Below are 43401 nucleotides of genomic sequence, written 5' to 3' on the forward strand. Positions count from 1 at the left end.
CAGGCGGTGGTTGAGCGCTCGGTGCCGGGGTTGTTCGCCGCGCAGGTGGCCCGCGCCCCGCAGGGGGTGGCGCTGGGTTGCGGGGGCCGGTCGTGGACCTACGAGCAGCTCGACGAGGCGTCAAACCGGTTGGCGCACTTTTTGATCGATCACGGCGCCGGGCCGGGCCAGTGTGTGGCGCTGCTGGTGCCGCGTTCGGGCGAGGCGATCATCGCGATCCTGGCGGTGCTCAAGACCGGGGCGGCCTACCTGCCCATCGACCCCGCCCTGCCCGACGAACGGATCGGGTTCGTGCTGGGCGACGCCGCACCGATCGTGGTGCTGACCACCGCCGGGCTGGCCCAGCGGGCCCAGCGCCACGGCAGGCCGGTGCTAGATGTCGCCGACCCCGCCATCGACACCCGCCCGGCCACCGCGCTGCCCGATCCCGGGCCCGAGCAGGTGGCCCACATTATTTACACCTCGGGCACCACCGGGGTGCCCAAGGGGGTGGCGGTCACCCACCACAACATCACCCGCCTGTTCGACACCCTGGATGTGGGCATCGACCTGGGCCGCGAACAGGTGTGGACCCAATGCCACTCCTATGCGTTCGACTTCTCGGTGTGGGAGATCTGGGGTGCCCTGCTGCACGGGGGCCGGCTGGTGGTGGTGCCCGACGACATCACCCGCTCCCCCGAGGAGCTGCACACCCTGCTGCGCACCGAACACATCAGCGTGTTCAGCCACACCCCCTCGGCGCTGGCCGCCCTGTCCCCACACGACCTGCCACCGATGACCTTGATGGCCGCGGGGGAGGCGTGCCCGCCGGAGGTGATCGAGCGGTGGGCGCCCGGGCGGGTGATGCTCAACGGGTACGGGCCCACCGAAACCACCGTGTATGCCACCATCAGCGCCCCCCTGACCCCCGGGGTCACCAGCGTCCCGATCGGGGCGCCGGTGCCGGGGGCGGCGTTGTTCGTGCTCGATGCCTGGTTGCGTCCGGTCCCGCCCGGGACCATCGGTGAGCTCTATGTCGCCGGGCGCGGCGTCGGGGTGGGGTATTGGCACCGCCCCGGGTTGACCGCGGCCCGGTTTGTGGCCTGCCCGTTCGGGGGACCGGGGGCGCGGATGTATCGCAGTGGGGATCTGGTGCGCTGGCGCCCCGACGGCCAACTGGACTACCTCGGACGGGCGGATCAGCAGGTCAAGATCCGCGGCTATCGCATCGAACTCGGCGAAATCCAGGCCGCCCTTGCCAGCCTGGACGGGGTGGAGCAGGCCGCGGTCATCGTGCGCGAAGACCGCCCCGGCGACAAACGCCTCACCGGCTACCTGGTCGGCAGCGCCACCCCCACCACCGCGCGGGCCGCCCTGGCCGACCGGCTCCCGCCCTACATGGTGCCCGCGGCCATCGTTGTGCTGGAAGCGTTGCCGAGGACGGTGAACGGCAAACTCGACACCCGCGCCCTGCCCGCACCCGACTATGTCGACGTTGATCACTACCGCGCCCCCACCACCGCCATCGAAGAAATCCTCGCCGGCATTTATGCCGAGGTGCTCGGGGTGGAGCGGGTCGGGGTCGATGACTCGTTCTTCGACTTGGGCGGGGACAGCATCTTGTCGATGCAGGTGGTGTCCCGGGCCCGGGAGGCGGGGCTGACCTGCCGGCCCCGGGATATCTTCGTCGAGCAGACCGTGGCCCGACTGGCCGGCATTCCCGGCATCACCGAGGGCCACACCCGGGTTGTCGATGAGGGCATCGGGGCGATCACCCCCACCCCGATCATGGGGTGGCTGTTCGACATGGACGGCCCCATCGACCAGTTCAACCAAACCCTGGTCCTGCAAGCCCCGGCCGGGGCCACCCCCACCGACGTCGTGACCATCTTGCAGGCCCTGCTCGACCACCACCCCATGCTGAGGCTGCGCGCCGACACGGAGCGGTCGCTGTCCGTACCCGAACCCGGCGCCGTCACCGCCGATGAGTGCCTGCACGCCGCCGAGGCGTTGACCGATGCGGCGCTCGCCCAGGCGCGCTCCTTCTTAGACCCCGCGGCCGGAAAGATGCTCAGCGCGTTATGGATCACCGGCACGGGGCAGTTGGTGTTGATCGTGCATCACCTGGCCGTCGACGCGGTGTCGTGGCGGATCCTGGTGGAGGACTTCAACATCGCCTGGGCCCAGCACCACAGCGGCCAATCGATCACCCTGCCCACCGGTGGCACCTCATTCCAGCGCTGGGCCGCGCTTCTCGAAGAACACGCCCGGACGCCCGAGGTCATACAGCAGGCCGACACGTGGCGGCAACTGGCGGCTCCGGCCGCCCTGCCACCTCCGCAAGCCGGGGATACCTATACCGCCGCTGGACATTTGACGACCGCGCTGGACGCCGACATGACGCGGCGTCTGCTTACCGAGGTGCCCGCGGCGTTTCACACCGGGGTGCAGGAGGTCTTGCTGATCGCCTACGCGCTGGCCTGGGCCGAATTGCTCGGCACCGGCGAAGCGATCGGCATCGACGTCGAGGGGCATGGCCGCCACGACGAACTGTCCCGCGACGTGGACCTGTCCCGCACGGTGGGCTGGTTCACCACCAAATACCCGGTCGCGCTGTCGGTGGCCGGGCCGGGCTGGTCGCGCGTCGCCGCCGGCGATCCCGCGCTGGGCCCAATCATCAAGGCCGCCAAGGAACAACTACGCGCCCTGCCCCACCCGCTGACCTACGGACTGCTGCGCTACCTCACCAACGAGCTGACCACACCCGACCCGACCATCGGCTTCAACTACCTCGGACGCCTCAACGCCACGGTGCCCGAGGCTTCACATGATCTCTGGCTGATCAGTGAGGACGGTTTGTCGGCCACGGCTGCGGCCGCGACCGCGCCGATGCCGTTGTCGCACAGCGTCGAGCTGAACGCCGCCACCATCGACGCCGACACGGGTTCGCGCCTCAACGCCACCTGGACCTGGGCGCCCTCAGCGCTGGACCGCGCGCAGATCGGCCGGCTCAGCCAACTCTTCTTCGACGCGCTGGGCGGGATCTGCGCCCACGTCCAACACGGCGGCGGCGGCCTGACCCCCTCCGACATCGCCCCCGCCCGGCTCACTCAGGACCAAATCGACCAACTACAACAGCAATACGACGTCGCCGCGGCCGGGGCGGGCGGCGGCGCGTACGGCGGCTCACTCGGGGGCCCACCCGGGCGCTCGCTGGGCGGCGCGAAGTCGCGGACGCCGTAGTCGCCGTACTCCGCGGAGTGGCGCGACCGCGCCCGACGGCCGGCCTCGGCGGCCGGGCCGGCCCACGTCTCGTCGGGTTCGGAGTGCCGGGCGCGCCGCCGCCGGCCCGGCGTCTCGTCGGCGGGGGCGCCGGTCTGGTCGGAGCCGGCCCAATGGCTGCCCGGCGTTCCGGGCGGCAACCACAATCCGGACGCACCCACCGGCTGCCAACCCTGACCTTGCGGCTGGGGCTCGGGCTCGGGTTGCGGCGGGGGCGGCGGGGGTTCGAATCGCGGTTCCGGTTGCGGCGGGACGGTGACGTAGGACGGCTCCGGCTGGGCCGGCGCGGCCGGCTCCGGCGGCGGTTCGTACTGGTAGGGGGCCCGTTCGCGGTGCGGCTGGGGCTGGCGCGGCGGCAGCAGCGGTTCCTCGGGCACGTCGATGATCGCCGTCTCGTCGGCGCGACTCTCCTGGGGGACGGAGGCCACCCGGTCGCTGGCCACCCAGTCGTAGGGCGCGTCGCGGGGGGTCTCGCCGTTGCGGTCCCACTCGCTGTACGCGCGCTCGCGCGGCGCCTCGGCCTCGGGCGTCTCCAGCGCCGGGCGCTGGGCGAGGTCGGTGTCGAACAGGATCTCCAGGCTGGTGCGCAACGCGCTCAACTCCGCGCGCAGCTCGGCGAGGTCGTCTGCGGCCTGCGCGCGCAGCTCGGAGGCCAGCTCGCGGCGCAGCTGGGACTCCACGGTCAGCTCGTACTCGCGGCGGGCCGAGATTTCCCGATCCAGCTGCAGGTCGTACACCAGCTTCAGGTCGCGGACGCGGGACTGATCCGCGTCGCTCTGGCGGCGGTACAGCACCGAGACGAAGGCACCGGCGACTGCGGCCCACAGCGCCAGGATTACAGCGAGCTTGAGAAGTTCCACCCGATTGGTGAAAACCAATGCGGAACTGGCCCCCATCGCGAGGACCAGCAACGCGGTCAAGAGCACCCACCCCGGCCTGCGGCCGCCGCGCCGAACCCGGGCGCCGCGGGACAGAACGGTCATGGCCTGACTGTACCTGCGCGAGGTCAATCCGCGTGTCGCCCTCCTCCGGCGATTCTCGGGCGGCTTGGGGGCGGGCGTGAGCGGACTAGTTTTCCGCCCCTTCGCCGTGCTCGGTCTGATCCGGCGGCGACTTGCAGCAATGCTGCAGCCATAGCGCGGCGGCGACTAGTGCCAGCGCGCTGACGGCCGCGACCACGGTCCCGGTGGTGTCCTCGGCGGCCGCCCGCAGCCAGGACCGCCGCGGCAGGAAGTACACCAGCACGCCCACCCACCAGCCCAGCATCAACGCGCCCACCCAGGCCGACGCCTTGGCGACCACGAGGCTGCGGGCCACGGCGAGCGGGTGCAGCCAGCCGGGGCCGACGCCGATCTCGCCGTCGCCGATCTTGGCCCGCACGTAGCGGGCCCACAGCGCTTCGCCGACGGCCACCGCCAGCAGCGACAGGCCGGTCCACACCGTGATGGGCGGGAACCAGCGGTACAGGGCCGTCACGAGCAGGTACCCCACCACCGCGGCGCCGACCACCGCGACCGTCAGGTCACGTTTCCTGGTTGGGCCCATCAGGTTTCCGGTTTCCGATCGGCCGCCCGCTGGAGCGTCAGGCTGGTCAACCGGACACTGTCCCGGTCGGCCGGCTCCAGCTCGGCCAGCAGGCTCGCCACGGGCCGCGGGCCGTCGGCGAGCGTCAGTTGGGCATCCGGGTCGACGGCAAGCCACGGGATCATGACGAAGGCCCGCAAATGGGCCAGCGGGTGCGGCAGTGTGAGGTTGTTCTCGCGGGAGATCACTTCCGTCTCGCCGTAGCAGGCGATCAGGTCGACGTCGAGGGTGCGCGGACCCCAGCGCTCGCCGCGCACCCGCCCGGCCGCGCGCTCGAACTCCTGGGCCCGGCGCAGCCAGCACTGGCCGTCGCAGTCCGGGTCGTTGGCGATCAGCACCGCGTTGAGAAACGGCGCCTGGTCGACCCGGCCCCACGGGTCGGTCTCGTACACGGGGGACACCGCGAGCACCGTCTCGCCCAGCCCGTCGACGACCGACTGCAGCCGCGCCAGGCGGTCGCCCAGGTTGGAGCCGACGGACAGCACCACCCAGGTCATAGGCGCCGCTCCGCCGGGATCACCGAACCGCGGCCGCCACGCCGAGACCGGCGCACCACGACCGCGACGTCGTCGAACTGCTGGGGGATGGGGGCCCGCGGCTTGTGCACCACCACCTCGACGGCATGCACCCGCCCGTCTGCCATCACCCGGTCGGCGATCTCGCCCCCGACGGCTTCGATCAGGTTGCGCGGCGGACCGGCCACCACCTCGGCCGCGAGCTGGGCCAGGGCCGCGTAGTCGTACGTGTCGGCCAGCTCGTCGCTGGCGGCCGCCGCGGCGAGCTCGATCCACACGGTGATGTCGACGACGAAGTCCTGCCCGTCGGCGCGCTCGTGATCGAAGACTCCGTGCCGCCCACGAATCGTCAACCCCCGCAATTCGATTCGATCAGCCATCGTCTCCGGCCCGCCATGTTTCGGTGTGCGCCCAGGCCCCCACCACCTTGAGGGCGTCGGCGGTGGCCCGCACGTCGTGCACGCGAACGCCCCACGCCCCGTACAGCGCCGCCAGCGCGGAGATCACCGCGGTGGCGGTCTCGCGGCCGGCGGGCGGTCGCGGCGAGCCGTCCGGCCCGGCCAACAACGTACCGAGGAACCGCTTCCGCGATGCGCCCAGGAGCACCGGGATTCCGGTGGCGACCAACTGGGGCAGCGCGCGGAGCAGCGCCCAATTGTGTTGAGCCGTCTTGGCGAACCCGAGGCCCGGGTCGATCACCAGCTTCGCGGGGTCGACGCCCGCGGCCACCGCCGCGTCGACGCTGGCGAGCAGCTCGGCCCGCACTTCGCCCACCACGTCGTCGTAATGGGTGTCCGCATGCGGGCGGTCGGCGGCCACCGACCGCCAGTGCATCAGCACCCAGGACACGCCGGCGTCGGCGACCAGCGGCGCCATCGCGGGATCGGCGCGTCCCCCCGACACGTCGTTGACGATGCGCGCGCCGTGCTGCAGCGCGGCCCGCGCGACGTCGGCGTGCATGGTGTCGATGCTTACCGTAATCCCCTCTGCCACAAGCTCTTTGACGACGGGGATCACCCGGGACGTCTCGACCTGGGAGTCGATCCGGGTGGCGCCGGGCCTGGTCGACTCCCCACCGACATCGACGATGTCCGCGCCGTCGGCCGCCAGCGCCAGACCGTGCGCCACCGCGTTAGAAGTATCGAGATAGCGGCCACCATCGGAGAACGAGTCGTCAGTGACGTTCAGGACTCCCATAACCTGCACAGGCGCCGGCTCACTTACGCAGGATGAGGTCGAGCGCTTCCGCTCGAGACGCCGCGTTGCTCTTGAACTGTCCGCGCACCGCCGACGTGGTGGTGACCGCGCCGGGCTTGCGTACGCCGCGCATGGCCATGCACAGGTGCTCGGCCTCGATCACGACGATCACGCCCCGCGGATTGAGTTTCTTCATCAGCGCGTCGGCGATCTGGCTGGTGAGCCGTTCCTGCACCTGCGGCCGCTTGGCGTAGAGGTCGACCAGTCGCGCGATTTTCGACAGCCCGGTGACCCGGCCGTCGGAGCCGGGGATGTAGCCGACGTGGGCCACCCCGTGGAACGACACCAGGTGGTGTTCACACGTGGAATACAGCGGGATCTCCTTGACCAGCACCAGTTCGTCGTGTTCTTCGTCGAACATGGTGTTGAGCACGCTGTCGGGATCGGTGTAGAGCCCGGCGAACATCTCGCGGTAGGCGCGGGCGACGCGGGCCGGCGTCTCCCGCAGGCCGTGCCGGTCGGGGTCCTCCCCGATGGCGTACAGCAACTCCCGGACCGCGGCCTCGGCGCGCTCCTGGTCGAACACCCGGATAGGGGGATCGGCGGTGTCCGGCCCCAAATCCGTCAAGGCCATCGAATCCTCCGTTCGTCAGCCGTGGGCCGGTGGGTTGGACCGGCTCACGTCGTCGTCCTGCTGGTCGGGAGACTTCCCGCCGGCCGGGTTGGGCAGGCTCGGCGGCGGGTAGGGCGGATACGGCGGGTAGGGGGGCTGCGCCTGACCCTGCGGGTGGCCGGGCTGGCCTTGATAACCCGGGTGGTGCCCCGCCGGCTGCGGAAAGTAAGGCTGCTGTGGGGCCTGCGGCGGCGGATACCAGTAATTCGGCTGCTGGTCCGGCGGCGGCCACCCCGGTGCGTGCCAGCCCGCCGGCGCGCCGTAGTCCGGCTGGGTGGGAGCATGCGGCGCGCCCGGGCGGTGGCCGGCCCCTTGCGAGCCCTGAGAACCGTTGCCGCCGTTGTTGTTTCGCTCGGCCTCCGCTCGCGCGGCCGCGGCCTCGCTGGCGCGCGCGATGGCGGCCTTGAACGCCGGCTCGGGGACCGGCGGCGGCCACGGCTCGCCACGCTCCATCGCCAGCTCGCCGGGTGTCTTGATCGGCGGCTTGTCGGACGGGATGCGGCCACCGAAGTCGTCGAACATGGTGAGCCGGGGCCGCTTTTCGACGTCGGCGAAGATGCCCTCCAGTTCGGCCCGGTGCAGGGTTTCCTTTTCCAGCAGCTGTCCGGCCAACGTGTCGAGCACGTCCCGGTATTCGGTGAGGATCTCCCACGCCTCGGTGTGGGCCGCCTCGATCAGCTTGCGGATTTCGTCGTCGATGTCGCGGGCGACCTCGTGGGAGTAGTCGGCCTGGGTCCCCATGGTGCGGCCCAGGAACGGGTCGCCGTGTTCGGTGCCGTACTTGACCGCGCCCAGCTTGGAACTCATCCCGAATTCGGTGACCATCGCGCGGGCCACCTTGGTCGCCTGCTCGATGTCGGACACCGCGCCGGTCGTCGGCTCCCGGAAGACCAGTTCCTCGGCGGCGCGGCCGCCCATGGCGAACACCAGCTGCGCGACCATCTCCGAGCGGGTACGCAGGCCCTTGTCTTCCTCGGGCACCGCCACCGCGTGGCCCCCGGTGCGTCCCCGCGCCAGGATCGTCACCTTGTAGATCGGCTCGATGTCCGGCATCGCCCAGGCGGCCAGGGTGTGGCCGCCCTCGTGGTAGGCGGTGATCTTCTTTTCCTGCTCGCTGATGATCCGGCCCTTGCGGCGCGGCCCGCCGATCACCCGGTCCACCGCCTCCTCGAGCGCGGCGCCGGTGATGACGGTGCCGTTCTCCCGGGCGGTCAGCAGGGCCGCCTCGTTGATGACGTTGGCCAGGTCGGCGCCGGTCATGCCGACGGTGCGCTTGGCCAGCCCGTCGAGGTCGGCGTCCGGGGCGATGGGCTTGCCCTTGGAGTGCACCTGCAGCACCGCACGGCGGCCCGCCAGGTCGGGGTTGGACACCGGGATCTGCCGGTCGAAGCGGCCGGGCCGCAGCAGCGCGGGATCGAGGATGTCGGGCCGGTTGGTGGCCGCGATCAGGATGACCCCGGCGCGCGGGTCGAAGCCGTCCATTTCGACCAGCAACTGGTTCAGCGTTTGTTCGCGCTCGTCGTGGCCGCCGCCCAGGCCGGCGCCGCGCTGGCGACCGACGGCGTCGATCTCGTCGACGAAGATGATGCACGGGTTGTTCTGCTTGGCCTGCTCGAACAGGTCGCGCACCCGCGAGGCGCCGACGCCGACGAACATCTCGACGAAGTCCGAGCCGGAGATGGTGAAGAACGGCACGCCGGCTTCCCCGGCCACCGCGCGGGCCAGCAGCGTCTTACCGGTCCCGGGCGGGCCGTAGAGCAGCACGCCCTTGGGGATCTTGGCGCCCAGCGCCTGATAACGGCCGGGGTTCTGCAGGAAGTCCTTGATCTCGTAGAGCTCTTCGACCGCCTCGTCGACGCCCGCAACGTCGGCGAACGTGGTCTTGGGCATGTCCTTGTTCAGCAGTTTGGCCCGGGATTTGCCGAACCCGAAGCCCATTCGCGCGCCGCCCTGCATGCGGGAGAACATCACGAACAGACCCACCAGCAACAGCAGCGGCAGCACGTAGACCAGCAGCTCGCCCAGGATGCTGCCCTGGTTGACGACCGTGCTGACCTTCGCGTTCTTGGCGCTCAGCGCGTTGAACAGGTCGACCGCGTACCCGCTCGGGTATTTGGTGATGATCTTGTCGGAGTTGTCGGTGTCGTTGTTGCCCTTTTTCAGGGTCAACCGCAGCTGCTGCTCACGGTCGTCGATCTGCGCGTTCTTGACGTTGTCGCCGTTGATCTGCGCCACCGCCACCGACGTGTCGACGGGCTTGTAGCCGCGGGTGTCGTCGCTGAAATAGAAGAACGACCAACCGAGCAGCACCACGACCGCAATCGCCGTGATGGTGCGAATAACGTTTTTCCGGTTCATCAATCATCGGCCTTGCCGGCCAGGTCCTTCCCCGATATTCACGCAGCTAGAAAAGTCCAGGTTACCGCTCGTGGCGATCGCGAGCCCCGGCAGAGCCGGGGCGAAGCGGGTCGCCACCATCTGCACGGTGGCGATCGCGAGCCCCGGCAGAGCCGGGGCGAAGCGGGTCGCCACCATCTGCACGGTGGCGATCGCGAGCCCCGGCAGAGCCGGGGCGAAGCGGGTCGCCACCATCTGCACGGTGGCGATCGCGAGCCCCGGCAGAGCCGGGGCGAAGCGGGTCGCCACCATCTGCACGGTGGCGATCGCGAGCCCCGGCAGAGCCGGGGCGAAGCGGGTCGCCACCATCTGCACGGTGGCGATCGCGAGCCCCGGCAGAGCCGGGGCGAAGCGGGTCGCCACCATCTGCACGGTGGCGATCGCGAGCCCCGGCAGAGCCGGGGCGAAGCGGGTCGCCACCGCCTCTCGATACAACGACCGGGGGTTCCCTCCCGCCGGGCCGAGCGTCACGCCAGCGCGACGTTCGGCGGCGGCGGTCACGCCAGCGTGACGTTCGGCGGCCGGCGCGGCGGCCCGACGTCTCGTCATTCGTAGTACCGGGCCTCGATCACGTTGCCATCCGGATCGGCGAAGTAGACCGCCTGCGGCGCCCAACCGCGGGCCCCGAAATTGGGGCCGAGCCGCGCGCCGGTGTCCACGCCCTCCGCCTGCAGGCGTTGGTCCAGCGCGTCGTATTCGGACTTCGATAGCGCAAGGCAGACGTGGTTCACCGGGTGTCCGGCGCTGCCGTCGACCCGCGTCAGGGACTCGGTACCGGCGGCACCTGCAACCGGCATCAGGTCGATGATCGAGTCCTCGCACACCCGCACGCTCGGGAAGGGCGCGTCGCCGGCCTCGAACTCGGCGAACCGGACCGGAGCCAATCCGACCACCCGCGTATAGAAATCCATCGCGACGCGCGGATCCTTCGTCCACAGGACGACGTGGTCGAGCCGCTTCATCGGGTCCACCTGCTTCCAAGAAATGCGCGGGCTTTACGGCGATATCTACCAGCCGAGCAAAGTCGTTGGAATGCTATTCGCAATCAGCGCGAATACTTCTCAGCCCCGCAGGGGTTGTGCTTTGGTGGCATGGTGCTCAAATCAACCGAACGGTTAGTGGAGACCAACGGTGCGCGGCTGCGGGTGATCGAGGCCGGCGAACGCGGTGCACCCGTGGTGATTTTGGCCCACGGATTCCCCGAGCTGGCCTACTCGTGGCGCTACCAGATACCGGTGCTCGCCGAGGCCGGCTACCACGTGCTGGCCCCGGATCAACGCGGCTACGGCGGCTCGTCTTGTCCCGACCCCATCGAGGCTTACGACATTCACCACCTCACCGCCGACCTGGTCGGCCTGCTCGACGACGTCGGGGCCGAACGGGCCGTCTGGATTGGGCACGACTGGGGCGCCGCCGTCGTGTGGAACGCCCCGTTGCTGCACCCGGATCGGGTCGCGGCCGTCGCCGCGCTCAGCGTGCCGGTGACGCCGCGCCCGCACGTGGCGCCGACGAAGGCCTGGCGCAAGATGTTTGGCGAGAACTTCTTCTACATCCTGTACTTTCAGGAGCCCGGCGTGGCCGACGCCGAATTGAACGCCGATCCCGCCCGGGTGATGCGACGCATGATGGGCAGCCTGCGCGCCGACGGCAAGGATGCACTGGTGCGGATGGCCACCCCCGGCCCGGAAGGCTTCCTCGAGCGGCTGCCCGAACCCGACGGGCTGCCGGATTGGATAAGTCAGGACGAGCTCGACCACTACATCGCCGAATTCACCCGTACCGGGTTCACCGGCGGCCTGAACTGGTACCGCAATTTCGACCGCAACTGGGAGACCACTCCCGAGCTGGACGGTGTGAAGATCTCGGTCCCGTGTTTGTTCATCGGCGGGACGGCCGATCCCGTCCTGTCGTTCACTCGCGCCGACCGCGCCGCCGACGCGATCACCGGCCCCTACCGCCAGGTGATGATCGACGACGCGGGGCACTGGTTGCAGCAGGAAAGGCCGGACGAGGTGAACGCGGCCCTATTGGACTTCCTCAACGGATTGGAGTTGCGATGAGCGCCCCGCTGCGCTTCGGTGTCTTCATCACACCGTTTCACCCGATTGGCCAATCACCAACGGTCGCTTTGGAATACGACATGGACCGGGTGGTCGCGCTGGACCGGCTCGGGTTCGACGAGGCCTGGTTCGGCGAACACCACTCCGGCGGCTACGAGCTGATCGCCTGCCCCGAGGTGTTCATCGCCGCCGCGGCCGAGCGGACCAAACACATCCGACTGGGTACCGGGGTGGTCTCGCTGCCCTACCACCATCCGCTGATGGTGGCCGACCGCTGGGTGCTGCTCGATCACCTCACCCGCGGCCGGGTGATGTTCGGCACCGGCCCGGGCGCCTTGCCGTCGGATGCCTACATGATGGGCATCGACCCGGTCGATCAACGGCACATGATGCAGGAGTCGCTGGAAGCGATCCTCGCGCTGTTCCGTGCCGGACCCACCGAGCGAATCGACCGCCACACCGACTGGTTCACGCTGCGTGAGGCGCAGCTGCACATCCGGCCCTACACCTGGCCCTACCCCGAAATCTCCACGGCAGCAATGATTTCGCCTTCCGGTCCGCGGCTGGCGGGCGCGCTGGGCACGTCGCTGTTGTCGCTGTCGATGTCGGTGCCCGGCGGCTACGCCGCCCTCGAAACCACCTGGGACGTGGTGCGCGAGCAGGCCGACAAAGCCGGACGGGCCGAGCCGGATCGGGCCGACTGGCGCGTTCTGAGCATCATGCACATCGCGGACAGCCGGGAAAAGGCGATCGACGACTGCACCTACGGCCTGCAGGATTTCGCCAACTACTTCGGCGCGGCCGGGTTCGTCCCGCTGGCCAACACCGTCGACGGCGCCCAGACACCGCACGAGTTCGTCGAGGACTACGCGGCCAAGGGCAATTGCTGCATCGGAACCCCCGACGACGCGATCACCCACATCGAGGACTTGCTCGACCGCTCAGGCGGTTTCGGCACACTGCTGATGCTGGGCCACGACTGGGCCTCCCCCGAGGCGACGTATCACTGCTACGACCTGATGGCGCGCAAGGTGATCCCCCACTTCAAGGGACAACTCGAAGCGTCGCGTTCGTCCCACGACTGGGCCAAGGGCAACCGCGACCAGTTGATCGGCCGGGCGGGTGAGGCCGTGGTGAAGGCCATCACCGAGCACGTCGACGAACAGAAGGGGGTGAAAAGCTAGTGCGCGCCGCGGTATTGCGCGACGGCCGGATGGTCTACCGCGACGACGTAGCGGAGCCCGTGCCCGAGGCCGGTCAGGTGCTCGTCGGCGTGCGGGCCTGCGGCATCTGCGGCTCCGACCTACATTTCGCCGCGCACGGCGCACAGGTGCTGGAAATGACCGACCGGGTGGCCGGCGGCAAGGGCGGCATGCACGTCGACCTGAGCCACGACATCTTCATGGGCCACGAGTTCAGCGCCGAGGTGCTCGAGGCCGGGCCCGATACCGAAACCCACCCGCCGGGAACGCTGGTCACCTCCCTTCCGATACTGCTGTCCGCCAAGGGCATTGAGCCCATCGTCTACAGCAACAGCACCATCGGCGGCTACGCCGAACGCATGCTGCTCTCGGCGCCGCTGCTGCTGCCCGTCCCCAACGGCCTGGACTTCAAACATGCCGCCCTGACCGAACCCATGGCGGTCGGGCTGCACGCCGTCAACAAGTCGAACATCGCCCCCGGCGAGACCGCCCTGGTAATCGGATGCGGCCCGATCGGCATCGCCATCATCGCGGCGCTGCGGGCTCGTGGCGTCGAAAACATTGTGGGGTCTGACTTTTCGCCGAAGCGCCGGGAACTCGCCACCGCCATGGGCGCGCATCAGACGCTGGACGCGGCGCAGGGCTCGCCGTTCGACTCCGTCAAACCCGCCGTGGTGTTCGAGGCGGTCGGAGTGCCCGGGGTGATCGACGACGTCCTGCTTCGGGCGCGGTCCGGCACCCGCCTGGTGGTCGCGGGCGTGTGCATGCAGCCCGACACCGTGCATCCCTTCTTCGCGATCGCCAAAGAGATCAACGTCCAGTTCGTGCTCGCCTATACTCCGGAAGAATTCACCGATTCGCTTCGGGCCCTGGCCGACGGTGACATCGACGTGAGCCCGCTGATCACGGGGGAGGTCGGCCTGGACGGGGTCGGCGCCGCCTTTGACGACCTCGCCGACCCCGAGCGACACTGCAAGGTTTTGGTCACCCCTTAGCCGCTAAGCCCAACTCGATCCGACGGCGCTGTCGGTGCCCGCCATGTTGCTGCCGGCGGTTTGCACGTTCTGCCCGTGGGCGTTGGCCTGCTCGTAGATCACCTGGAAGTTGCGGCCCAACTGAATGATGAACTCCTGGCACGCCGCCGAACCGGCACCGCCCCAAAAGTCCCCGGCGGCAAGCACATCGCGGACGATGGCCTGGTGCTCGGCCTCCAAAGACGCGGCTTGCGCGCGGATCAAGGCACCGTGGGCGTCGACATCGCCGAACTGGTAGTTGATGGTCATCGTTGTACGTCTCCTGTTTGTAGGGTGGGCTAGCTGCCCAGGATCTGCTGCGAGGCCTGCTCTTGCTGCTCGTAGTTGTTCGCGTCGCGGACCAGTCCGTCGCGCACACCGTGGAGCATGTTGACGATGTTGCGGAAGGCCTGGTTGACCTGACCCATGGTGTCGTACGACGTCGCCTGCGCCTGACCGCTCCAGCCCGAACCCGCGATGTTCATCGAGGACGCCCACATCTTGCGAGCCTCGTCCTCAACGGTCTGGGCGTGCACCTCAAAGCGGCCCGCCATCGCCCGCATCTCGTGCGGGTCGGTCATGAATCGTGCTGTCATTGCTTGTCTCCTTCGAAAACGGTTGTCAGTTATGGATTTTGGTCAATGATGCGTCGAGTTTTTTCTCCCTTCCGTCATCCGACCAGCTGCGGCAATACGCTGACGCGAGCCGGCACCGCGGCGCCGAATCCGCGCATCTCCATGCCGCCAACCTGCCCCGCCGGGATGCCGCGCGGGGCCACCATCGGCGCGCCGGCACCGGCCAAGGGCGCGGCGGCGGGGGCAGCGGCCTCCGGGGCCGCCGCGGGCCAGCTCGCCGGCACCGACAAACGTCCGACAGGAGCCGCCTGGCCCATGGCCGCGGACGGCATCAGCCGCGCGGGCGCGAGCATTTCCGGCGCGGTCATCGCCGGCCGGAAGGGTGCGAGATGCTCCATCGCGGGCATCGCCGGCCGGACGACCGCCGGTGCGCGCACGGCGGTGCTGAGACCCGCGCCGGATGTCGTCATCCCGCTCAGTCCCGACGCCCCAGCCCCTCCCCCTTGTCCGAACGGCGTTCCGAGCAAGCTGGTGAAGCCGCTGATCGCCGACGGGAAGCCGCCGACCAACGACGACGCCGACGAATTGAGCGATGACGGCAGCCCCATGGCCGCCTGAGTGGCCGCGCCCTGCATGTTGGCTGCGCCCGCGGCGGCGGCTCCGGCCGCCGCTCCGGCGGGATTGGTGGTTGGCGGCGCGACCGCCATCGGCGCCAACATGGCCGCCGCCGCCGAGGACCCCGCGTAGGCGTACATGGCAACGGCGTCCTGTGCCCACATCTGGCCGTACTGCGCCTCGGTAGCCGCGATTGCCGCCGCGTTTTGGCCCAGGAAGTTGGTCGCCACCAGCATCATCAGCAAGCCGCGGTTCGCGGCAATCATCGGCGGCGGCACGGTGGCCGCAAACGCCGCCTCGTGCGCGGCCGCGGCCGCGGCGGCTTGCATCCCCGCCTGCTCGGCCTGTGCGGCGGTGGCGTGCATCCAGGCCACGTAGGGAGCGGCGGCGGCGGCCATCGCCGCCGACGACGGACCCTGCCAGCCGGCATCGGTCAGATCCACGATCGCGGTCCCGTACGCCGTCGCGGCCGAACGCAGCTCGGCCGCCAGACCCTCCCAGGCCATCGCCGCCGCGAGCAGGGACGCGGGCCCTGGCCCCGCGTACATCAGGCCGGAATTGACCTCCGGGGGCATTGCACCGAAATCCATCACAACATTCCTTTCTTGCTAACCCAGCGCCGGCAGTGGCTTCGGGCCGGCGAACGCTTTGACCACCGGCTCCGCGTGGACGATGTGCTCGGCCGGCAGGTGCGCGGGCAGCACCTTCTCGGCGGGCAGGGCGGCCGCGAACTGGGCTGGCGCGGTCGGCGCCAGCTCTGCGGGCGAGATGTACCGCGGCGCCACGTCGCGGGTGACCTGCTCGGCGGGCGCCGGTTGCGCCGGTGCCACGTGCTCGACGTGTTGGGCGGGCGCCATACGGGCGGGCGGCGCGAGGCGCTCGGCGGCGGGGGCGGCCGGGTGGGCGCCATAGTGGCCGCGCGCGTACGGCGCCTGGTGGCGGCCGTAATTGGCTGCCCCATAACCGTTGTAACCGCCGTGCTGCGATGTCATGTGGCCGCCGTAGCCGCCGCCGCGCCACCCCGGGGTCGTGGGCGCTGCTGCGGTGGCCGGCCGCGCGGGCCCCGTGGGTGTCACGCGGTTGGGTGCGGCGGGCGTCACGCGACTGGGCAGGGCCGGTGACGTGCGAGCGGGTCCGGCCGGCACCATGCGGGCGGGCGCGGCGGGGACGAGGTGGCCGCCGGCGGCTTGCGTCGCATTGGCGGCTTCGGTGGCCTCGTACGAATCGGCGCTTTGTGCCAGGGTCCTGACGAACTGCTCGTGGATCATGCTGGCCTCGGCGCTGATCGCCTGATACTGCTGGCCGTAGCCCGCGAAGGCGGCCGCGGTCATCGCCGAGACTTCGTCGGCCGCCGCCGGGACGACGCCCGTAATCGCGAATGCGGCCGTCGAGTTGGCCGCGGTCACCGCCGAGCCGATCGACTGCAGCTGGCCGACCGCGGCTGACAGCAACAGCGGTTGCGTGGTCAGGAACGACATGTGTCTTCTCCTCGTGGAATGCCTGAATCTGGGTAATCCCGTCGTGCTTGCGGACACTATGTCATATTTTTGGAATAGATGTCTAGGTTTAGGGACAGATTTCTTGTGTTCGTCATCAGACTCGCAGGTGGAGACACTTTGCCCGGCTTTCGGCACCGCGTTACTCTGGACGGATGCCACGCACCAACGCCGCAGGATGGGGGCTGAGGCGCCTGCTCGAGGCGACGCTCAACCGCGACATCACCGTCGAGCAGTTGCGCGACGCCTGCGGCGTCACCAAGGGGCGCTGGTACGGAGCGGCCGGGCGCGCCAACGCCGACGACTTCCCCGACGCCGAGGAGGCCAGGCGCGCCGCGCACGCGTTCGGACTCAGCGCCACCTGGCTGCAGATAGAACTGGGCCTGATCACGCCCGAAGATGTGCACGCGGTGCTGGGTGATGGCGAGTCGCCGGATCCGTTCCGGGTTACCACCCGCCAGCGGGTGCTGATGCCCAATCCGACGGCGGAGGGCCCCAGCAGCTGAACCGGCTGGTCCGGCTTTGACTTAACCGCCGGCCGGGGGCGAAGCGATAACGGTGGGCTTGAAACCGTATCGGGGGGCGACAAAGTGCGCCGCGCCGCGCCCGGTCCCACTGACGGGCATCATCGGCACCCCGCCCACCGCATTCGCCGCCGGCTCTACGGACGACGCGGCGGTGAGGCCATTGAGCGCCACGGTGACGGGCGGACCCGCCGGGGCCGCGCCGGCCCACGCCGCCGGCACCGACAAGCCACCGACCGACGAGGCCTTCCCGACGGCTCCACCGATCGCGCCAATCGCGCCCGCGCCCGGCACGGCCGCGGGCAAAACCGCTTCCGCGGCCTTGGCGGCGCCCTCGGTGGCCGACTTCGCGGCCGGCATCATGCCCTGGGCGATACTTTGGATGTCTTTGAACGAGGTGGTGAAAAGCCTTGTGGGCGAGATCAATCGGATGAACGCATCGAAGGGCGTGCTGGCGTCCAGCGTCTGCGAACCGGTCAGCCCCTCCAACAGATCACCCAACGGACCACTCACCACGAGCCCGTCGCCCTCGGGGTTCAGGCTGATCCCACCGAGGCTGATACCGGCGGGATTGTTCGGCACCCCGGCCAGCGACGACAGCGTTTGAGGCACGGTGTCGAGCCCTTGCGCGCTGCCATTGCCGGCCGCCCGGGCCACCGCGGCGGCCTGACCGGCGGCCCCGGCCGGATTGGTGGTGGGGGCCGCCGGGTCGAACGGCGCCAACGTCGCCGCCTCGGCCGAGCTCCCGGCATATCCGTACATGGCCGCCGCGTCCTGCGCCCACATCTCGCCGTACTGCGCCTCGGTGGCCGCGATCGCGGCGGTGTTCTGGCCGAGGACGTTCGTCGCCAACAGTTCCAGCAGCAACGCGCGATTCGCCGCGATCACCGGCGGAGGCACCGTTTCGGCGAACGCCGCCTCATAGGCACCCACGGCGGCCGCGGCTTGAGCGGCGGCCTGCTCCGCCCGCCCCGCCGTGCCGCGAAGCCAGGCCACCTGTGGCACGGCCGCCGCCAGCATGGCCGACGCCGCCGCCCCCTGCCACGGCCCGTCGTCAAGTCCCGCGACCACCGACCCGTAGGAGGATGCCGCGGCATCCAACTCGGCGGCGAGTGCGTCCCAGGCCGCAGCGGCGGCCAGCAGCGGCCCCGAGCCGGGTCCCGAATACATCAGCGCGGAGTTGATCTCCGGCGGCAACTGCGCGAAATCCAGCATCTCCCCGCCTAACCGACGGCGGCGGTGTTGGCGATCTCCGTGGCGGCGTACGAACCCGCGCTGATGCGCAGCGTGGTCGCCAACTGCTCACGAACCGTCGCGGCCTGGGCGCTGATCTCCTGGAAGAGCTTGGCGTGCCAAGAGAACTGCGCCGCGGTCAACAGCGACACCACATCGGCGGCCGCGGGAGCCACCCCGGTGGTCGGAACGGCCGCCGCCGAATTGACCTCCCGCACAGCCGTATTGATGCTGTGCAGGTCGCCGGCGGCCGAATGCAGCATGTCCGGCTGGGCCATCAGATAAGACACGTCCCCTCCTAAAAACTCGATTCAGATCAACAGCTTTCAGACGCCTGGACACGTTAGGGAGTCGCATCCCGGGACGACAGGCCCGCGGCCGCATCTTCACCACCGATTCGATGACTGTTCACTTAGCTGGCCGAGAATGCTGGATCATTTGGATTTTCGATGAAAGAGATTGCAAACCAATATGGTTGGGACATATATGCACATATATGTCGGCCGCTGATGGGCGCGTCGCACGTTTGCCGGCGGGCCTGGGATGGTTAAACGTATTGCCACACAACGCAATTCGATTCTGCGACCGAGCCGCAGTGGTCAGCCCGTAGCATCGGCGCACCCCGAGCGGCTAGGGTGCCACTCATGCCGGTCGCAAAGAATGCCCCGAGGTTCTCCCGCAAGTTGATCGCCGTGGCCGTCGCCGGCTTGGCCGCCACCACCGTGTCGGCGTGCGATTCCGCACCCTCAGCGCCCGCGCCCGGGGTGCACCCCCGTCAGGTCACCGTCCTCGGGTCCGGCCAGGTCCAGGGCGTCCCGGACACCCTGACCGCGGACGTCGGGATCGAATTCACCGCACCCGACGTGACCTCGGCGATGAACCAGACCAACGATCGCCAGCAAGCGGTCATCAATGCTCTGGTCGGCGCCGGCGTCGACCACAAAGACATCAGCACCACCGAGGTCACGCTGCAGCCGCAATTCAGCAATCCCGAGCCCAACGGCGCCGCCACGATCACCGGATACCGCGCGACCAACGCCGTCACCGTCAAGATCCACCCGCCCGACGCCGCGTCCCGGATGCTGGCGCTCATCGTCGGCACCGGCGGCGACGCCACCCGGATCAAGTCGGTCAGCTACTCGATCGCCGACGACTCGCAGCTGGTCAAGGACGCCCGCGCGCGGGCCTTCAACGACGCCAAGAGCCGGGCCGAACAGTACGCCCAGCTGTCCGGGCTCCGGCTGGGACGGGTGCTGTCGATCTCGGAGGCGTCGGAACCGGCGACAGGCGGGCCGCCGGCGCCCCCGAGGGCGATGCCGAGCGCGGTCCCGCTGGAACCCGGCCAGCAGACCGTGAGCTTTTCGGTGACCGCGGTGTGGGAGCTGGACTAGGGCTACTGCTGGTAGACCCGGGGGTCCAGGGTGCCGATGTACGACAGGTCGCGGTAGCGCTCGTCGTAGTCCAGGCCGTAGCCGACGACGAAGTCGTTCGGGATGTCGAAGCCCACGTAGGCGATTTCGACGTTCGCGCCCTTCGCGTCGGGCTTGCGCAGCAGCGTGCACACGCGCAGCGAACGCGGATGGCGGCTGGTGAGGTTGCGCAGCAGCCACGACAGGGTCAGGCCGGAGTCGACGACGTCCTCGACGATCAGCACGTCGCGGCCCTGGATGTCGCGGTCCAAGTCCTTGAGGATCCGCACCACCCCCGACGACGACGTCGAGGACCCGTAGGAGCTGACCGCCATGAACTCGAACTGGGTGGGCACCGGGATCGCCCGCGCCAGGTCGGTGACAAAGATCACAGCGCCCTTGAGCACGGTGATCAGCAGCAGATCCTGGCCGGTCTCGGTCATCACGTTGCCGTAGTGCCCGCCGATCTCCTCGCCGAGTTCGGCGATGCGCGCCTGGATCTGCTCGGCGGTGAGCAGCACCGACTTGATGTCCCCCGGATACAGCTCCACGGGCTGGGCGGGGGTGATCGCCGAGGAGATCTGGGCCACGCCCACAGAGTGCCACGCCAACGGCCGAATAACCAACGGCGACCCCGGTATTGCGCCTACCGGACGGGTTCGCGCCACAGCGTCAGAACACCGTCGCGCCGCCCCGCGATCAACCGCTCGGCCCGCAGCGCGGATCCGACCGCCACCCCGCCCTGCCCGCGCCAGGCGGTGACGAGCGCGTCGACACCGCGGATCTGCTTGTCGGTCAGGCCTGTTGCGCCACCGGCCAGGAGCCAGCCGCGGATCACCCGGCGCCGAACCGGGGCGGCCAGCGCCTCCAGCGCCTGCGCCCGCAGGCCCGCACCCTCCTTGGCCCCCGGCAGCGCCTGGGCGGCCAGGGTGTCGATCAGCTCGGTGTCCTCGCGCAGCGCGGTCGCCGTGCGGGCCAGCGCCTCGGCCACGCCCCCGCCCAGCACGTCCTCCAGCAGCGGCAGCACCTCCAGGCGCAGCCGGGACCGGGTGAAGCGGCGGTCGGTGTTGTGCGGATCCTGCCAAGGGGTCAGGCCCAGCTCGCGGCAGGCGGCGTGCGTCACGGCCCGGCGCACGCCCAACAACGGCCGGCCCCATGGCGAGTCGTACGGCCGCATGCCGGCGATCGACCGCACGCCCGACCCCCGGCCCAGCCCCAGCAGGACCGTCTCGGCCTGGTCGTCGAGCGTATGGCCGAGCAGCACCGGCCCGTCGTGGTAGGCGCTCAAGGCGGCATAGCGGGCGGCGCGGGCGGCGGCCTCGGGGCCGCCCTCGTTGCCGACGTGCACGCGAACCACTTGTGCGGCAACGCATCCCAACGTGACGGCTTGCTCGCGGGCGGTTTCGGCGATCGCGGCCGACTCGGGTTGCAGGCCGTGATCGACGATCACCGCGGTGGTCGGCCGCAGCTGCGCCGCCACCGCGGTGAGCGCGAGGGAATCGGGTCCGCCCGACAGCGCCACGCCCCATCGCTCGACGGTGGCGACGTGGGTCTCGATGAACGCCTCGACAGCCGCGCGCAGCTGCCCTACAGCACCCTGTCGATCCATCGCTGAGGTTCTTCGATCTCGTCAGGCAGGGGCAGCGTCTCGGGCCCGGTCCAGATGGCGTTGAACCGCTCCATTCCGACCCGCCCCACCACATGGTCGACGAACGCCTTGCCCCGGGTGTACTGGCTGAGTTTGGCGTCGAGGCCCAGTAACGCGCGCAGCAGCCGCTGCAACGGCGGCTGTTTGCGGTTGCGGCGCTCGTCGAATCGACGGCGGATGGTGGTCACCGACGGCACCACCATCGGCCCGACGGCGTCCATCACGTGGTCGGCGTGGCCCTCCAGCAGCGTGCCGAGCACCAGCAGCCGATCGAGGGCCTGACGCTGCGGCTCGGACTGCACCGCCCGCACCAAGCCGACAATGCCCGACGAGTTGCCGTCCGCCGACCCGTCGCCGCGGTTGCGGACGTACTCCGCGAGCCGGCTCGCCACCTGCGCGATGTCTTCGCCGGCGTCCCGCGTCAGCAGGGCCAGGGACTCAGACATGTAGTCGGACAGCCACCGGTTGGCGGTGAACTGCACCCGGTGGGTCACCTCGTGCAGGCAGACCCACAGCCGGAAGTCGGAGGGCTGGACCCGCAGCTGCCGCTCGACCGCGATCACGTTCGGGTACACCAGCAGCAGGCTTCCCTCGTTGGAGGCGTCCAGGCCCCTCGCGAACGGGTCGTACTGGCCGAGGATGCCCGACGACACGAACGCCAGCACGGCCCCCGTCTGCGCGCCGGTGACGCGGCCGGTGAAGAAGCCCCGCGGCTTCTCGGCCCCCTTCATCATCACGCGCATCGACTCGGCCGCCGCGCCGATCCACTCCGGCCGGTCGACGATGCGGGCCGGCGGCACGGCGCCCTCGGTGACCAGGCCGGTGACCTCGCGCACCGGCGGTTCGGCCTTCGCGGCCGAGCGGCTGAGCTCGTCGATCACCTGGCGCCGCGTGTAGTCGCTCGCAGCCGGACCCGGGCGGGCCAGCCGTTGGCCGACGGTGGCGGCGAATCCCCAGTCGACCGCGGTACCGAGCGTCAGCTCCGAGGGCGGGCTCATGCGCACCCGCAGGACCACAGCTTGGTGGCCAGCGCGTCCATCACGTTGCGGCCATTCGGCCCCGCGGCGTTGGAGATGAAGGCGAACGTGAGGACCCGTCCGCTGCGGTCGGTGAGCACCCCGGCCAGGGCGTTGACCGCGGTCAGCGATCCGGTCTTGGCCCGCAACCAGCCGGCCGGCCCCTGGTTGGATGCCGCGTCGGTGAAACGGTCGGCCAGCGTCCCGCTGCCGGCCGCGATCGGCAGCAGGTCCAGCAGCGCCCGCAGCGTCGGCTGGTCGGGTCCGGCGGCGGCCTGCAGCACACCGTCGAGCGTCTTGGCGGTCAACCGGTCGTCCACCGAAAGACCGCTGGAATCCATCAGCGTGGCGCCGCCGGTGTCGACGTGCGCGGTGCTCAACCGGTTGGTCACCGCGTCGGCCGCACCGGCGAAGCTGCGCGGCCGGTTGATGGCGGCCGCCACCTCGCGGGCGATGCATTCGGCCATCACGTTGTCGGAGTGGTCCATCATCTCCGACAACCGCTGGACCAGCGGCGCCGACTGCACGACGGCCAGCTGCCGCGCGCCAGACGGCGCGGTCGCGATCGTCACCGCGGCGGGATCCAGGCCGAGCGCCTTGGCCAGCTCCCGCCCGGCATCCAGCGCCGGGGTGCGGGACCGTCGGGAGTTGACCGTGGTCGGCTGGATGCGCCCGGCGTCGATCATCACCGACTCGATCGGCGCGATGTCGCCGTTGTCGACGTCGGCCGCATCCCAGCCCTGGGCCATCGTCGGCCCGCTGAACGCCGACGTGTCGACCTGCACGGCGGTCGGGGTCACGCCGCTGCGGCGGACCTGCTCGACGAGGTCGCTGATGCGGGCCGACCCGCGGTACCAGGTGTCCACACCGGGCGGCGCGGCCGACAGCACCGGGTCACCCGCACCGACCAGCACCACGGGCCCTTGGGCGTTCTGGCTGCCGGCCACCACTCGCGTGCTGATCCGGGCCTGATGGTCCAGGGTCAGCAGGGCCGCGGCCGCCGTCAACACCTTGTTGGTCGACGCCGGCACCAGCGGCATGTCGTCCGCCACCTGCCAAAGCTCTTTCCCCGTCATGGCGTCCGTGACCCGGGCGCCCAACCTGCCCAGGTTCGGATCGGCCGCCACGGCAGACAGCACGGCCGCCACTCCGGCGGGGTTGGGAGTCTCCGCGGAGTCGCTGACCGGGACCATTCCCGGCTTGACCGTCGGCGCGTGCGGAGGCGGTATCGGCGCGTGCGAGCTGTTGCCGCCGTGGCCCGCCGAGGTGAAAAACGTCGCCGCCGCCACCACTGCGGCAACGAACGCCAGCACCGCCAACCCAACGAACACCTGGGTGGATTTTTGCCAGCGAGTGGGACCCATCGCTCTCCTGACTGTCTCCGACCCATTCTGCCGAATCCGGCGCACCGGGCTCGACTAGGGTGATCCCCGACGCGACGGGACCACCGCGAAACGCCCAGATCTAAGGAGCGCACAGTGCAATTCGATGTGACCATCGAGATCCTGAAAGGCCAGCGGAACAAGTATGAGATCGACCACGAGACCGGACGGGTGCGTCTGGACCGCTACCTGTACACCTCGATGGGCTACCCGACCGACTACGGCTTCATCGAGGACACCCTCGGCGAAGACGGCGACCCGCTGGACGCGATGGTGTTGCTGCCGCAGTCGGTCTTTCCCGGAGTCATCGTCGAGGCGCGTCCGGTGGGCATGTTCCGGATGACCGACGAAAAGGGCGGCGACGACAAGGTGCTGTGCGTGCCCGCCGGCGACCACCGCTGGGACCAGGTCCAGGACATCGGCGACGTTCCGGAGTTCGAGCTGGACGTGATCAAGCACTTCTTCGTGCACTACAAGGACTTGGAGCCGGGCAAGTTTGTTAAGGCCGCCGACTGGGTCGGCCGCGCGGAGGCCGAGGCCGAGGTGCAGCGTTCGATCGAGCGGTTCAAGAAAGAGGGGCACTGACGCCCGCTGAGGTGCGGTGACGCTCACGGCGTAACCGCACGCCGATTTCCGGTGGCATCCTGGCGAGGTGACCCCGGTGTGGCATTTCGCCGCCAACTTCTGGTGGCTGGTTTTTCCGCTGGGCGGCGCGATCGGCGGCGGCCTTCGCGCCATTGCCGCCGCCAACGAGCGCCGGGCCGAGCGTCGGCTCGAACGGTATCGGCTGAAGCAGCAAGCCAAGATCGCGGTGGCCGAGGCCTCCGGCCGGGCGCGGACCAACCACGAGAGCGACCGACGAGAGCTCGCCAAACTCGTTGCGGCGCATGACGGCACCGACGGGCGGTGGCTCGAATACGAAGTCGACATCGCGCGACTGCTCGACTTCCCGATGATGACCGACATGCGCGCCCCGCTGACCGTCGCCTTTCACAAGGCCAAGCGGCACGCGGACCTGCTGCGGCCGGAACCGCCCGAGACCCTGCTCGGCGACCGGGACGCCTTGGCCGAATACCGCGACGCCGTTCACGAATACGTCAGCGCGTTCGAGATCGCCGAGGCCGAGGCGATTCGCCGGCGCCGCAGCGACTTCTCGGCGGACGAGCAACAACGGATGGCGCGGGCCCAGAGCCTGCTGCACCTGGCGCAGGACGACGCCGCCACCCGCGAGGAACGCCAGAATGCCTACGCGCGGGCGAGCAAGGAATTGGACGGCCTGATCGCGCTGCCGGCGCCCGCGCGGGTCAGCATCGAACGGCGCATCGCGGGCCAGATCGAGGCCTAGCCGGCCGGCGACGCGGCGGCCTTGGCCTGGCGCCGGTTGCGGAGCACGCTCCAGCTCAGCGCCGCCCCGATGAACACCACGCCCACCGAGGCGGTGATGGGGTCGGGGACCTCGAACCGCGGGTCGATCGACAGCAGCATGATCACCGCCAGCACACCGATCGCCCAGTGCGCGCCGTGTTCCAGGTACACGTACCGGTCCAGCGCATCCTGCTTCACCAGGAAGATCGTGATGGACCGCACGAACATCGACCCGATCAGCCCGAGACCCAGGGCGATGACGACGGGGTCCGAGGTGATCGCGAAGGCGCCGGTGACCCCGTCGAACGAGAAGGCGGCATCGAGCACCTCGAGATAGAGGAACAGGCTCAGGCCGGCCTTGCCGGCCGCCGTGCCGGCCGACACCGCGTCGATGTCCGGGGGCCGAAACGCCCGGCTCAGACCGTTGACCACCAGGTACGTCACCAGGCCGAGCAATCCGGCGGTGAGCACGGTCGCGCGCTCGCCGCCGGAGTGGGTCAGCCGCGTGCCGACGAGGATCAGCGCGACGCCGGTGACCGCCACCGGCACCTGGCCCAGCCGCCCGATGCGGGCGAACGGGATCTCGATCCACTTGAGCCACTTGATGTCTCGGTCGTGGAAGACGAAATCCAAGAACAGCATCAGCAGGAATGTGCCGCCGAACGCCGCGATCTGCGGATGCGCGGCGGTGATCAGCTTTTCATAGCTGGGCGAGCCGTCGGGGAATTCCAGCGCGCCGTGCGGCGGGGGGTTCAGCGCCAACTGCATCGCGCGGACCGGATCGAGGCCCGCGGTCACCCACACGATCACCAGCGGGAAGAGCAGCCGCATGCCGAAGACCGCGATCAGAATCCCGACGGTCAAGAACATCTGCCGCCAGAACGGGCTCATCTGCTTGAGGATCGCGGCGTTGATGATGGCGTTGTCGAACGACAGCGACACCTCGAGGGTGGCCAACACCAGCAGCAGGAAGAGGTCTTTTAGGCCGCCGTGGGCGTATCCGACCGCGAGGGCCGCCACGGAGACCAACAGCGAGATCCCGAATATGCGCAAGGCGGCCAAGGTCCTTTCCGACAGCCGCCCACGATAGCGAACGCCGCTCGCCGCCGCCGACCAGCGCCCACCGGCACCTACTATTTTCAAATTGTGGCGATGCCCGAAGTCGGCGGTACCCCAGCGTCGACCGGCGCCGGTCCGATCACGCGCGGCAGCGTGGCCCGGGTCGCCACCGCGACGGCGCTGACCGCCCTGTGCGGCTACGCGGTGATCTATCTGGCCGCCCGTGACCTGGCCCCGGGCGGCTTTTCGGTGTTCGGGGTGTTCTGGGGGGCGTTCGGCCTGGTCACCGGCGCCGCCTTCGGGCTGCTGCAGGAGACCACCCGGGAGGTCCGGTCGGCCCGCTACTCGGCGGCGCCGGCCGGCGACGAACCGCGAACCCACCCGCTGCGGGTCGCCATGCTGGTCGGTGTGGCCGCGGCCGTCGTCATCGGCGGGAGCTCGCCGCTGTGGAGCGGACGGGTGTTCGTCGAGGAGCGGTGGCTGTCGGTGGCGCTGCTGTCCGTCGGGCTGGCCGGGTTCTGCGTGCACGCCACCCTGTTGGGCATGCTGGCCGGCACCGACCGGTGGACCGGCTATGGGGCGTTGATGGCGACCGACGCCGTCATCCGGGTGGCGGTCGCCGCGGCCACCGTCCTGCTCGGCTGGCGGCTGGTCGGCTACCTGTGGGCCACGGTCGCGGGCGCGGTCGCGTGGGTGATCGTGCTGGCGGTCTCCCCGTCGGCCCGGGCCGCCGCCCAGGCGCTGACGCCCGGCGGCGTCCAGACCTTCCTGCGGGGAGCCGCCCATTCGATCACCGCCGCCGGCGCCAGCGCGGTCCTGGTGATGGGCTTTCCGGTGCTGCTGAAGCTGACCAGCAACGAGCTGGGGGCCGAGGGCGGGGTGATCATCCTGGCCGTGACGTTGACGCGGGCGCCGCTGCTGGTGCCGCTCACGGCCATGCAGGGCAACCTGATCGCGCATTTCGTCGACGCGCGCGGTGACCGGATTCGCGCCCTGGTCGCCCCGGCCGCGATCATCGCCGGCGTCGGCGCGGTCGGGGTGCTGGCGGCCGGGCTGGTGGGCCCCTGGTTGCTGCGGGCCGCGTTCGGGCCGCAGTACCACGCCAGCGGTGCGCTGCTGGCCTGGCTCACCGGGGCGGCGGTGGCGATCGCCATGCTGACGCTCACCGGCGCCGGGGCCGTCGCGGCCGCGCTGCACCGGGCTTACTCGCTGGGCTGGGTTTCAGCGACGGTGGCGTCGGGATTGCTGCTGTTGCTACCGCTGCCCCTGCCGGCCCGCACCGTGGTGGCCCTGCTGTGCGGACCCGTGGTCGGAATCGGCGTTCATCTGGCGGCGCTGGCGCGCGCCGGGCGCTCAGCCGGCTGATCCTGGCTAACCTTATGGGCTAGATGGTTACTGAACCCAGATACTCGGGCGCCTGGATCGTCATCCCCGCCTTCAACGAAGCCGCCGTCATCGGCGAGGTGGTCGCCGACGTGCGCTCCGTGTTCGACAACGTCGTCTGCGTGGACGACGGCAGCGCCGACGACACCGGCGAGATCGCCCGCCGGGCCGGTGCGCACCTGGTGCGCCACCCGATCAATCTGGGGCAGGGGGCGGCCATCCAGACCGGCGTCGAGTACGCGCGCAAACAGCCTGGGGCGCAGGTGTTCGCCACGTTCGACGGGGACGGGCAGCACCGGGTCAAGGATCTGGCCGCGATGATCGACCGGCTGTGCGCGGAGGACGTCGACGTCGTGATCGGCACGCGGTTCGGCGCGCACGGCGGGACCCGACCGCCGTTCGTGAAGCGGGTGGTGCTGCAGACCGCCGCGCGGCTGAGCCGCCGCGGTCGCCGACTTGGCTTGACCGACACCAACAATGGGCTGCGGGTGTTCAACAAGAAGGTCGCCGACGGGCTGGACATCACCATGAGCGGCATGAGCCACGCCAACGAGTTCATCATGCTGGTCGCCGAAAACCATTGGCGCATCGTCGAACAACCGGTCGAGGTGCTCTACACCGATTACTCGAAGTCGAAGGGGCAGCCGCTGCTCAACGGCGTCAACATCATCTTCGACGGGTTCCTGCGAGGGAGGGCTTCACGATGAACTGGATCCAGGTGCTGCTGATCGGCTCGATCGTCGCGCTGCTGGTCTACCTGCTGCGGTCGCGGCGGAACGCGCGCTCGCGGGCCTGGGTCAAGGTCGGCTACGTCGTCTTCGTGCTGGCCGGGATCTACGCCGTGGTCCGGCCCGACGACACGACCGTCGTCGCGCACTGGTTCGGGGTGCGCCGCGGCACCGACCTGATGCTCTACGCGCTGATCATGGCGTTCTGCTTCACCACCATGAGCACCTACATGCGGTTCAAGGACCTGGAACTGCGCTACGCGCGGCTGGCCCGGGCGGTCGCGCTCGAGGGCGCCGAGGAGCCCGACGCTCCGCACTCTGCGTCGAACGTGTAGCCCAACCTGCCCGCGCGCCGCGGCTGAGTGTGCGCTGACGGCATTGCGGGTGTACCCACGGCGGAATTTCTGCGAATTCCCCGCCCTAGACGCACACTCGAAGCCGCGGCAGACGGCGCGGGGTCAGACCGTCCGCGCGCCGCGGAAGTACTCGACCGTGCGGCGCACGCCGTCGTCGAGCCCGACCCGCGGCCGCCACCCCAAAACCCGCTCCGCCAAACCGATGTCGAGGCAGGACCGCCTCAGGTCGCCGAGCCGCGGCGGCGCGAACTCCGGATCGTCGGGCCCGCCGACGGCCGCCGCCACCGCCGAATGCAGCTGCCGGTCCGAGGTTTCGATGCCGGTGCCGATGTTGAAGCGCTGCCCACCGCCCGCCTCCCCCGCGGCCTTGACGAAGGCGTCCACCACGTCGTCGACGAACACGTAGTCGCGGGTGTTGCCGCCGTCGCCGAACACCCGGGTGGGCTTACCCGACAGCAGCGCCTGGGCGAAGATCGCCACCACGCCGGCCTCGCCGTGCGGGTCCTGGCGGGGGCCGTAGACGTTCGCCGGCGCGATGTGCGAGCAGTCCAGGCCGTACAGGTGGCGGAAGGTGTTCAGGTAGATCTCCCCGGCCACCTTCCCCGCGGCATACGGCGACGCCGGGTCGGTCGGCACGGTCTCGGGCGTCGGATATTGGGGCGGGGTGCCGTAGATGGAGCCGCCGGACGAGGTGTGCACGACCTTGCGCACCCCCGCCAGCCGCGCCGCCTCGGCCAGGCGCACGGTGCCGATGACGTTGACCGAGGCGTCGAATTGCGGGTCGGCCACCGAGTGCCGCACGTCGATCTGGGCCGCCAGGTGGAACACCACCTCGGGCCGGTGCTCGTCGAGGATGGCCTGCAGGTCGGCGGTGACGATGTCCGCCTCGACGAAGACGAACGCCGGGTTGTCGGCCAGGTGCTCGAGGTTGCTCGCGCGGCCGCTGGCGAAGTTGTCCAGCCCCACCACCGCGTGGCCGTCGGCCAACAGGCGGTCGACTAGCGTCGACCCGATGAATCCGGCTGCCCCGGTGACCAGTGCGCGCACCGGCCCACCATACATAGCGGCCGTGGCCATCGCGCTGATCGCCGTCCAGCTGGGAATACGCGCGGCGCTGGCGTTCGGGGGCTACTTCTATTGGGACGACCTGATCCTGATCGGCAAGGCCGGCACCCACAACTTGCTGTCGCCCGCGTACCTGTTCGACGACCACGACGGCCACGTCATGCCGGGTGCTTTTCTGGTCGGCGGGGCCATCATCCGGCTGGCCCCGCTGAATTGGACCGGCCCGGCAATCAGCCTGTTGGTGCTGCAGCTGCTGGCCTCGCTGGCGCTGCTGCGGGCGTTGCACGTCATCCTCGGCTGGCGGCCGGTGCTGTTGCTCCCGCTGACGTTCGCGTTGTTCACGCCGCTGGCCGTGCCGGGCTTCGCCTGGTGGGCCGCGGCGCTGAACTCGCTGCCGATGCTGGCCGCGCTGGCCTGGGTGTGCGGCGACGCCGTCCAGCTGGTGCGCACCGGCGACCGGCGTTACGCGCTGACCGGGACGCTGGTCTACTTCGGCGGGCTGCTGTTCTTCGAAAAGGCCGCGGTGATCCCGTTCGTCGCGTTCGCGGTGGCCGCGCTGCTGCGCCACGTCCAGGGTGATCGGGCGGCGCTGCGGACGGTGTGGCGGGCCGGGCTGCGGCTGTGGATCCCGGCCCTGACGGTGACGGCGGGCTGGATCGCGCTGTATGTGGCCGTGGTGAACCAGCGACGGTGGAGCACCGACCTGGCGATGACGGCGGACCTGCTGGCGCGGTCGGTCACGCACGGCATCGTCCCCGGGTTGGCCGGGGGTCCTTGGCACTGGGACCGGTGGGCGCCGGCCTCGCCGTGGGCCACCCCGCCGCCGGCGGTGATGGCGCTGGGCTGGCTGGTGCTGGCCGGCGCGCTGGCGGTCTCCTTGGTGCGCAAGCGGCGCATCGCGCCGGTGTGGCTGACCGCGGCCGGCTATGCCGTCGCCTGCCAGGTGCCGATCTATTTGATGCGCTCGTCGAAGCAGACCGCGCTGGAACTGGCCCAAACCCTGCGCTATTTCCCGGATCTCGTCTTCGTGCTGGCGCTGCTGGCCGCCGTGGCGTTCTGCGCGCCGAACCGGCCCGCGGGGCCGCGCTGGCTGGACGCCTCCCCCAGACGTGCCGTGGTGACGCTGGGTTTGGCGGTGTCGTTCGTGGCCAGCAGCCTCTATTCGACGGCCACGTTCTTGACCAGCTGGCGGGACAATCCGGCCCAGCCCTACCTGCAGAACGCGCGGGCGGGTTTGGCCGCGGCGAACGCCGCCGCCGCGGCGCCGCTGCTGGATCAGGAGGTCGACCCGATGGTGCTGCAGCGGGTGGCGGCACCCGAGAACCTCGCCAGCCACATGTTCGCCCTGCTGCGGGACAGGCCCGAATTCGCCCCGGCCACAACGCAATTGCGCATGCTGGACAGCGCGGGTCGGCTGGTCAAGGCGCGGGTGACCTGGGTGCGGACCATCGCGCCGGGACCCATGCCGCAATGCGGGTACTTCGCACAACCGGACAAGCCGGCGCGGTTGGTGCTCGACGGGCCGCTGTTGCCCGCCGACTGGACCGTCGAAATCAACTACCTGGCCAACAGCGACGGAACGATGACGCTGTCGCTGACGCAGGGACCCGACGTCAAGGTCCCCGTCCACCCCGGGCTCAACCGCGTCTTCGCCCGGCTGCCCGGCGCGGGGGACGCGATCACCGTGCGGGCCAACACCACCGCGCTGGCGTTGTGCATCGCCTCGGGTCCGGTGGGCTTCCTGGCGCCGGCCTAGCCGGCTTCGCGCGTCATGCCGGCGTGACGGCGGGCGGCGACGGTCACGCTGGCGCGACGTTCGGTGCGGAAAGTGTGAAACTGTGGAGCCGCCTAGGAGAATCGAACTCCTGACCTATTCATTACGAGTGAATCGCTCTACCGACTGAGCTAAGGCGGCACGGCGGCACGAGTCTACGGCAGGCCGGGTGGCCCGCCAAAGTCCGGGCAATCAATCCCGCAGCTCCTGGCCGAAGGTGGCCACCATGGCGTCGACGGCGAACTTGGGCTTGACGTTGATCGCCAGCGCCTCGCGGCACTCCAGCACCGCCTCGATGCAGCGCAGCAGCCGCTGCGGCGGCGCGTGCGCGGCCAGTGCGGACACCCGCTCGGCCATGTCCGGGTGGTTGGGGCGCACCGACCCCGCCTCCGCCGAGACCATGAGCGCATCGCGGAAATAGGTCGCCAGGTCGATCAGCGCCCGGTCCAGGGCGTCGCGGGAGGCCCGAGTCTGGCGCGACTTCTGGCGCCGTTCGAGGTCTTTCATCGCGCCGGTGGCACCCCGCAGCGCCCCGGCGGTGCCCTTGCCGGTGCCGCCGGCGCCCAGGGCCGTCCGCAGCTCCTCGGTCTCGGCCTCGGCGCGGTCCGCGGTGAGCACCACCGCCTCGGTTTCGGCCGCGGCCACCAGCTCCTCGGCGGCGGCATAGGCCCGCGACGGCGTCGCGGCGTCGCGGACCAGGGCCAGCGCCCGCTCGCGGCGCGCCCGCGCCTCGGCGTCGGTCGCCAGCCGCCGCGCCCGGCCCACGTGGCCGCCGCTGACCGACGCCGCCCAGTTCGCGGTCTCGGGGGTCAGGCCGTCGCTGTCGATCAGCACGCGCGCGATCGCCTCGGTCGGCGGGGTGACGAGCGCGACGTGCCGGCAGCGGGAACGCAGCGTGATGGCGATGTCCTCGGGGTCCACCGACGGCGCGCACAGCAGGAACACCGTCGACGGCGGCGGCTCCTCGACGACCTTGAGCAGCGCGTTGGCCGCGCCCTCGGTCAGCCGGTCGGCGTCCTCGATCACCACGATCTGGCGATGCCCGGTGGCCGGGCGCCGCGACGCGATCTGCACGATGCCGCGCATCTCGTCGACGCCGATGGACAGCCCCTCGGGCACCACCCGGCGCACGTCGGCGTGGGTGCCGGCCATCGTCGTGGTGCACGCCCGGCATTGCCCGCACCCGGGTTCCCCAGGTGAGGTGCACTGCAGCGCGGCCGCGAAGCACAGCGCCGCGACCGATCGGCCCGACCCCGGCGGACCCGTGATCAGCCACGCATGTGTCATAGTCCCGGCGCCCGCATCGCTGTGAACCACGTCACCGCGGGCCGCCCTGGCGGCCGCGAGCAGCTCGGCCGTCACCACGTCCTGGCCTACCAGCCGCGTAAACACCCCGGACATCACCGGCAACATTAGCCACCCCCGCCGACATATACCGATCGGCCACCGGATCGCGACAATCCCGTTACATTTCCCCCCTTTTCGGCCGGTCGGGCGCCGCAGTGGGATGGTTGGAAGTTTCCGAAGAGTCACTGCCGACCGATACGGTGGGATCGTGGCAACACCGGCAGCACTGCCCGGGCGGATCAGCGGATTCGTCCGGTGGGTGGTGCGCACCCCGTGGCCACTGTTCTCGCTGAGCATGCTGCAGGCCGACATCATCGGCGCCCTCTTCGTGCTCGGCTTCCTGCGCTACGCCCTGCCCCCCGAGGACCGCATCCAGCTGCAGGACCTGCCCGTGCTCAACCTGGCCCTGTTCGGGACGGCCCTGGTGGTGCTGTTCCTGGCCGGCTGGATGGTCAACCTGAAGCTGCTGATGCCGGTCTTCCGCTGGCAGCGCCGCGACAACCTGCTCGCCGAGGCGGACCCGGCCGCCACCGAGCTGGCCCGCAGCCGCGCGCTGCGGATGCCGTTCTACCGCACGCTGATCAGCATGGTGGCCTGGTGCATCGGCGGCGTGGTGTTCATCATCGCCAGCTGGTCGGTCGCCCGGTTCGCCGCGCCGGTCGTGGCCGTCGCGACCGGGCTCGGCGCCGCGGCGACCGCCATCATCGGCTACCTGCAGTCCGAGCGGGTGCTGCGGCCGGTGGCCGTGGCGGCCCTGCGCAGCGGCGTGCCCGAGAACGTTCAGGCGCCCGGCGTCATCCTGCGCCAGATCCTGACGTGGATGCTGTCCACCGCCGTGCCGGTGCTCGCGATCGTGCTGGCCGTGATGGCGGACAAGGCGTCCCTGCTGCACGCCACCCCGGAGAAGCTGTTCACCCCCATCCTGTTGCTGGCGCTGGCGGCGCTGGGCATCGGCTTCGTCAGCACCCTGCTGGTGGCCATGTCGATCGCCGACCCGCTGCGGCAGCTGCGCTGGGCGCTGTCGGAGGTGCAGCGCGGAAACTACAACGCGCACATGCAGATCTACGACGCCAGCGAGCTGGGCCTGCTGCAGGCGGGCTTCAACGACATGGTGCGTGACCTGTCCGAGCGGCAGCGGCTGCGCGACCTGTTCGGCCGCTACGTGGGTGAGGACGTGGCCCGCCGGGCGCTGGAGCGCGGCACCGAGCTGGGTGGTCAGGAGCGCCACGTCGCCGTCCTGTTCGTCGACCTGGTCGGCTCCACCAAGCTCGCGGCGACGCGACCGCCCGCCGAGGTGGTCCACCTGCTGAACGAGTTCTTCCGGGTGGTGGTCGAAACCGTGGGCCGGCACGGCGGTTTCGTGAACAAGTTCCAGGGCGACGCGGCGCTGGCCATCTTCGGCGCGCCGATCGAACACCCCGACGCTTCGGGCGGCGCGCTCGCCGCGGCCCGCGAGCTGCACGACGAGCTGCTCCCGGTGATCGGCTCGGCGGAGTTCGGGATCGGGGTGTCGGCGGGCAGGGCGATCGCCGGGCACATCGGCGCGCAGGCCCGCTTCGAGTACACGGTCATCGGCGACCCGGTCAACGAGGCCGCCCGGCTGACCGAGCTGGCCAAACTCGAGCCCGGCCACGTGCTGGCGTCGGCGATCGCGGTCAGCGGCGCGCTGGACGCCGAGGCCCTGTGCTGGGATGTCGGCGAGGTCGTCGAATTGCGCGGGCGCACCGCGCCCACCCAGCTGGCCCGGCCCGTGCATCTGGCCGGATCCCCGGAGCCCCAGCAATCCCAGCCCGTGCGGGCGCCCGAGGAGGTGCCCAGCGAGGCGATCGGCCCGGGCTTCTAGGCCGGGCTAGTTGCGCTTGGCGGCCTTCTTGGCCGGGGCCTTCTTGCGGGCGGACTTCTTCGCCGGACGCTTCACCGGGCCGCGCGCCCGACGGTCGGCCAGCAGTTCGGCGGCGCGTTCGTCGGTGATCGACAGGACGTCGTCGCCCTTGCGCAGGCTCGCGTTGGTCTCGCCGTCGGTGACGTACGGCCCGAACCGGCCGTCCTTGATCACCATCGGCTTGCCGGTCGCCGGGTCGGTGCCCAGCTCGCGCAACGGCGGCGCGGCCGCGGCCTGCCTGCCGCGGCGTTTGGGCTCCGCGTAGATCTTCAGCGCCTCGTCCAGCGTGATCTCGAAGATCTGGTCCTCGGTGGACAGCGAGCGAGAATCGGTGCCGCGCTTCAGGTATGGGCCGTAACGACCGTTCTGCGCGGTGATCTCCTCGCCGGTCTGCGGGTCCACGCCGACCACCCGGGGCAGCGACAGCAGCTTCAGCGCGTCGGAGAGGGTGACCGTTTGCAGGTCCATGCTGCGCAGCAGCGAGCCGGTGCGCGGCTTGGGGCCGGTCGGCTTCTTGCCCTTCTTCGCCGGGGCGCCGCCGTCCTCCTCGCCGGGGGGTTCGGGCAGAATCTCGGTCACGTACGGCCCGTACCGGCCGTCCTTGGCGACGATCTCGCGCCCCGTTTCCGGGTCGACCCCCAACGTGCGGCCCTCTTGCGGCGTGGCGAACAGCTGCTCGGCCACCTCCAACGTCAGCTCGTCGGGCGTCAGCGAGTCGTTGAGGTTGGCGCGCTGAGGCTTTGGCTCGCCGTCATCGCCAGCGACCATGCGTTCCAGGTAAGGCCCGTTCTTGCCCACCCGGACGTACACGGGCCGACCCTGCTCGTCGTCAAACAGCTTGATGGAGTTGACTTCTCGCGCGTCGATGCCTTCGAGGTTGACGCCGACGAGCTTCTTCAGGCCGCCGGAGCGGGCCACCGAATCGGCCACGCCGTGTTCGCCGCCGAAGTAGAAGCGGTTGAGCCAGTCGGTGCGCCGCTCCTGCCCCGACGCGATCGCGTCGAGCTCGTCCTCCATCGCGGCGGTGAAGTCGTAATCGACCAGCCGGCCGAAATGCTGCTCCAGCAAACCGGTTACGGCGAACGCGACCCAGGACGGCACGAGGGCGCTGCCCTTCTTGTGCACGTAGCCGCGGTCCTGGATGGTCTTGATGATCGACGAGTAGGTCGACGGGCGGCCGATGCCCAGCTCCTCGAGCGCCTTGACCAGCGACGCCTCGGTGTAGCGCGCCGGCGGGTTGGTGGCGTGGCCGTCGGGCGTGAGCTCGATCGCGTCCAGCCGCTGGCCCTGCGTCAGCTGCGGCAGCCGGCTCTCGGCGTCGTCGGCCTCACCGCCCGCCAATTCGTCGACGGTTTCCACGTAGGCCTTCAGGAAGCCGGCGAAGGTGATGGTGCGGCCGCTGGCCGAGAACAGGACGTCGCGCCCGCCCGACTGGCCGCCGATCCGCAGGCTCAGCGTGGTGCCGCGCGCGTCGGCCATCTGCGAGGCCACCGTGCGCTGCCAGATCAGCTCGTAGAGCCGGAACTCGTCGCCGTCGAGCTCGCGGCGCACCGCGTCGGGAGTGGCGAACGTCTCACCGGCGGGCCGGATGGCCTCGTGCGCCTCCTGCGCGTTCTTCACCTTGCGGGTGTACTGGCGCGGCGACGGCGAGACGTATTCCTCGCCGTAGAGCTGACGCGCCTGCGTGCGGGCGGCGTTGATGGCCGACTGCGACAGCGTCGTCGAGTCGGTACGCATATAGGTGATGTAGCCGTTCTCGTAGAGCCGCTGCGCGATGCTCATGGTGCGCTCCGAGGAGAACCGCAGCTTGCGGCCGGCCTCCTGCTGCAGCGTCGACGTCATGAACGGCGCGTAGGGCCGGCGGGTGTAGGGCTTCTCCTCCACCGAGGCGACGGCCAGCTGGGCCCCGCGCAGCCCGGTGGCCAGCTCCGTGGCCTGGGCCTCGTCCAGGACGATAACCTCGTCGGCTTTGCGCAGCTGGCCCAGCGAGTCGAAATCGCGGCCCGTCGCCACGCGCAGGCCGTCGACGCCGGCCAGCCGGGCGGTGAACGTGGGCGGGGAGGCCTGTGGGTCGGACACGCTGGCGTCCAGCCGGGCCAGGATGTCCCAGTAGGAGGCGCTGCGGAACGCCATGCGGTCGCGTTCGCGCTGCACGATGATGCGCGTGGCCACCGACTGGACGCGGCCCGCGGACAGCTTGGGCGCGACCTTCTTCCACAGCACCGGGCTGACCTCGTAGCCGTACAGCCGGTCCAGGATGCGGCGGGTCTCCTGCGCGTCGACCAGGTCGATGTCCAGGTCACGAGGGTTTTCGGCGGCCTCGAGGATGGCCGGTTCGGTGATCTCGTGGAACACCATCCGCTTGACCGGGATGTTCGGCTTCAGGGTTTCCAGCAGGTGCCAGGCGATGGCTTCGCCCTCGCGGTCACCATCCGTGGCGAGATAGAGCTCGTCGACGCCCTTCAGCAGGCCCTTGAGTTCGCTGACCGTGCTCTTTTTCTCCGGGCTGATGATGTAGAGCGGTTCGAAGTCGTGGTCGACGTTGACGCCCAGCCGGGCCCACGGCTCCGACTTGTACTTGGCCGGCACGTCGGCGGCGGCGCGGGGCAGGTCGCGGATGTGGCCGCGGGAGGATTCGACGATGTAGTTGGAGCCCAGGTAGCCGGCCAGTTTGCGCGCCTTGGTAGGCGACTCGACGATGACGAGTCGCCTACGGCTCCCAGTCCGGCCGCTTTCGCGGTCCGTGAGATTCGGGTCGGCCAACTACGCTTACGCTCCATCCTTGATCTGGGCCCCACTGCGGGGCCGCCCCGCAGAAGAATGACAGGCCGGCGTCAGAAATTCCGGGGAAATTCAGATACGCCAGCGTTCCTTCGCCTTCGGGCATCTGACAATTTCGCACCCTTGACCGCGACTGCGCAAACCGGCCGCCGCAGCCGCAAATGTTTTCCCGCGGTTATACCCGCGGCCAGACCGATGTCGCGTCAACGCCGTCCGGCGCGTCGCCCACGTTCTCTACCAGGCGCGATAGCCGACGGCGGCCGCTGATCCGAAGCGCCGGCCGCCCGCCGCGGGTGCCGATCAATGTCGGGGCGATTCCGACCCGCATCAAAGCCGACGCCAGCGGGGAATGGGTGTCGGGCGCGTGGGGATCCAGGCCCAACAGGTAATGGTCGCCCTCGGGGTGACCGGCCGCCAGTGTCCACGCCCGCAATTCGCGGGGTCCGGGCAGCCAGCGCGGCGGCACGGTCTTCACCGCGCCGCGCGTCCATTCGGCGGCCAAACCGACCAAGGACGCCGTGACCGCGGTCCGCACCAGCGGGGTGTCCTCGTCGGTGCGACCGATCTCGGGTTCCAGCCCCGCCTCGCGGATCATCTCGGCCAGCGCCTCGGCGCGCCACGGCTGATCCACCACCACGGACAGCCGCGCGCCCTGCGCCTCGGGACCGCCGACCATCACGATTTGGCCGGAAGCCGCCAGCACCCCGGACAGATCGGCGACCGCGGGCGGCACCGACTCCGCTGTGAAGAAGGAAAGCTGGCTCACGCCAACGACAGTAGGCCAGGTCTACCATCCGCGTCTTGAACCAACCGGCGCGGCGAGGAGTTTCGCGAGCTTAGCCGCAATACGAAAACCCCCCGGCGGGCCCGCTGGGCGGGACTGCACGGGGGGTCCGTTGAGAGTCGGCTCGTCCGTTAGACGGAGCGGACTCCGGTGGCCTGGGGGCCCTTAGGGCTGTGGCCGATTTCGAACTCGACCTTCTGGTTTTCTTCGAGGGTGCGGAAGCCCGAACCCTGGATCTCCGTGTAGTGGACAAACACGTCAGCGGAGCCGTCTTCGGGGGCAATGAACCCGAAGCCCTTCTCCGCGTTGAACCACTTCACAGTTCCCTGTGGCATCTCTCGATCTTTCCTTTTCTTCTGGGTGCGGGGCATCGCTTTTCGATGCCCCGGGCCTGGTACGACCGCCATACCTCGCTCAGTCGCCGGAACTTCACCCGACCGATTAACCTCGCAGGAACCGCGGCCGCAACGATAGATCCTGCGAAGTTTTGACACGAACACAGAAGCTGCGACCGCAAATAGTCAACCATGTTCATCGCTTCGGCGACAGACTTGCGTCCCCCAGGCGTGTAAGGAGGGTGTGAACTTGGCGAGTTTCGGCAGCGAGCTGCTCGCCGCCGCGCTCGCCGGTACCGCCCCCGACGAGCACCCGCTGCGCCACGTCGCCGAGCTGCCGCCGCGAAGCGGCCGGCCGCACAATTGGCCAGCGTGGGCCGAGCCCGACGTGGTGCGCGCCTTCACCGACCGCGGCGTCGGTTCCCCCTGGTCACACCAGTCGGCGGCCGCGGAACTGGCACACGCCGGCCGGCACGTGGTGGTGAGCACCGGGACCGCGTCGGGCAAGTCGTTGGCCTATCAGCTGCCCGTCCTCAACGCGCTGGCCACCGACCCGCGCGCCCGCGTGCTCTACCTGTCCCCGACGAAGGCGCTGGGCCACGACCAATTGCGCGCCGCGCACGCGTTGACGGCCGCCATCCCGCGGTGCCAGGACGTGGCTCCCACCGCCTATGACGGCGACAGCCCCCCGGAAGTCCGCCGCTTCGCGCGGGAGCGGTCCCGCTGGTTGTTTTCCAATCCCGACATGATCCACCTGTCGATCTTGCGCAACCATGCCCGCTGGGCCGTGCTGCTGCGGGGCCTTCGGTTCGTGATCGTCGACGAATGCCATTACTACCGCGGAGTTTTCGGATCCAACGTGGCGATGGTGCTGCGCCGGTTGCTGCGGCTGTGCGCGCGCTACTCTTCGGCGCCCACGGTGATCTTCGCCAGCGCGACGACCGATGCACCGGGCGCGACGGCCGCCGAGCTGATCGGGCTTCCGGTCGAGGAGGTCACGGAGGACGGATCGCCACAGGGCGCCCGGACGGTGGCGCTGTGGGAGCCGGCGCTGCGGGCGGATCTGCTCGGCGAGAACGGCGCGCCGGTGCGCCGTTCCGCCGGCGCGGAGGCGGCGCGGGTGATGGCGGACCTGGTCGCCGAGGGAGCGCAAACGCTGACGTTCGTCCGGTCGCGCCGCGCCGCGGAGTTGACCGCGCTGGGCACCCAGGCCCGGCTGGACGAGATCGCCCCGGATCTTTCCGGCAAGGTGGCGTCGTACCGGGCCGGCTATCTCGCCGAGGACCGGACGGCGCTCGAGCGCGCCCTCGCCGAGGGACGGCTGCGCGGCCTGGCCACCACGAATGCCCTGGAGCTGGGCGTCGACATCGCGGGGCTGGACGCCGTGGTGCTCGCCGGGTTCCCCGGGACGGTCGCCTCGTTCTGGCAGCAGGCCGGCCGCTCGGGCCGCCGCGGGCAGGGGGCGTTGGTGGTGCTGATCGCCCGCGACGACCCGCTGGACACGTTTCTGGTGCACAACCCGGCCGCGCTGCTGGGCAAGCCCGTGGAGCGGGTGGTGATCGACCCGGCCAACCCTTACATCCTGGGGCCCCAATTACTATGCGCCGCAACCGAAATGCCGCTCGACGACGCCGAGGTGCGTGACTTCGGCGCCATCGAGGTGGCCGACGGCCTGGTCGACGACGGGCTGCTGCGGCGCCGCAACGGCAAGTACTTTCCCGCGGCCGGCCTCGAACCGCATGGGGCGGTGGACATCCGGGGCTCGGCAGGCGGCCAGATCGTCATCGTCGAGGCCGACACCGGGCGGTTGTTGGGCAGCACCGGTATCGGTCAGGCCCCGGCGTCGGTGCACCCGGGCGCCGTCTACCTGCATCAGGGCGAAAGCTACGTCGTCGACTCGCTGGACCTCGAGGACGCGATCGCGTTCGTGCACGCCGAGGACCCCGGTTACGCGACGTTTGCGCGGGAGATCACCGACATCGCCGTCACCGGCACCGGGGAGCGCAAGCAGTTCGGACCGGTCACCCTGGGCCTGGTGCCGGTGACCGTCACCCACCAGGTGGTGGGCTATCTGCGCCGCCGGCTGTCCGGGGAGGTGATCGACTTCATCGAGTTGGACATGCCCGAACACACGCTGGCGACCACCGCGGTGATGTACACCATCACCGAGGATGCGTTGGCGCGCACGGGGATTGACGCACCGCGGATCCCGGGTTCGCTGCACGCCGCCGAGCACGCCGCGATCGGCCTGCTGCCGCTGGTGGCCAGCTGCGATCGTGGCGACATCGGCGGCCTGTCCACCGCCGTGGGACCGGACCCGGCGGGGCTGCCCAGCGTCTTCGTGTACGACGGCTATCCGGGGGGAGCCGGTTTCGCCGAACGGGGCTATCGCAAGGTGAGTACGTGGTTGGGCGCGACCGCCGCCGCCATCGAGTCATGTGAATGCCCACGCGGGTGCCCGTCGTGCGTGCAATCACCCAAGTGCGGCAACGGCAACGACCCACTCGACAAGGCGGGCGCGGTGCGCGTGCTGCGGTTGGTCCTCGCGGAGCTGGCCCGCGCGTGAGCAACGACGCGGATGACGACCGGCCCCTCGACGGCCGACCCCACGAATACGCCCGGTGCCGTACGTGCCGATCGCATTAACTGCTGCTCAAGAAACGATGGCGGGCTGTGGCGCGGGCCAACCAACTCATCGGTGAGCGGTCGTCGGCCCCGCCGCGCGGGCGCAGCAGCAAACTACCAGGGCCGCGGCGGCATGGCAACCATGCCCGCGCGCCGATGAGCCCGAAGGCTTTGCCGCAGAGCGCGATAGCGCATTTCCAGAGCCGGACCGAGACGGCCGGCGGACCCGAGGTCCCGAGAACCCGCCGCCCCGCCGTAAAATCGGGCGCATGGCCCACGACTGGTTGCTCGTGGAGACGCTGGGGGGCGAGCCCACCGTGGTGGCGCAGGGACGTCAACTGAAGAACCTCGTCCCCATCACCACGTTCATGCGCCGTAGCCCCTATCTGGCCGCGGTGCGGACGGCGATCGCCGAAACCGTACAGACCGGGCAGAGCCTGACGAGCATCACGCCCAAGCGCGACCGCGTGATTCGCACCGAGCCGGTGGTGATGTCGGACGGCTTCATCCACGGCGTGCACGTGTGGACCGGACCCGCCGACGTCGAACCGCCCGAGCGGCCGACCCCGGGACCCCTGAAGTGGGACCTGACCCAGGGCGTCGCCACCGACACCCGGGAGTCGTTGACCAACAGCGGAAAGAATCCCGAGGTGGAGGTCACTTTCGGCAGGGCCTTCGCCGAAGACCTGCCGTCGCGCGAGCTCAACCCCAACGAAACCAAGGTTCTTGCCATGGCCGTTAAGGCCAAGCCCGACCAAACCATTTGCAGCACTTGGGATCTCACTGACTGGCAGGGCACTCCCATGCGGATCGGTTTCGTGGCGCGCACCGGCCTGGAGGAGGGTCCCGACGGCCGCGACCACCTGATCGCGCGGGCGATCAACTGGCGCGCCGAGCTCAAGGGCCCCCCGGTGTCGACCGATGATCTGGCGCAACGGATCCTGAGCGGACTGGCCCAGGCCGGCGTCCACCGCGCGCTGATCGACCTGAAGAACTGGGCGCTGCTGAAATGGCTGGACGAACCCTGCACCTTCTACGACTGGCGGGGCAGCGAGACCGGCAAGCCGAAGGTCCACCCCGACGACCAGCACCTGGTGGCGTCGATGACCGAGGAATTCGCCCGGGGCGCCACCAGCCGGGTGTTGCGAATGCCCGCCGTCGACGATGGGTGGGTGCCGGTGCACGTCACCGTCAACCGGGTGGAGCTCGAACCGGACACCTACGCCGGGCTGGTCTCGCTGCGGTTGCCGTCCGATGAGGAGCTCGCCGCCGCCGGGCGGCCGGACGGCGACCCGGCGGCCTAGCCACGAACCGGCCCCGCCCGCGCGGCGGCACCGGCCGCACCACCGAAGACCGGCACCCGGACGGTGACGACGACGTCGAGGTCCTCCACCACGCAACCGGCGTCGCGGGCCCGCATCCGGTGTGCGACCGCCGTCGCGCGGGCGCAGGCCGCTTCGGGCCCGGCCGGCAGCCGGGCGGCCGCGGCCAGCGCGGCCAGATCGGCGGCCGCCTGCGCGCGATGCCGCGCCACCACCACCGCACCGAGGTACGCCCCGGCCCCCGTAACGGACAGCAGCACCGCCACCATCCAGGCCGCGACCAGGGTGGCCGCGCCCCGATCATCCCGAGGGCTCGGCCACCGAAACAGCCTTGGCCACAATCTCGATCGCCGGCAACAACTTGGAGTGCGCGACCACGGTGGCCACCACGAACTCACCGTCGCGGTGCACCTCGACGCGCGCCCCGCCGGGGGCGACGCGGCGGGCGACGCCCACCGCCGAGCCCTCGTCCCCGCGGGCGGCCAGGCGGGCGGCCTCCCGGGCGGCGTCCACGCAGCGCACCTGCATCGACACAGCCGTGATGCCGGCCAGACACAGCACCAGCACGACGACGAGCGTGGCGATGCCCAGCGCGGCCTCGACGGTGGCGGCACCGGCACTGCCGGCTAGGCCTTGGTGTTGAGCGCGCGGCCGATGATGTTGGTCAGCGCCGACACGATGGAGTCGCCGGTCACGACGGTGTACAGGATCGCCCCGAAGGCGGCCGCCGCCACGGTGCCGATGGCGTACTCGACCGTGGACATGCCCGACTCGTCCGACGCCAACACCGTCGCC

Annotated in this window: 41 protein-coding genes, 1 tRNA gene and 2 pseudogenes; 15 read left to right on the forward strand and 29 right to left on the reverse strand. The window is 70.2% G+C overall.

The window, feature by feature from the left end; all coding sequences use genetic code 11:
- A partial coding sequence (locus tag A5680_RS25145; RefSeq protein WP_156675060.1) for a non-ribosomal peptide synthetase occupies window positions 1–3222 on the forward strand: 3222 nt, incomplete at its 5' end.
- On the opposite strand, the pseudogene A5680_RS10560 reads toward A5680_RS25145, so the two are convergent.
- The 9 genes and pseudogenes from A5680_RS10560 to A5680_RS10600 all read right to left on the reverse strand — a co-directional run.
- Window positions 3138–4244 (reverse strand): annotated as a pseudogene (locus tag A5680_RS10560) (DUF6779 domain-containing protein); the annotation flags it as partial. The gene A5680_RS25145 and the pseudogene A5680_RS10560 sit on opposite strands and share 85 nt — an antisense overlap.
- A gap of 85 nt (window positions 4245–4329) precedes the next feature.
- Window positions 4330–4806: a DUF3180 domain-containing protein gene (locus A5680_RS10565; protein WP_055399825.1), complete on the reverse strand. Its 477-nt coding sequence runs from the start codon at window positions 4804–4806 to the stop codon at window positions 4330–4332.
- A complete protein-coding gene (folK, locus tag A5680_RS10570) occupies window positions 4806–5342 on the reverse strand; it encodes a 2-amino-4-hydroxy-6-hydroxymethyldihydropteridine diphosphokinase (protein WP_067818993.1) in 537 nt (178 codons plus the stop codon). The genes A5680_RS10565 and folK overlap by 1 nt, the downstream gene beginning before the upstream one ends.
- Window positions 5339–5740: a dihydroneopterin aldolase gene (gene folB, locus A5680_RS10575; RefSeq protein WP_067818996.1), complete on the reverse strand. Its 402-nt coding sequence runs from the start codon at window positions 5738–5740 to the stop codon at window positions 5339–5341. Before folB ends, folK begins: the two co-directional genes overlap by 4 nt.
- Window positions 5733–6557, reverse strand: a complete 825-nt coding sequence (gene folP / locus A5680_RS10580) for a dihydropteroate synthase (protein WP_055405389.1) — start codon at window positions 6555–6557, stop codon at window positions 5733–5735. The genes folB and folP overlap by 8 nt, the downstream gene beginning before the upstream one ends.
- A gap of 19 nt (window positions 6558–6576) precedes the next feature.
- On the reverse strand, window positions 6577–7191 hold the full coding sequence (folE, locus tag A5680_RS10585; protein WP_055405390.1) for a GTP cyclohydrolase I FolE: 615 nt from the start codon (window positions 7189–7191) through the stop codon (window positions 6577–6579).
- 15 nt (window positions 7192–7206) lie between these two features.
- Window positions 7207–9588: an ATP-dependent zinc metalloprotease FtsH gene (gene ftsH / locus A5680_RS10590; RefSeq protein ID WP_055405391.1), complete on the reverse strand. Its 2382-nt coding sequence runs from the start codon at window positions 9586–9588 to the stop codon at window positions 7207–7209.
- Between the two features lie 3 nt (window positions 9589–9591).
- A complete protein-coding gene (locus A5680_RS25665; protein ID WP_156675061.1) occupies window positions 9592–10128 on the reverse strand; it encodes a hypothetical protein in 537 nt (178 codons plus the stop codon).
- Window positions 10129–10172: 44 nt separating this feature from the next.
- Entirely contained in the window at window positions 10173–10589 is a 417-nt protein-coding gene (locus A5680_RS10600) for a VOC family protein (protein WP_067819046.1), read from the reverse strand.
- A gap of 129 nt (window positions 10590–10718) precedes the next feature.
- Between A5680_RS10600 and A5680_RS10605 the strand changes: the two genes are divergently transcribed.
- From A5680_RS10605 to A5680_RS10615, 3 genes are read left to right on the forward strand one after another with little or no spacing between them, the layout of a single operon-like run.
- Window positions 10719–11687: an alpha/beta fold hydrolase gene (locus tag A5680_RS10605; protein WP_067819002.1), complete on the forward strand. Its 969-nt coding sequence runs from the start codon at window positions 10719–10721 to the stop codon at window positions 11685–11687.
- The gene (locus A5680_RS10610; RefSeq protein ID WP_067819004.1) at window positions 11684–12871 is read left to right on the forward strand and encodes an LLM class flavin-dependent oxidoreductase; all 1188 of its coding nucleotides are present in this window, start codon (window positions 11684–11686) and stop codon (window positions 12869–12871) included. Before A5680_RS10605 ends, A5680_RS10610 begins: the two co-directional genes overlap by 4 nt.
- The gene (locus A5680_RS10615; RefSeq protein WP_067819007.1) at window positions 12871–13884 is read left to right on the forward strand and encodes a zinc-binding dehydrogenase; all 1014 of its coding nucleotides are present in this window, start codon (window positions 12871–12873) and stop codon (window positions 13882–13884) included. The genes A5680_RS10610 and A5680_RS10615 overlap by 1 nt, the downstream gene beginning before the upstream one ends.
- 3 nt (window positions 13885–13887) lie before the next feature.
- Here A5680_RS10615 and A5680_RS10620 read toward each other — a convergent pair whose 3' ends face one another.
- The 4 genes and pseudogenes from A5680_RS10620 to A5680_RS26245 form a co-directional block, all read right to left on the reverse strand.
- Entirely contained in the window at window positions 13888–14172 is a 285-nt protein-coding gene (locus tag A5680_RS10620) for a WXG100 family type VII secretion target (protein ID WP_055405394.1), read from the reverse strand.
- A 29-nt stretch (window positions 14173–14201) separates the two neighbouring features.
- Window positions 14202–14498, reverse strand: a complete 297-nt coding sequence (locus tag A5680_RS10625) for a WXG100 family type VII secretion target (RefSeq protein WP_067819011.1) — start codon at window positions 14496–14498, stop codon at window positions 14202–14204.
- Between the two features lie 74 nt (window positions 14499–14572).
- Window positions 14573–15682 carry a PPE family protein gene (locus tag A5680_RS10630; RefSeq protein WP_067819014.1) on the reverse strand — a complete coding sequence of 370 codons (1110 nt, stop codon included), beginning with the start codon at window positions 15680–15682 and terminating at the stop codon, window positions 14573–14575.
- Between the two features lie 594 nt (window positions 15683–16276).
- Window positions 16277–16570, reverse strand: a pseudogene (locus tag A5680_RS26245) (PE family protein); the annotation flags it as partial.
- Window positions 16571–16743: 173 nt separating this feature from the next.
- Between A5680_RS26245 and A5680_RS10640 the strand changes: the two are divergent.
- The gene (locus A5680_RS10640; RefSeq protein ID WP_055403808.1) at window positions 16744–17094 is read left to right on the forward strand and encodes a hypothetical protein; all 351 of its coding nucleotides are present in this window, start codon (window positions 16744–16746) and stop codon (window positions 17092–17094) included.
- A 21-nt stretch (window positions 17095–17115) separates the two neighbouring features.
- Here the strand turns inward: A5680_RS10640 and A5680_RS10645 are convergent, their stop codons facing one another.
- Both A5680_RS10645 and A5680_RS10650 read right to left on the reverse strand, forming a co-directional pair.
- Entirely contained in the window at window positions 17116–18327 is a 1212-nt protein-coding gene (locus A5680_RS10645) for a PPE family protein (protein ID WP_067819020.1), read from the reverse strand.
- Window positions 18328–18335: 8 nt separating this feature from the next.
- Window positions 18336–18623, reverse strand: coding sequence for a PE family protein (locus tag A5680_RS10650; protein WP_369827646.1), 288 nt, complete (start codon window positions 18621–18623; stop codon window positions 18336–18338).
- A gap of 366 nt (window positions 18624–18989) precedes the next feature.
- Between A5680_RS10650 and A5680_RS10655 the strand changes: the two genes are divergently transcribed.
- Window positions 18990–19736: an SIMPL domain-containing protein gene (locus tag A5680_RS10655; RefSeq protein ID WP_067819026.1), complete on the forward strand. Its 747-nt coding sequence runs from the start codon at window positions 18990–18992 to the stop codon at window positions 19734–19736.
- A gap of 2 nt (window positions 19737–19738) precedes the next feature.
- On the opposite strand, the gene hpt is transcribed toward A5680_RS10655, so the two are convergent.
- The 4 genes from hpt to dacB are packed head-to-tail and all read right to left on the reverse strand — an operon-like array spanning window position 19739 to window position 23782.
- On the reverse strand, window positions 19739–20350 hold the full coding sequence (gene hpt, locus A5680_RS10660) for a hypoxanthine phosphoribosyltransferase (protein ID WP_055403804.1): 612 nt from the start codon (window positions 20348–20350) through the stop codon (window positions 19739–19741).
- Between the two features lie 50 nt (window positions 20351–20400).
- Window positions 20401–21363, reverse strand: a complete 963-nt coding sequence (gene tilS / locus A5680_RS10665; protein WP_055403803.1) for a tRNA lysidine(34) synthetase TilS — start codon at window positions 21361–21363, stop codon at window positions 20401–20403.
- Entirely contained in the window at window positions 21342–22400 is a 1059-nt protein-coding gene (locus A5680_RS10670; protein ID WP_055403816.1) for a zinc-dependent metalloprotease, read from the reverse strand. Before A5680_RS10670 ends, tilS begins: the two co-directional genes overlap by 22 nt.
- Window positions 22397–23782: a D-alanyl-D-alanine carboxypeptidase/D-alanyl-D-alanine-endopeptidase gene (gene dacB / locus A5680_RS10675; RefSeq protein ID WP_055403802.1), complete on the reverse strand. Its 1386-nt coding sequence runs from the start codon at window positions 23780–23782 to the stop codon at window positions 22397–22399. Before dacB ends, A5680_RS10670 begins: the two co-directional genes overlap by 4 nt.
- A gap of 114 nt (window positions 23783–23896) precedes the next feature.
- Here dacB and A5680_RS10680 point away from each other — a divergent pair, with 114 nt between their 5' ends.
- Together A5680_RS10680 and A5680_RS10685 are read left to right on the forward strand one after the other, a co-directional pair.
- Window positions 23897–24385 (forward strand): inorganic diphosphatase, encoded by a 489-nt coding sequence (locus A5680_RS10680; protein WP_055403801.1) that lies wholly within the window; start codon window positions 23897–23899, stop codon window positions 24383–24385.
- A gap of 67 nt (window positions 24386–24452) precedes the next feature.
- The gene (locus A5680_RS10685) at window positions 24453–25145 is read left to right on the forward strand and encodes a hypothetical protein (RefSeq protein ID WP_067819029.1); all 693 of its coding nucleotides are present in this window, start codon (window positions 24453–24455) and stop codon (window positions 25143–25145) included.
- On the opposite strand, the gene A5680_RS10690 is transcribed toward A5680_RS10685, so the two are convergent.
- A complete protein-coding gene (locus tag A5680_RS10690) occupies window positions 25142–26227 on the reverse strand; it encodes a DUF475 domain-containing protein (protein ID WP_055403799.1) in 1086 nt (361 codons plus the stop codon). The genes A5680_RS10685 and A5680_RS10690 overlap by 4 nt on opposite strands.
- A gap of 90 nt (window positions 26228–26317) precedes the next feature.
- On the opposite strand from A5680_RS10690, the gene A5680_RS10695 reads away from it, so the two are divergent.
- From A5680_RS10695 to A5680_RS10705, 3 genes are read left to right on the forward strand one after another with little or no spacing between them, the layout of a single operon-like run.
- A complete protein-coding gene (locus A5680_RS10695) occupies window positions 26318–27589 on the forward strand; it encodes a hypothetical protein (RefSeq protein WP_067819032.1) in 1272 nt (423 codons plus the stop codon).
- A 23-nt stretch (window positions 27590–27612) separates the two neighbouring features.
- Entirely contained in the window at window positions 27613–28314 is a 702-nt protein-coding gene (locus A5680_RS10700; RefSeq protein ID WP_055403797.1) for a glycosyltransferase family 2 protein, read from the forward strand.
- A complete protein-coding gene (locus tag A5680_RS10705; protein ID WP_067819035.1) occupies window positions 28311–28670 on the forward strand; it encodes a DUF2304 domain-containing protein in 360 nt (119 codons plus the stop codon). Before A5680_RS10700 ends, A5680_RS10705 begins: the two co-directional genes overlap by 4 nt.
- Before the next feature lie 123 nt (window positions 28671–28793).
- On the opposite strand, the gene A5680_RS10710 is transcribed toward A5680_RS10705, so the two are convergent.
- On the reverse strand, window positions 28794–29738 hold the full coding sequence (locus A5680_RS10710; protein WP_197499769.1) for an NAD-dependent epimerase/dehydratase family protein: 945 nt from the start codon (window positions 29736–29738) through the stop codon (window positions 28794–28796).
- On the opposite strand from A5680_RS10710, the gene A5680_RS10715 reads away from it, so the two are divergent.
- Complete coding sequence (locus A5680_RS10715; RefSeq protein ID WP_197499770.1) at window positions 29704–31512, forward strand: hypothetical protein; 1809 nt, start codon at window positions 29704–29706, stop codon at window positions 31510–31512. The two genes, A5680_RS10710 and A5680_RS10715, sit on opposite strands and share 35 nt — an antisense overlap.
- Window positions 31513–31595: 83 nt before the next feature.
- Here A5680_RS10715 and A5680_RS10720 read toward each other — a convergent pair.
- Both A5680_RS10720 and A5680_RS10725 read right to left on the reverse strand, forming a co-directional pair.
- Window positions 31596–31671, reverse strand: a tRNA-Thr gene (locus tag A5680_RS10720).
- A 51-nt stretch (window positions 31672–31722) separates the two neighbouring features.
- Complete coding sequence (locus tag A5680_RS10725; protein ID WP_067819053.1) at window positions 31723–32931, reverse strand: DNA polymerase III subunit delta'; 1209 nt, start codon at window positions 32929–32931, stop codon at window positions 31723–31725.
- A 106-nt stretch (window positions 32932–33037) separates the two neighbouring features.
- On the opposite strand from A5680_RS10725, the gene A5680_RS10730 reads away from it, so the two are divergent.
- A complete protein-coding gene (locus A5680_RS10730) occupies window positions 33038–34720 on the forward strand; it encodes an adenylate/guanylate cyclase domain-containing protein (protein WP_231965062.1) in 1683 nt (560 codons plus the stop codon).
- Window positions 34721–34726: 6 nt separating this feature from the next.
- On the opposite strand, the gene topA is transcribed toward A5680_RS10730, so the two are convergent.
- From topA to cspA, 3 genes are all read right to left on the reverse strand, one after another.
- A complete protein-coding gene (topA, locus tag A5680_RS10735; protein WP_067819041.1) occupies window positions 34727–37522 on the reverse strand; it encodes a type I DNA topoisomerase in 2796 nt (931 codons plus the stop codon).
- A 193-nt stretch (window positions 37523–37715) separates the two neighbouring features.
- Entirely contained in the window at window positions 37716–38306 is a 591-nt protein-coding gene (locus tag A5680_RS10740) for a hypothetical protein (protein WP_055403792.1), read from the reverse strand.
- A gap of 149 nt (window positions 38307–38455) precedes the next feature.
- On the reverse strand, window positions 38456–38659 hold the full coding sequence (cspA, locus tag A5680_RS10745; protein ID WP_007166602.1) for a cold shock protein CspA: 204 nt from the start codon (window positions 38657–38659) through the stop codon (window positions 38456–38458).
- A gap of 250 nt (window positions 38660–38909) precedes the next feature.
- Here cspA and A5680_RS10750 point away from each other — a divergent pair, with 250 nt between their 5' ends.
- Both A5680_RS10750 and A5680_RS10755 read left to right on the forward strand, forming a co-directional pair.
- A complete protein-coding gene (locus A5680_RS10750) occupies window positions 38910–41225 on the forward strand; it encodes a DEAD/DEAH box helicase (RefSeq protein WP_067819058.1) in 2316 nt (771 codons plus the stop codon).
- Window positions 41226–41553: 328 nt separating this feature from the next.
- Window positions 41554–42588, forward strand: coding sequence for a PAS domain-containing protein (locus A5680_RS10755; RefSeq protein WP_067819043.1), 1035 nt, complete (start codon window positions 41554–41556; stop codon window positions 42586–42588).
- Here the strand turns inward: A5680_RS10755 and A5680_RS10760 are convergent.
- The 3 genes from A5680_RS10760 to A5680_RS25155 are packed head-to-tail and all read right to left on the reverse strand — an operon-like array spanning window position 42585 to window position 43394.
- Complete coding sequence (locus A5680_RS10760) at window positions 42585–42875, reverse strand: Rv3654c family TadE-like protein (protein ID WP_369827645.1); 291 nt, start codon at window positions 42873–42875, stop codon at window positions 42585–42587. The two genes, A5680_RS10755 and A5680_RS10760, sit on opposite strands and share 4 nt — an antisense overlap.
- Before the next feature lie 31 nt (window positions 42876–42906).
- Window positions 42907–43197: a TadE family type IV pilus minor pilin gene (locus A5680_RS10765; RefSeq protein WP_082970323.1), complete on the reverse strand. Its 291-nt coding sequence runs from the start codon at window positions 43195–43197 to the stop codon at window positions 42907–42909.
- Window positions 43198–43232: 35 nt separating this feature from the next.
- On the reverse strand, window positions 43233–43394 hold the full coding sequence (locus tag A5680_RS25155) for a DUF4244 domain-containing protein (RefSeq protein ID WP_082970336.1): 162 nt from the start codon (window positions 43392–43394) through the stop codon (window positions 43233–43235).
- Window positions 43395–43401 lie beyond the last annotated feature (7 nt).

This window comes from Mycobacterium sp. E2989, from assembly GCF_001667595.1.
GTDB lineage: Bacteria > Actinomycetota > Actinomycetes > Mycobacteriales > Mycobacteriaceae > Mycobacterium.

Excerpts from the sequence above, each read along its gene's own strand:
- A5680_RS10730 (WP_231965062.1), top strand. The coding sequence starts at position 33,038 with ATGGTTGGAAGTTTCCGAAGAGTCACTGCCGACCGATACGGTGGGATC.
- A5680_RS10725 (WP_067819053.1), bottom strand. The coding sequence starts at position 32,931 with ATGTCCGGGGTGTTTACGCGGCTGGTAGGCCAGGACGTGGTGACGGCC.
- A5680_RS10715 (WP_197499770.1), top strand. The coding sequence starts at position 29,704 with ATGAATCCGGCTGCCCCGGTGACCAGTGCGCGCACCGGCCCACCATAC.
- folP (WP_055405389.1), bottom strand. The coding sequence starts at position 6,557 with ATGGGAGTCCTGAACGTCACTGACGACTCGTTCTCCGATGGTGGCCGC.
- A5680_RS10610 (WP_067819004.1), top strand. The coding sequence starts at position 11,684 with ATGAGCGCCCCGCTGCGCTTCGGTGTCTTCATCACACCGTTTCACCCG.
- A5680_RS10755 (WP_067819043.1), top strand. The coding sequence starts at position 41,554 with ATGGCCCACGACTGGTTGCTCGTGGAGACGCTGGGGGGCGAGCCCACC.
- A5680_RS10605 (WP_067819002.1), top strand. The coding sequence starts at position 10,719 with ATGGTGCTCAAATCAACCGAACGGTTAGTGGAGACCAACGGTGCGCGG.
- A5680_RS10600 (WP_067819046.1), bottom strand. The coding sequence starts at position 10,589 with ATGAAGCGGCTCGACCACGTCGTCCTGTGGACGAAGGATCCGCGCGTC.
- A5680_RS10565 (WP_055399825.1), bottom strand. The coding sequence starts at position 4,806 with ATGGGCCCAACCAGGAAACGTGACCTGACGGTCGCGGTGGTCGGCGCC.
- A5680_RS10640 (WP_055403808.1), top strand. The coding sequence starts at position 16,744 with ATGCCACGCACCAACGCCGCAGGATGGGGGCTGAGGCGCCTGCTCGAG.
- tilS (WP_055403803.1), bottom strand. The coding sequence starts at position 21,363 with ATGGATCGACAGGGTGCTGTAGGGCAGCTGCGCGCGGCTGTCGAGGCG.
- ftsH (WP_055405391.1), bottom strand. The coding sequence starts at position 9,588 with ATGAACCGGAAAAACGTTATTCGCACCATCACGGCGATTGCGGTCGTG.
- folK (WP_067818993.1), bottom strand. The coding sequence starts at position 5,342 with ATGACCTGGGTGGTGCTGTCCGTCGGCTCCAACCTGGGCGACCGCCTG.
- A5680_RS10700 (WP_055403797.1), top strand. The coding sequence starts at position 27,613 with ATGGTTACTGAACCCAGATACTCGGGCGCCTGGATCGTCATCCCCGCC.
- dacB (WP_055403802.1), bottom strand. The coding sequence starts at position 23,782 with ATGGGTCCCACTCGCTGGCAAAAATCCACCCAGGTGTTCGTTGGGTTG.
- A5680_RS10625 (WP_067819011.1), bottom strand. The coding sequence starts at position 14,498 with ATGACAGCACGATTCATGACCGACCCGCACGAGATGCGGGCGATGGCG.
- A5680_RS10645 (WP_067819020.1), bottom strand. The coding sequence starts at position 18,327 with ATGCTGGATTTCGCGCAGTTGCCGCCGGAGATCAACTCCGCGCTGATG.
- folE (WP_055405390.1), bottom strand. The coding sequence starts at position 7,191 with ATGGCCTTGACGGATTTGGGGCCGGACACCGCCGATCCCCCTATCCGG.
- A5680_RS10705 (WP_067819035.1), top strand. The coding sequence starts at position 28,311 with ATGAACTGGATCCAGGTGCTGCTGATCGGCTCGATCGTCGCGCTGCTG.
- A5680_RS10620 (WP_055405394.1), bottom strand. The coding sequence starts at position 14,172 with ATGACCATCAACTACCAGTTCGGCGATGTCGACGCCCACGGTGCCTTG.
- A5680_RS10630 (WP_067819014.1), bottom strand. The coding sequence starts at position 15,682 with ATGGATTTCGGTGCAATGCCCCCGGAGGTCAATTCCGGCCTGATGTAC.
- A5680_RS10655 (WP_067819026.1), top strand. The coding sequence starts at position 18,990 with ATGCCGGTCGCAAAGAATGCCCCGAGGTTCTCCCGCAAGTTGATCGCC.
- A5680_RS10670 (WP_055403816.1), bottom strand. The coding sequence starts at position 22,400 with ATGAGCCCGCCCTCGGAGCTGACGCTCGGTACCGCGGTCGACTGGGGA.
- A5680_RS10695 (WP_067819032.1), top strand. The coding sequence starts at position 26,318 with ATGCCCGAAGTCGGCGGTACCCCAGCGTCGACCGGCGCCGGTCCGATC.
- A5680_RS10650 (WP_369827646.1), bottom strand. The coding sequence starts at position 18,623 with ATGGCCCAGCCGGACATGCTGCATTCGGCCGCCGGCGACCTGCACAGC.
- folB (WP_067818996.1), bottom strand. The coding sequence starts at position 5,740 with ATGGCTGATCGAATCGAATTGCGGGGGTTGACGATTCGTGGGCGGCAC.
- A5680_RS10760 (WP_369827645.1), bottom strand. The coding sequence starts at position 42,875 with ATGGTGGCGGTGCTGCTGTCCGTTACGGGGGCCGGGGCGTACCTCGGT.
- cspA (WP_007166602.1), bottom strand. The coding sequence starts at position 38,659 with ATGCCACAGGGAACTGTGAAGTGGTTCAACGCGGAGAAGGGCTTCGGG.